The sequence below is a fragment of the Paenibacillus sp. Soil787 genome (assembly GCF_001429545.1).
Taxonomy (GTDB): Bacteria; Bacillota; Bacilli; order Paenibacillales; family NBRC-103111; genus Paenibacillus_E.
Genome location: NZ_LMSP01000002.1, coordinates 345,702 through 403,372 on the forward strand (window position 1 = coordinate 345,702; position 57,671 = coordinate 403,372).

Annotated in this window: 36 protein-coding genes (2 of these 36 cut by a window edge); 28 read left to right on the top strand and 8 right to left on the bottom strand. The window is 44.3% G+C overall.

Annotated elements, in window-relative coordinates:
* The 10 genes from ASG93_RS06055 to ASG93_RS06100 all read left to right on the top strand — a co-directional run.
* On the top strand, nucleotides 1-169 hold the 3' portion of the coding sequence (locus ASG93_RS06055; protein ID WP_056829851.1) for a mandelate racemase/muconate lactonizing enzyme family protein. It extends 929 nt beyond the left edge of the window; 169 of the gene's 1,098 nt are visible here — the last part of the coding sequence; its start codon lies off the left edge, out of view; its stop codon occupies nucleotides 167-169.
* Nucleotides 170-261: 92 nt separating this feature from the next.
* A complete protein-coding gene (locus ASG93_RS06060; protein ID WP_056829853.1) occupies nucleotides 262-585 on the top strand; it encodes an L-rhamnose mutarotase in 324 nt (107 codons plus the stop codon).
* A 58-nt stretch (nucleotides 586-643) separates the two neighbouring features.
* Nucleotides 644-2,278 carry a response regulator gene (locus ASG93_RS06065; RefSeq protein WP_056829855.1) on the top strand — a complete coding sequence of 545 codons (1,635 nt, stop codon included), beginning with the start codon at nucleotides 644-646 and terminating at the stop codon, nucleotides 2,276-2,278.
* A 3-nt stretch (nucleotides 2,279-2,281) separates the two neighbouring features.
* Nucleotides 2,282-4,039, top strand: a complete 1,758-nt coding sequence (locus tag ASG93_RS06070) for a sensor histidine kinase (RefSeq protein ID WP_056829857.1) — start codon at nucleotides 2,282-2,284, stop codon at nucleotides 4,037-4,039.
* 16 nt (nucleotides 4,040-4,055) lie between these two features.
* Nucleotides 4,056-5,042 carry a substrate-binding domain-containing protein gene (locus tag ASG93_RS06075; protein WP_056829859.1) on the top strand — a complete coding sequence of 329 codons (987 nt, stop codon included), beginning with the start codon at nucleotides 4,056-4,058 and terminating at the stop codon, nucleotides 5,040-5,042.
* 21 nt (nucleotides 5,043-5,063) lie between these two features.
* On the top strand, nucleotides 5,064-6,425 hold the full coding sequence (locus ASG93_RS06080) for an ABC transporter substrate-binding protein (protein ID WP_056829861.1): 1,362 nt from the start codon (nucleotides 5,064-5,066) through the stop codon (nucleotides 6,423-6,425).
* Between the two features lie 179 nt (nucleotides 6,426-6,604).
* The gene (locus ASG93_RS06085) at nucleotides 6,605-7,618 is read left to right on the top strand and encodes an ABC transporter permease (protein ID WP_082614725.1); all 1,014 of its coding nucleotides are present in this window, start codon (nucleotides 6,605-6,607) and stop codon (nucleotides 7,616-7,618) included.
* Between the two features lie 9 nt (nucleotides 7,619-7,627).
* A complete protein-coding gene (locus tag ASG93_RS06090) occupies nucleotides 7,628-9,136 on the top strand; it encodes a sugar ABC transporter ATP-binding protein (protein WP_056829863.1) in 1,509 nt (502 codons plus the stop codon).
* A gap of 91 nt (nucleotides 9,137-9,227) precedes the next feature.
* Nucleotides 9,228-10,310, top strand: a complete 1,083-nt coding sequence (locus ASG93_RS06095; RefSeq protein ID WP_056829865.1) for a sugar ABC transporter substrate-binding protein — start codon at nucleotides 9,228-9,230, stop codon at nucleotides 10,308-10,310.
* Nucleotides 10,311-10,436: 126 nt separating this feature from the next.
* Nucleotides 10,437-14,420 (top strand): OmpL47-type beta-barrel domain-containing protein, encoded by a 3,984-nt coding sequence (locus tag ASG93_RS06100; protein ID WP_056829867.1) that lies wholly within the window; start codon nucleotides 10,437-10,439, stop codon nucleotides 14,418-14,420.
* 103 nt (nucleotides 14,421-14,523) lie between these two features.
* Here the strand turns inward: ASG93_RS06100 and ASG93_RS06105 are convergent, their stop codons facing one another.
* Nucleotides 14,524-16,863 (bottom strand): AraC family transcriptional regulator, encoded by a 2,340-nt coding sequence (locus tag ASG93_RS06105; protein WP_056829869.1) that lies wholly within the window; start codon nucleotides 16,861-16,863, stop codon nucleotides 14,524-14,526.
* 218 nt (nucleotides 16,864-17,081) lie between these two features.
* Here ASG93_RS06105 and ASG93_RS06110 point away from each other — a divergent pair, with 218 nt between their 5' ends.
* The 8 genes from ASG93_RS06110 (at nucleotide 17,082) to ASG93_RS06145 (ending at nucleotide 32,921) form a co-directional block, all read left to right on the top strand.
* Nucleotides 17,082-18,650, top strand: a complete 1,569-nt coding sequence (locus tag ASG93_RS06110) for an ABC transporter substrate-binding protein (RefSeq protein WP_056829871.1) — start codon at nucleotides 17,082-17,084, stop codon at nucleotides 18,648-18,650.
* Nucleotides 18,651-18,880: 230 nt separating this feature from the next.
* The gene (locus ASG93_RS06115; RefSeq protein WP_082614727.1) at nucleotides 18,881-19,846 is read left to right on the top strand and encodes an ABC transporter permease; all 966 of its coding nucleotides are present in this window, start codon (nucleotides 18,881-18,883) and stop codon (nucleotides 19,844-19,846) included.
* Nucleotides 19,847-19,858: 12 nt separating this feature from the next.
* On the top strand, nucleotides 19,859-20,734 hold the full coding sequence (locus tag ASG93_RS06120; RefSeq protein ID WP_056829873.1) for a carbohydrate ABC transporter permease: 876 nt from the start codon (nucleotides 19,859-19,861) through the stop codon (nucleotides 20,732-20,734).
* Between the two features lie 61 nt (nucleotides 20,735-20,795).
* On the top strand, nucleotides 20,796-22,364 hold the full coding sequence (locus ASG93_RS06125; RefSeq protein WP_056829876.1) for an ABC transporter substrate-binding protein: 1,569 nt from the start codon (nucleotides 20,796-20,798) through the stop codon (nucleotides 22,362-22,364).
* A gap of 265 nt (nucleotides 22,365-22,629) precedes the next feature.
* A complete protein-coding gene (locus ASG93_RS06130) occupies nucleotides 22,630-23,490 on the top strand; it encodes a helix-turn-helix domain-containing protein (RefSeq protein WP_056829878.1) in 861 nt (286 codons plus the stop codon).
* 112 nt (nucleotides 23,491-23,602) lie between these two features.
* Complete coding sequence (locus tag ASG93_RS06135; RefSeq protein ID WP_056829880.1) at nucleotides 23,603-25,705, top strand: hypothetical protein; 2,103 nt, start codon at nucleotides 23,603-23,605, stop codon at nucleotides 25,703-25,705.
* 84 nt (nucleotides 25,706-25,789) lie between these two features.
* On the top strand, nucleotides 25,790-31,846 hold the full coding sequence (locus ASG93_RS06140) for a discoidin domain-containing protein (protein ID WP_056829881.1): 6,057 nt from the start codon (nucleotides 25,790-25,792) through the stop codon (nucleotides 31,844-31,846).
* 184 nt (nucleotides 31,847-32,030) lie between these two features.
* Nucleotides 32,031-32,921 carry an AraC family transcriptional regulator gene (locus tag ASG93_RS06145; protein WP_056829883.1) on the top strand — a complete coding sequence of 297 codons (891 nt, stop codon included), beginning with the start codon at nucleotides 32,031-32,033 and terminating at the stop codon, nucleotides 32,919-32,921.
* Between the two features lie 31 nt (nucleotides 32,922-32,952).
* Here ASG93_RS06145 and ASG93_RS37070 read toward each other — a convergent pair whose 3' ends face one another.
* Complete coding sequence (locus ASG93_RS37070) at nucleotides 32,953-33,099, bottom strand: hypothetical protein (protein WP_414858840.1); 147 nt, start codon at nucleotides 33,097-33,099, stop codon at nucleotides 32,953-32,955.
* 95 nt (nucleotides 33,100-33,194) lie between these two features.
* The gene (locus ASG93_RS06155) at nucleotides 33,195-34,289 is read right to left on the bottom strand and encodes a fatty acid desaturase family protein (RefSeq protein WP_056829887.1); all 1,095 of its coding nucleotides are present in this window, start codon (nucleotides 34,287-34,289) and stop codon (nucleotides 33,195-33,197) included.
* A gap of 536 nt (nucleotides 34,290-34,825) precedes the next feature.
* Between ASG93_RS06155 and ASG93_RS06160 the strand changes: the two genes are divergently transcribed.
* A complete protein-coding gene (locus ASG93_RS06160) occupies nucleotides 34,826-39,130 on the top strand; it encodes an InlB B-repeat-containing protein (protein ID WP_056829889.1) in 4,305 nt (1,434 codons plus the stop codon).
* 85 nt (nucleotides 39,131-39,215) lie between these two features.
* Nucleotides 39,216-41,672 (top strand): glycoside hydrolase, encoded by a 2,457-nt coding sequence (locus ASG93_RS06165; protein ID WP_056829891.1) that lies wholly within the window; start codon nucleotides 39,216-39,218, stop codon nucleotides 41,670-41,672.
* 170 nt (nucleotides 41,673-41,842) lie between these two features.
* On the opposite strand, the gene ASG93_RS06170 is transcribed toward ASG93_RS06165, so the two are convergent.
* On the bottom strand, nucleotides 41,843-42,742 hold the full coding sequence (locus ASG93_RS06170; RefSeq protein WP_235550753.1) for a carbohydrate ABC transporter permease: 900 nt from the start codon (nucleotides 42,740-42,742) through the stop codon (nucleotides 41,843-41,845).
* A 27-nt stretch (nucleotides 42,743-42,769) separates the two neighbouring features.
* On the bottom strand, nucleotides 42,770-43,759 hold the full coding sequence (locus ASG93_RS06175) for an ABC transporter permease (protein ID WP_056829893.1): 990 nt from the start codon (nucleotides 43,757-43,759) through the stop codon (nucleotides 42,770-42,772).
* Between the two features lie 244 nt (nucleotides 43,760-44,003).
* Here ASG93_RS06175 and ASG93_RS06180 point away from each other — a divergent pair, with 244 nt between their 5' ends.
* The 8 genes from ASG93_RS06180 to ASG93_RS06215 all read left to right on the top strand — a co-directional run bounded on the left by ASG93_RS06180 (nucleotide 44,004) and on the right by ASG93_RS06215 (nucleotide 55,279).
* Nucleotides 44,004-46,265: an AraC family transcriptional regulator gene (locus ASG93_RS06180; RefSeq protein ID WP_056829895.1), complete on the top strand. Its 2,262-nt coding sequence runs from the start codon at nucleotides 44,004-44,006 to the stop codon at nucleotides 46,263-46,265.
* Between the two features lie 264 nt (nucleotides 46,266-46,529).
* Entirely contained in the window at nucleotides 46,530-48,113 is a 1,584-nt protein-coding gene (locus ASG93_RS06185; protein WP_056829897.1) for an ABC transporter substrate-binding protein, read from the top strand.
* Between the two features lie 372 nt (nucleotides 48,114-48,485).
* A complete protein-coding gene (locus ASG93_RS06190) occupies nucleotides 48,486-49,766 on the top strand; it encodes a Gfo/Idh/MocA family protein (RefSeq protein ID WP_056829899.1) in 1,281 nt (426 codons plus the stop codon).
* A gap of 91 nt (nucleotides 49,767-49,857) precedes the next feature.
* Entirely contained in the window at nucleotides 49,858-50,613 is a 756-nt protein-coding gene (locus tag ASG93_RS06195; RefSeq protein WP_056829901.1) for an SDR family NAD(P)-dependent oxidoreductase, read from the top strand.
* Nucleotides 50,562-51,620, top strand: a complete 1,059-nt coding sequence (locus ASG93_RS06200; protein WP_156410811.1) for an ROK family protein — start codon at nucleotides 50,562-50,564, stop codon at nucleotides 51,618-51,620. Before ASG93_RS06195 ends, ASG93_RS06200 begins: the two co-directional genes overlap by 52 nt.
* Nucleotides 51,621-51,642: 22 nt before the next feature.
* Complete coding sequence (locus tag ASG93_RS06205) at nucleotides 51,643-52,374, top strand: sugar isomerase domain-containing protein (RefSeq protein ID WP_056829905.1); 732 nt, start codon at nucleotides 51,643-51,645, stop codon at nucleotides 52,372-52,374.
* 40 nt (nucleotides 52,375-52,414) lie between these two features.
* A complete protein-coding gene (locus tag ASG93_RS06210; protein ID WP_082614737.1) occupies nucleotides 52,415-53,320 on the top strand; it encodes an aldo/keto reductase in 906 nt (301 codons plus the stop codon).
* Between the two features lie 30 nt (nucleotides 53,321-53,350).
* Nucleotides 53,351-55,279, top strand: a complete 1,929-nt coding sequence (locus ASG93_RS06215) for a hypothetical protein (RefSeq protein WP_056829908.1) — start codon at nucleotides 53,351-53,353, stop codon at nucleotides 55,277-55,279.
* A 123-nt stretch (nucleotides 55,280-55,402) separates the two neighbouring features.
* Here ASG93_RS06215 and ASG93_RS06220 read toward each other — a convergent pair whose 3' ends face one another.
* The 3 genes in view from ASG93_RS06220 to ASG93_RS06230 are tightly spaced (each overlapping or abutting the next) and all read right to left on the bottom strand, a layout consistent with a single transcriptional unit that may run on beyond the window.
* On the bottom strand, nucleotides 55,403-56,551 hold the full coding sequence (locus ASG93_RS06220) for a cation:proton antiporter (protein ID WP_056829911.1): 1,149 nt from the start codon (nucleotides 56,549-56,551) through the stop codon (nucleotides 55,403-55,405).
* On the bottom strand, nucleotides 56,548-57,642 hold the full coding sequence (locus tag ASG93_RS06225) for a Ger(x)C family spore germination protein (RefSeq protein ID WP_056829914.1): 1,095 nt from the start codon (nucleotides 57,640-57,642) through the stop codon (nucleotides 56,548-56,550). Before ASG93_RS06225 ends, ASG93_RS06220 begins: the two co-directional genes overlap by 4 nt.
* Nucleotides 57,639-57,671: the 3' portion of a hypothetical protein gene (locus ASG93_RS06230; protein WP_056829916.1), read on the bottom strand. The gene runs 1,068 nt beyond the window's last position; only the last 33 of its 1,101 coding nucleotides appear in the window; the start codon falls outside the window, past its right edge; its stop codon occupies nucleotides 57,639-57,641. Before ASG93_RS06230 ends, ASG93_RS06225 begins: the two co-directional genes overlap by 4 nt.

The window sequence follows — 57,671 nt, forward strand, 5'->3', positions numbered from 1 at the left end:
CCTTGTTGGAGCAACGCAAAATGCCATTATGTTAGAATATATTCCTTGGATTCGCGATATATTTGTTGAACCCGCAACGGTGAAGAATGGCTTCTATGTCCTCCCGCAAATGCCAGGTGCTTCGACAGAAGTGATACCGCAGTATTTTGAAAAGTATCGGGTAAAATAATCGTTTTCAAACGGGGCAGACGTAGGTAATAATCGTTCTGTCCTTTATTTTTTTACCAAACTATTTTATATTCTAATAAATGAGGGATGAGCATGAAAAGACACGGATGGGTCATTAAAGTGAAGAAGGATAAAATAGCCGAATATAAAGCTTTGCACGCGGCAGTATGGCCTGAGGTACTAAATAAGTTGAGAGAATGTCATGTTCAAAATTACTCCATCTTCTTCAGAGATGGATTACTATTTAGTTACTTGGAGTACACGGGACAAGACTTTGAGGAAGACATGGCTAATATGGCTGCTGACCCTAAGACGCAAGCGTGGTGGAAACTAACAGATCCGTGCCAGGAACCGCTTGATTCCGCTGCGGAAGGAGAATGGTGGGCGTCGATGGAGGAAGTGTTTCATATAGATTAGGCCACAAATCGGAATAAAGCTATGATATGATAAAGGCAAAACAGTCACCGGAGGAATCATGTACAAAATTGCCATTATTGATGACGAAGAGGAAGTAAGAGAAGGAATTGAAGATCTTATTCAATGGAAGGATCATGGATTCGAATTCTTAGGCGGCTTTGAAAATGGGAATGAAGCTTTGGAAGCATTCGAAAATCAGATACCTGATCTGGTGCTGACCGATATTTGTATGCCTTTTATGGACGGGATTGAGCTAACTCGTCATATTGCGAACAAGTATCCATTTACCAAAGTGATTATGTTGACTGGATATGACGATTTTGAATACTCGCAGCAGGCAATCAAATTGAGGGTTTACGATTACTTATTGAAACCGTTTTCATCCAAACAACTGCGCAGTGTTCTGGATAAAGTGAAGCTGGAGATGGATGAAGAGTATAGACAGAAAGAGGACTTGAATAAGCTAAAACTGCAATTAAATCAAAGTTTGCCGCTTCTAAAGGAACGGTTTCTAGAAAACATGGTTACTTCGTATACGAAAATAGAAGAATTAACGGAGAAGCTGGATTTCTTTAACATCCGGCTTATTGGTGCATGCTGTGTAGCGGTCGTAATCGATGTAGATGACTTTGGAGAGCGAAGCATGTCGCAAACAGTGACCGAAAAGGAACTGATGTATTTCGCCGTTTATAATATTGTAGAAGAAACTATGGGCGGGGATAAAGGCGGAATTGTCTTTCGCAACCGCTTCGACAAGGTCGTGGTGATACTTTCTAGTGAAGACAAGACGCATGTGTATGAATTGGCTCAAAGCCTTTCTGAGGAAACCCGGCAATGTATAGAGAAGTTCTTAAAATTTACCGTAACCATTGGTATAGGAGACCCTAGCAGCTCCCCGCAAGGAATTGTTAATTCGTTTCAAAAAGCCATTGCAGCACTAGATTACCGTTTTTTACTGGGAAAAAATAATGTGATCACTCTTGCCGATCTGGAAGTAAACAATCGAACACGAATTGAAATATACCCCGAGTGGGAAAAAAAGCTGATATTGGCTATAAAGACGGGAACGGGCAAAGAGGTTAACGCAGCGATTGAAGAATGTATCCGAAATTTAAAGCAATCGTTTATTCCTATGCAAAGGTGTTATTTTTATATTCACAAGATTTGCTTGTCGCTCGTGGAAGCAGTGATCGGTTTTGATGAAACGATCATTTTTGAAGATCCGCTCAACCCGTTGGCTGAAATGTATTCATTCAAGACTTTAGATGAGATTGAACTATGGTTAAAGAAGATTTGCAAACAAGCGGTCGGAGTTATCTGCAGTCAACGAAACAATATTTCGATGTCGAAAATGGTCATGGCCGAAAGCTACATCAAAGAAAATTTCTCCAATGAAATGATTTCTTTAAACGACGTTTGCCGGCATGTTCATATAAGTCCGAGCTATTTCGGCACGGTGTTCAAAGCACATACGGGTGAAACCTTTATTGAATATGTCACTCGCATCCGTGTTGAGAAGGCCATGGAATTGTTAAAACGTACAGATTTAAAAACATATGAAATCGCTCACGAAACAGGTTATAAAGACCCTCATTATTTCAGCTTAATATTCAAGAAAAAGGCCGGCGTTTCTCCGACGGAATATCGTGAGAAAACCAGAAGCGATCCTCAGCATGAGGTCGAGGAGGATTAAACATTGCGTTGGTTCGCGTTTAAACGAATTCAATCGAGTATTGCCGCTGCGATCTCTTGTCTAATATTATTAACAACTTTAATTTTGAGTTTTATTTCTTATCATTTGTCTGCTGATGCAGTAAAAAAGAAATCTCAGGACTCTACTACGGAAATCATTAACCAAGTAAACAAAAGTATTAACTCCTATATTGCCAGTATGGAATATATTTCTGTGATGGCGCTTAACAATGCTGATGTTAGGGAATACATCCAATCTTCAAGTAATAATAAACTAATCAGCGATAACGAATTGAGAATGCGGATTGGAGATTATTTTCATTCGATCCTAAGCTCGCGTAAAGATTTTACATCGATCATGCTTCTTGGTGAAAATGGCACTTACTATGTATCGGATCGGGCAGATGCAGATTTGAAGCCTAGTTTGAATATTAGCAAACAATCTTGGTTTATAAAAGCAAAGGAAGCCCAGGGACTGGTTTCCATCTCTCCCCCGCACATTCAAAATATATTCCGTAACGAATACCGTTGGGTAATCTCCTTTAGCCGTGAAATTCGGAGTGCCAATAACCAAAAGAGCCTTGGTGTTTTTTCGATAGATTTGGACTTTGATGTTATAAACGATATTTGCAGTGACATTCATATTGGTAAAAGCGGCTATATTTTTATTGTTGATGAAGCGGGCAAGATTATTTACCATCCCCAGCAGCAGATCCTCTATAGCAATTTAAAATCGGAAATGATCGAACGAGTTCTTCATTCCGATAACGGAAACTTTATAACGAATGAAGGCAATGACAGCCGGATGTATACAATCCAAAAATCAGGCTATGGATGGATGATCGTCGGTGTCGCTTATTTGAATGAACTTGTGAGTAATAAGGATGAGATGAAACTGTCGTTTGTTTTCTGGGGAGTTTTTTGTCTCTTGATAGGCTTAGTTTTTGCATTGATCATATCGCGTAGATTGTCAAGTCCGGTGAAGAGGCTCGAATCGTATATGCGGGATATTGAAAAAGGGAACTTCGATATCAGATCAGATATTAGGTCGGCGAATGAGATTGGAAAATTGAGCCAACGTTTTAATATCATGATTAGTAAAATACGAGAACTTATGAATCAAATTGTCGTAGAGCAGGAGTTTAAACGTAAATCTGAGTTGAAAGCACTTCAAGCTCAAATTAATCCACATTTTCTTTACAATACACTAGGTTCAATTGTATGGATGGCTGAAAGAAAGAAAATGGAAGAAGTTGTTGAGATGACTTTGGCTTTGGGTAATTTGTTCCGGGCCAGTATAGGTAAAGGTAGCGAATTAATACCGATACAAGTGGAGATTGAGCATATCACGAATTATTTGACGATCCAGAAAATACGTTACAAGTCGAAACTGGATTTTCAAATTCATATTGACGGCCGTATTCTGCATTGCAAGACGCTAAGACTAATTTTACAACCGCTTGTTGAAAATTGCATTTACCATGGCATCAAAAACAATGCCGGTACGGGGACGATTCAAGTCATCGGAGAAAAATTGACCGATCGTATCTTACTGAAAGTGATAGATAACGGCGTAGGGATGGAAGAAGAGCAGCTGGAACAAATTTTGATTCAAAACAATAGCCTCGATGACAATGGAGTAGGGGTTACAAATGTAAACGAAAGACTACGGCTATATTTTGGCGAGCCTTTTGGGCTAAATTTTAAGAGTGTTCCGGGAGTAGGCACTGAAGTTACCGTTTGCATCCCCATTATCGATTAGGGAAGGCGATACAATAATGAAAAGAATGGTTATCATGTTAATGGTCGTTCTGCTGGTCGGTGCACTATTCGCTATGGTGTACAAGTTCATTTCGCAACAAGCGCATGAGATGAAGTCCAAGATCGTTATTGTGACAAAATCAAGCGATCGTAACCTGGAATTTTGGCAGGCATTAGCTGCAGGAGCAAAAGTTGCCGCCAAGGAATTCGGGGTAGAAATCGAAATCGTAGGTCCGCGTGCGGAAAGCGATGTGAATGGTCAAATGAATATATTGGATAACATTGTTGATTATGGACCTCAGCCCCAAGTCATTATTTTGGCGCCGATCGATGCTGATAAGATGACTCCAATCGCGGAAAAAATAAAGAAAGCAGGCATAGAGCTTATCACAATTGATTCCTCCGTAAAAGGAAAACTGTACCCAAGTGTCATTGCCACTGACAATATGGCAGCTGGAGAAAAAGCAGCGGCCGAAGCGGTTCGATTACTTCCATCTTCGTCACGAGTTGCTATTATTAATATTAATAAAGGCTCCACGACTTTTTTTGAAAGGGAACGGGGGATAAGGCAGAAGCTTGCGGAGTATCCAGATTTCCAGATAAAGTACACTCTTTTTTGTGACGGAGAAGAGGAGAAGGCTTACGAAATTACAAAAAATCTGCTTAGCGAAGGCGATTCAATTGAAGGAATAATTGCCTTGAATGAAACAGCTACTCAAGGCGCTGCAAGGGCAGTCAAAGAAATCGGCTTGAACCGAGACGTGAAGCTTATCGGATTTGATAGCTCGGCTCAAGAAATTAATTCACTCGAAGAAGGGTATATCCAGGCTCTCGTTGTGCAGAAACCTTTCAATATGGGCTATTTAGCCGTAAAGTCATCCGTTCAATTATTAAACAAGTCGAAAATCGATTCACAAATCGACACGGGTTCCGAAATCATCACACAAGCCAATATGTTTACGGATGAGAATGAAAAACTTCTTTTTACATTCGGAGAAAGGTAGCGTGAGATCCAAGTGTATAAAATGCGGGTAATCCTCGTGTTTGTTCTCCTAACCGTTCATTTGCTCACCTTGAGAAGTGATAGGCAATTTGGAAGCCAACTCGACCCAAACACGGTGGAAATGGCCAATCATGCTGCTCCGGGTAAAAAGCCTTTTTCAGGCGTTAGACTAAAGGCGGTCTTAATCGGTGGTAGTACTTATGAAACATTGTATGAGACCATTCCTAAATTTGAGCAGGAGACAGGCGCTAAGGTTGAGATCGTATTTAAAGGCAATAATTTCGATGTGGACAAGAAAATAAATAGAGATTTAGCAGCAAATAAGGTTAACTATGATGTCATATCTACCCATTCAAATACTTATTTACAGTATGCTGATTCATTAGAACCATTGAATAATTTGTTTACAACAGATGAGCTCCAAGACTTCACTCCTTCCATTCTTAATGCTGGGAAAATAGACGAGATATTATACTTGATTCCTCGATTGGCAGACATCAGTGTGTATTATTATCGGACGGATCAGTTTAATAACGAATCCAATAAAAGTAAATTCAAAGCGATCTATAAATACGATTTAGCACCTCCCCAAACGTTGGATCAGTTGAGGGACATTTCGATTTTTTTCTCGAAACGGGGGTATGGTTTATACGGTACACAATTTGCGGGTAAAGAAGAAGCGATCACAGGCCGGTTCATGGAACTTACTCAGGCATTTGGCGGCGATTTCTTTGACGATAATAAGAATGTTGTTTTAAATCAAATAGGCGGATTAAAAGCAGCCCAATATTTAAGGGATCTGTATGTAGCGGGCGCGATGCCAAAAGGGGTGATGAACTTCCTATGGGATGAAGTGGGAAATAACTTTGCGAACGGAAAAATTGCCATTTATTCAGAGTGGCCTGGGTGGTATTCGATACTCGATGATCCGAGAAGTTCAAAAGTTGCAGATAAGTTTGACGTTATTCGCGCACCAGCAGGACCAAGCGGAATTCATCCGGGATGGGGCGGCGCTCACGGTTTCGCGATAACGAAAGTAAGCAAAAATAAACAGGCTGCAGCAGCGCTTATTAAGTTTTTGACTAGTACTGAAAATATGACGAACGAATCAAGACTGGGTGCAACTCCTGTGCGTATATCGGTATGGGAACAAGTGTTAAGCGCCGCAAAATCAGGCGATGGGCGAAAGCAAAATTTCTACAATACCTTAAATATAGCTTTAAAAGAGGATTTCCGTACACCTCCGCGTATTAAACAGTGGATTCCGCTTTCAAATATTTTATATCCGTATCTACAAAAGATAATCATAGGTAATATGTCCCCGCAGGAAGGCTTAGATGCTGCGGCGAAGGAAATCACGAAAATGATGAATGAAACGAAATGAGAATAGGATTTAACCGCTGCTTTTCTCTCTTTGAGGAAGGCAGTTTTTTGTTTCTTTAAGAAGTGGAATTTTAGACCATCACCGTGGAAAATTCTATTAACAATTGAGACCAGTCACGTTAATCTATGTATAGATCATACATGAAACATGCTGCTTAAATCGAACTGGAGGTAAAATGAATGATTAACAATTCAGATGTCATTATGGAATCCAAGTCAAGTAATCCAAGAAATGGATTTCTATTATCAATCCTTAAACGAAGCGATACAAGTGTGATCCTGGCTTCATTCATCCTATTTATCGTATTTGCAATTGGATCTTCCAGTTTCTTATCTTCTTATAATTTGTTTAACGTGTTTAGAACCACATCCTTGTTTTTATTCGTTGCGTTAGGTCAGGCCATTGTGTTAGTCATAGGCGGCATGAATTTATCCTTGGGGGCGATTGGAGGGCTATCCGTTGTTACTGCAGGATATGCGATGCATACATTGGGATTACCCAGTTGGGTTGCCGTTCTATTAGCAATAATCGTTGGAGCCGCAGCTGGTTTTATTAATGGGTTTGTCATTATTCGATTGAAGTTGAATTCCTTTGTAGTGACGCTCGCGACTTCATTTATTTATACGGGTCTTGTTTTTGGAATATCAAAAGGATTTCCTTATACAAAAATTCCTAAGGGGTTTACTTTTATTGGCAGAGAAGGCTTCCTTGGATTACCTTATTTATTCTGGCTTATGATTCTTACATTAGTTATTTTGTGGTATGTGTTTAAATACACTGTGATTGGAAGGCAAATTCTTGCGACTGGCGGGAATTTGGTAGCCGCACGCTATTCGGGAATTAACACGGATAAAATAATAATGATCGGCAATATATTGTCAGGTATTTTTGCTGCTATTGCAGGTGTGCTGTGGATCTCAAGAATGGGATCAGCAACACCGGCGACGGGAAGTGATTGGATGATCATTTCATTTGCTGTCGCTGTTATTGGAGGGACTGCTCTAAATGGTGGAGCTATAAGCGCAATTGGACTATTTGCAAGTTCTTTAATGATTGCACTGATTAATAACGGATTAATTATGCTAGGTGCCAATGTTTATTTTGAACAAAGTTTCCTAGGAGCTATTATCATGCTTGCAGTCATAGCAGAGAGTGTACGAATGAAATATAGTTCACAGCGAAAAAGAAAGTGAGGTGAGACGATGCTGGAATTAAGAGGCGTTAGTAAGATTTTCCCAGGGGTTAAGGCTCTCGACAATGTGTCAATTACATTCAATCCTGGTGAAGTGCATGCACTGTTAGGGGAAAATGGGGCAGGGAAAAGTACGTTAATTAAAATTATCTGCGGCCTGTATCAGCCTGACGAAGGCGAGGTTTTATTGAATGGCAAGAAAGTGAATTTTGAAAGTTTTCGCGATGCACTAGAAAGCGAAATAAGCATAGTTAACCAAGAAATTCAAGTTATTCCCCAATACAGTATTGCTGAAAATATTTTTATAGATAAAATCGACAAATTTGCAAGAGGCGGGATCGTAAATTGGAAGCAGGTTAATACCGAAGCAGCCCGATATTTGCAGATGGTTGGGTTGGATATGGATCCTACAACAATTATTGCTGGTTTGAGTGCAGCCCAAAAACAACTCATTCAAATCGCTAAGGCGATATCTTCAAATGCTAAGGTTTTACTGTTGGATGAACCAACATCCTCTTTAACGAAACATGAAGCCGTAAATCTATTTACACTGGTGACTAATCTAAGAGAACAAGGCATTGTCATTATATTCGTATCCCATAAACTTGAGGAAGTTTTAACACTGTGCGATAAAGTATCAGTTTTACGAGATGGGAAGTATGTTGGTACTAAGGATTGTGGGAAATTAACCAAACAAGATATTGTGAAAATGATGATTGGCCGAGAAACCAAAGATAACTATTTGGGACAGCTGGATATTAACCAAGATAATAAAGTTTTAGAGGTGAAGAAATTAACGCAAGCAGGGCGATTCAACAATATTGATCTCGATTTACACGAAGGTGAGATTTTAGGCTTCTATGGCCTTGTTGGATCTGGAAGAACAGAATTAGCTAAGATTTTGATCGGCGAAGATACGATGGACGCTGGTGAAGTGTTTATCAACGGGGAGAAAGCAACAATAAGAAGTATGGCGGACAGCCTATTTAGATACCGCATGGGGTATGTATCTGAGAACCGCAAAGAAGAAGGCCTTATTCTGCAGGAAACAGTAAGAACAAATATTGGCATAACGATTTGGAAAAGCATTGTTCAACCTCTTATCAAAAAAATGAATTTGAAATCAGAAGAATCCAAAGCACAGGAAATGATCAAAGCTCTTCATATTAAGGTCACCAACTCGGATGATATTGTTGGAGGATTGAGTGGCGGTAATCAGCAAAAAGTAAGTATTGCCAAGTGGCTCGCTGCAGGCTGCGATATTTTAATTATCGATGAACCATCCGTTGGTGTAGATGTTGGGGCAAAAGAGTATATTCATCAGTTGATCTGGAATTTAGCCAAAGTTCAGAAGAAAGCGATTATCGTCATTTCATCTGACTTGCCTGAATTGTGTACGCTTGCAAGAAGAATACTCGTGTTTAGAGAGTTTCAAATTGTGGGCGAGCTGAACGATATTAATGATAGGCCGTACTCGTATGACGAGTTGAGCGGCAGAATTGGTCAATACTTGGCTTAACACATGTATGATGTTTATAGGGGAGCCCGCAAGTACGCTTCCAATTAACATAATTTTCAAAGGGGTTACAATACCGAAGGAGGAAAAACAAATGAAAATACGAAACAAAAAGGGTCTTGTTTCACTTATGGTATTATCACTAACAGGAACATTGGTAGCTGGTTGCGGTGCTTCTAAGACGGTAGATCAACCAGCCAATTCAACTGCGAAACCGGCTGCTACAGGGGCAGCTGCCAAAAAAACAGATTACAAACTAGGTTGGTATGCATCCGCTCCGCACCCTTATTTTGAAGAAGTGAAGAAAGGCGTTGAAGCTTTCGAGAAAGAGTATGGCATCACCGTCGAGAAACAAATCGGTCCAGATTGGAAGCAACCTAGCGAAACCGACAATGTGCAGGCCTTAGCAGCCAAAGGTATTAAATATTTCTCCATTTATCCGTCTGACGGTAGCGCAGCAAACGGATTGTATGAAGAATTAACAAAACGCGGTGTGAAGTTTGTTAACTTCGGCGCATCTACACTACAACCAACGACTGCCTCTTTCTTTGTTGGAACAGACGCCAAAGCGGCAGCAATGGTTGCGACAGAGAAACTGATTGCTTTAATGGGGGATAAAGGAAACATTGTTAACGTACTTGAAGTATTGGAAGATTCCAATACCATTTTACGTAAACAAGGTGTTGAAGAAGTTGTGAAGAAACATCCAAATGTAAAAATTATCCAAGAGATTTCTGGAATGAAGAGTACAGAAGAAGCTGTACAGAAGGTTGACAGCGCAATTGCCGCCAATATCGACAAGGTAGACGGTATTATTGCTACTGGATTTACGCCTACCGTTGCCATTGCACAGGTTATGAGTGATTATAAAAGTAAAGGCAACAAGCGTACAATTCATTCTATTGGAATTGATACGGATCCAATTGTTGTAAAAGCAATCAAAGATGGCACGATGGATGCAACCATTGCTCAGAATTCCTACGGTGCAGGTTACTTGTCTATGCTGTTGCTAAAAGAAATGGCTGACGGGTGGGTACCTAAAAAAGATGCCTACGCTGTCGACGGCGGAATTGTTGTCGTTACGAAAGAAAATGCGGACACGTTCCAAAATGATATTATGAAAGTAACCAATGATCTTAAAGCTAGCTTAGAGACAAAGTACTTGGAGAAAAAATAAAGATAGATATTTAGAAGACACCTCTTTTGTATGCTAGTGAGATGCTTGTCACAAATCACTATACCAAACTGAAGAGGTGTTTTTTCTACATAAGGTGAAGATATTATTGATTGGAGGAAATATAACGTGTTGAAGAAAGCAATTGCTATTTCCATGGTAACAATTATGACGTTAAGCACACTTCCCGGCATGATGGCTAATGCATCACCCCCGCCAGCATCGGTAGATGTAAGTCAGCCGGACTTGAAAGCTGTGTATAATAAACAGGATATTGCCTCTGCAGTGCCAATAATGAAATCGACAGTGTCGAGAGATAATAACAATGTTGTCACCCTTAACTGGGATGCTGTGCCCGGTGCAGTTGGCTACAATATTTACGATGCTACATTCAAGTCACAGCAAACATCTGCACCATTCAAGAATACTTACAACGCTCCAGTTAAGCTGACAGAAACACCTGTCACATCTAACACCTATGTAAACGGAGCCCTTGACGGGGGCACAAACGGATTAGTGCATAGGCTTACTATCAAGGCAGTTGCAGGGGATGGTACAGAGTTTAGTACCGCAACAGAGCAGATAGGCATATTGGCATATCCTAACACACCATATGGAACACGGTTAACCTCACTACAGGGAAAAACTCTTAAACTGCCCGTGTCTGATTTCACTAACAACATGGAGTTTGTTGGACTTAATATTAGAGATGATAAATGGCAGTATTGGTGCTATTCCGCACTTGAGGATCCCAATAACCCAGGCAAGATTCACCTGTTCTTGACACGCATACCTGCCGCAGGTGACTTCGGCGCCACTTGGAGAACAAAGAGTGAAATCGTGCATATGGTTGGCGACAGCTATGAGGGGCCATTCACTGAGATTGGTGTTGTAAGAACTAATGGTAAAATGGCAGACCCAGCTTTTACATCTGCCCACAACTCACGCATTAAGTATATAGACGGAAAGTATGTCCTGCTCTATATCGAGTTAAGAAATCCTATTGCTCCTGAAACAGCACCTCCTCAGAGTATCGTCATGGAAACTGTTGATCCTAGAGACCTGCCAGACGGCCACCTGCCTACAATTCCAAACGACGAGAGTTACTGGACTCCTGTAACCGGCGTTAATGGCGTGGCGGACGGAGTTGTAATAAAAAGTGATTTAGCCAAGAAAAAGGTAAACAACCCTGATATTCTTAAAACCCAAAGCGGCACCTACAATATCATGTACAAATCGGATACCCCTGGTGGAGGAGATTTAATTTACAAGGCAACCTCAAACAACCTGACAGGACCGTATACGCCAACCATTGACAGCATCACAGGTAATCCCGCAGCTATAGCAAATCAGTACTATTTGAATCCTTCATACAATACAGAGGACCATCAGCTATTTGAGTGGAAGCACAAATACTTCATGCTGAACTATGACCTGTATTCAAAATACACATCAAATGAAGGAGGTACATACCCTGGTGTGCTGTGGGTTTCAAGAGATGGCGAAAAATTTGATGCCTCGGATGCCTATATTGCAGAAGGGGTGCTTTCTGACTATGTCAAAAAGCCTAGTGGCGCACTTAGCTGCTATGGAGGCGACAGCGGCGGAACAACACGCATGGAGCGACCCTATTTAATCTTTGATAAAAATGGAACCCCGATTTATTTTACAGGAACAAACGCATGGAACTATGATGGAGATGAAAACGGAGGTACTTCTAATGTTCCGGGCTTAGCAAATGATAATCTTTTCAGAATTAAGCCCCTGCCAATGCACAATATTAAAGTGAGCTCTTCTGCAAATACAAACGGAAGAGTAACTGTCACCAAAGTTGAGGGCAATGCAACCAGAACAAGCACAGAAAAGGGCGAGCAATATGATGATGTCTACTTCACAGTGAGTCCGGATGAAAACTACATGTTAAAAAGCGGCACACTGATCGCCACCGCAATCGACTCTATCGGCACATCAATCAATGTTAAGATTGAGTCACTAGGAGGTGGCCAATATCGCCTTATTATGCCTCCTGGAGATGTGACCATCACAGCTATATTCAGATCAGCACTACCTGCAAACATCTCTGGCGTTAATGTCACCCAGAGCGGCACTGTATTACAGGGCGGCACAGCGCAATTTGCTGCCGAGGTTATTGGCACAGGCGGCTTTGACGGGGGGGTTACTTGGGCTGTGTCTGGAAATGCCTCAACTTACACAACGATAAATTCAAGTGGACTGCTCACCCTATCACCATATGAAACAGCATCCCAACTTACTGTCAAAGCAACATCAGTGGATGACACAACGAAGAACGGCTCTATGACCATTGATATTGTGAAAAACGTGGCGGTTATGGACAGCAACATGACAAATGCTGTTGTTACAGCAAGCTCGTATTTCGATAATAATGCCGCAAACTACGCATACCCAAGAAATGTGAACGATGGTGCTACTGCATATGCGGCTCTGACAAGCATAGCTCCGCCTGCTGGCTCGAGCTATGCTACTACTAAGCCCGCTGGCTCAGATTCCCCATCTAACACCTACTATGCAGGAACGGGAGCGGCCAATCTAATGTGGCAGCCTGCTAGTAGCCCAAGAGACACAAGCCCGTGGCTGCAATTTACATTCAACACAGCGCAGACATTTAACACAATTATTTCTTTTGAGGGTGCTGCTCACAATGGTGATGGCTATCTGAAAGCATATGACCTGCAAACCTCAACGGATGGAGCAAACTGGACAACAGTTCAGCAAATAGAATACCCAACCCCGTCTACACTTAAAAAGATAGTAACGCTTAATGTACCAATTACATCAAAGTATGTAAGGCTAGCGAACATAACATCAGCCTCAGCGACAACTAACTTCTGGGTCCTCACAGAGATTCAGATGTTTAACATGCCGCTCGCACCTGAGCTTACCGTTCCTGCAGATATTACGGTAGAGGCAACGGGGGAGCGAACTTCAGTGAATTTGGGCAAAGCGATTTCGCCCGTCGAAGCTGTCATTACGAACGATGCGCCGATCGACTTCCCGCTAGGCAAAACTGTCGTTACGTGGACGGCGACGAATGCCCAAGGCATTAGCATCACCAAGACACAATCGATCAACGTAGTCGATACGAAGCCTCCCGTCATTACTGGTAGTCCTACGTCACAGCCAAACATTAATGGATGGTACAACCAAGATGTAACAGTCCATTTTGCCGTATATGACAGCGGTTCTGGAATAGCTCTCGTGACTCCCGATACTTTGGTATCATCGGAAGGCAGTAACCAGTCCGTGACAGGGATCGCAGAGGATCGAGCAGGTAATCAGGCAAATACTGTCGTCGGAAACATTCATATCGATAAAACAAAACCAAATACGAGCAGCATCCTTTCACCTTCTGCGCCTGACGGAGCTAATGGCTGGTATGTGCATCCAGTGACTCTCGGGTTAGCTGCCACGGACAATTTGGCAGGAGTAGCACAGATAGCATATAGTTTGGACGACGGCTTGACCTGGCTGCCGTACACCGAGCCAGTAACGATTACGCAAGACGGTCGGTACACGATAAGTTACCGTTCGACGGACTATGCGGGAAATGAAGAACAGTCCAAGACTGTCAGCTTTAATCTGGATTCGACCGCACCAGTGATCACGGTTATGTCGCCGATTGAAGGTAGCAATTATCTGAACTCCGGCGAACTGACGCCGCAGTTTATGACCGTGGACTCCGCATCCGGGATGGATGACAGCAAGACCATGATCAGCTTGAATAACAAGCCGCTTCAGCAAGGGGAGAAGCTTTCCCTTTACACGCTGCCGCTCGGCCTCAATCAGTTGAACATATCTTCGGGCGATACTGCAGGGAACACTCAAGTCGTAACGTTGACGTTCTTCACTTACGCAAATATAGATTCTTTGAGTACGTTGGTCACGCGCTTTGCGGACATGAATTGGATCGATAACGCAGGTATCGCAACCAGTCTGAAAAATAAACTTAGTCAAGGCAATTTAGAGGCATTTATAAATGAGTTAGAGGCCCAGAGCGGAAAGCATATAACGACGGAAGCGTCAACCTTTTTGCTGCGGGACGCAAAAGCGATTCTGCTGAGTTCAAATCCTTAATAAAAGCAAGGCGGAAAGATTTCTTTTATTGAGCAGGAGGGATTCTCCTGCTCTTTTTAATTTGCGGATGGCAAGATCATAATCGAATGGAACCACTTAAGGTTTATCTAATCTCTTTCTCACTGTTTACTTTCACATTTTGTAATCTGTATTCGGTAAGCGAGACGCCAAAGTACTTTTTAAAGCTGGTATAAAAGTAGTTCGATTTTTCGATTCCACATTTTTCTAAAATATCATTGATCGGCATTTGTGTTTGTCCCAGTAAGTCCTTGATATTCTCCATGCGAACTGTAGTAATGAACTCGGCTACTGATTTACCGGTTGCATTCTTAAACAGCTTGCCAAGGTATACGGAAGAAATGGACAACGCTTCAGCGCAGCTTGTTAACGTAAGGTTTTTATCAGAATAGTTTGCATGGATCATGTCGATGACGGTATCGACGATCATATTCTTTTTCTTATCTTTTGTACCATCCTTTAAAAGAATAATATCATCGAATAACGTGAAAAATGTCCTTTCGATTTCTTCTAAGGTCTCAAACCCAGCCACTTTGTTGAAAAAATCGATCGAAATCGCATTGAATGTAGATTGTGAGCCTTCCACGATCCGATTCAGCGAATTGTAAATGGAGAAAAACAAGAAGATAACAGATGTTAGGATCGTGTCATAAGATGAATGCTCCATTGATTTAATAATGTCCTTGAAGGCTTCCTTTGCAGCTTCACCGCTCCCTAACTTAAGAGAGTCAATGAGCTGTTTTTCTTTAGAGGCGGGAAATAGGAAAGAGCTGTCATCCACTTCCTTTAACATTTCAGGAGTAATAAGGCTGTAATGCCCTGATTTAATTCTATACATGGACAGGTTAAGCGTTTTTTCATAAGCGTACTTGATTTGATCCGGCGATTCGATAACGTATCCAAGCGTTCCGGTTAACGAGATGTTCAAATACTTTTTGACGCAAAATTGGATTTTAGCTACGATATCTTGAAAGATGTCCATGGACGGATCCGATTGCTCAGAAAGCTGCTCGATGTCAACTAATATTGTAAATTGATCGAATGTAGTTTCTATGACTTCGTTTCTGTAGTGCTCGTTTGTGATTTCCTTGGCTATATTCGCAATTCCAATTTTGTATAAGGAACGGTCTTTTTCATTATGTTGGTCAACGAAATCTTTGTAGAAGTCAATTTTTAACATGAATAAGAACAGATTGTTTTTAAAATTCAGATCAATGTGAAGTTCATTTTCTTTGGCCGACATTTTTTCAAGAGGCAGATAAGTTTGGCCAGTGATTAAATTTTTCAAAAAATCATTTTTTAGAAGGGGAGCTGTATTTCGTTTCATATTTTCCAAAAGAATGGTTTTATCGATGATTCCTGCGAAAGCAGTTGAGAGGAAGCTAACCTCATCGATTTGTATCTCAGGTTTACCATCTTGGCCCAGCTTTTGTTTGATCCCCTTCGTTAGCGTGCCAATAGGATGATAAAGCTTCTTTGAAGCAAGGAAGGCAAATAATAGTCCCATTATAAGGACGATAAGACAAAAGGCAAGGGTAATGAAGCCGTTCTTTTTAACACTCGAAAAAAACGTGTCATAGGGGGTTAAGCTTATAAATTTCCATTTCAATTCATCGGAAGATACATAGGAAACCACGTATTTTTTATTGTGTAGCTCTTTAAAAAAGGTTCCTGATGGCGCTTTCGCAAGAAGAACATCGCGAATGTAATTCTGATCTGAAATATTTTGCTTGAACATATCAGGAGAGTAGTGGCTTACGATTTCGCCCTTATCATCCATGACGAAAATTTCATTTCCATCTTTCCCCATTTTATTATCCAAGGATGAAATAGTGAGTCTTAGCCAGTCCGCATCCACGTTCAATACGATGGCACTATCGAAGTCGCCTTTACTATTATTTGTATCGAACAATAGATAGGTGTATACATTGATATCGCTTACTTTTGAACCATTTGTTACTGGGATTTTTCTTGGGATTGGATATAAACTAGGCGATTTGGCTGCTTGAGGACTATTTAACATCGCAACGATTTCTTTATCAAAAAAATCATGGCTGTCATAGAACGTGTTCGTAGTGAGAAAGGTATCGATTTTTTTATTGTATATATAGGTAGAGTAAATATAGCTGTTGGGGATCGTTAAATTATTCAATGTTTTCATAGCACCGCTGATATTGAGAATATCCTGTTCCTTGCTATATGCGAACGACATAATGGAATTGTTAAGCATCAAGGATTGACAGAATTTTTTCGCAATATTATCCATATATACAGAGCTGTAGCTGATATTAGATAAAATATTTCCCTTCATCTCTTTGACAGTCTCAATAGAAGAGGTGATGTAGTTGTAGTACAGCAAGGAGGAAAGGATTATAATTAAAGTGGTGATACTTGCAACGAAAGTAATTAACAATCTTTTGTACATGCTGCCACCTCTATCGAAGGAAGTACGATGCAAATCAATTTTATTATATCCCCCATAGAAACTCAATTTAAAAGTATGATTTTCCCATCTTAGTTCATTTTTTAGAGATTTGATCAGTTTTCGTAGACCTATTTTTATTAAAATCGGTGTTTTACTGTTTTTTTTCTGTTACTCAGATTGTTAGTATTCGACTGAGTACTACCCATGGAGGTCAATCAATGAACAAATCAAAGGAAATGAAACGTTCGCTTGTTTTGCTGAGTATTGGTATCTCTGTTGCACTCGCTGGATGCAGCTCTCAAAAGACTGAACCAACGGCTTCTACTCTTGCGCCTAGCACGGCGGCAGCTCAAACAGCTCAACCTATAGCAACACCATTAGCGCCAGCTGAACTTACGTATTACTTCCCGAACGGGCCTCAGAAGGATTTGCAGTCTGTAGAAGATGCTGTTAATAAGCTCATCAAGCCAAAAATTAACGCTACGGTTCGTCTGAAACTGATTGATTGGGGCGCTTACGAAGAAAAAATGAAAGTCACCATGGCCTCTGGCGAACCCTATGATCTCGTATGGACAGGGGCGGGCTTTAACAATTACTTTAAAAATGTGGCGAATGGCGCTTATGCGCCGTTGGATGATTTGATTGCCGAATATCCTGACATGAAGAGAGGTATTCCAGATATGTTCTGGAATGCAGTTAAGGTGAAAGGAAAAATTTATGGGGTGCCTGTCTTCCAACAGTCAAACGCTGGGTACGGTTACACGATTCAGAAAACAATTGCAGATAAGTACAAATTGGATTGGAAGTCCATCACCAAATTATCCGATCTGACGCCTTTCCTTGAAACGGTCAAGAAGAACGAGCCCCAATTGATACCTTGGGAATTTAGCGATGCATTCACGACTGCACCTCCTATGTTTGGCCTTGAGAGTTTAGGCGATGCGAAGACGCCAGGAGATCTTTACTTAAAAGATGGCAACAACGTTGTCAATCAGTATGAAACTCCAGAATTCAAAGACTATATCAGGATGATGAGAGACTGGTACACCAAAGGATATTTGCGGAAAGACGCAGCGATCTTAAAAGAAACCACAGCAGATCGTAAGGCCGGAAAGAACGCTCTTCAATTGGGTCAGATCGATATTGACTCCGTGGCCTTAGCATCAGCAGGCATGGATGCTACAGGCAGAATGTCTATCTTCAATCCGGAAACACAGTCTTATGACTTCCAGTTCGTGAAGCCGCTGCTTACAACCGATAAAGCTGCAGCGACAATGACGGCTATCTCTACGAATTCCCCAAACAAAGAAAGAGCTATGATGTTCCTCAATCTTCTGAACACCGACAAAGAAATTTACAACACACTTGTCTGGGGCGTTGAAGGCAAGCATTACAAGAAAGTCGCGGAAAATCGGATTGAGACCATCAAAGACGGAGGTTACCAAATCTTTGCTCCGTGGGAGTTCGGTAATATGTCACTCTCCTATTTGACAGAGGGTGATCCAAAAGGAAACGATCAGAAGTTTACGCAAATGTGGGTAGATCTCAATAAAAACGCAACACCTTCAAATGCACTGGGATTCGTATTTGACTTTACTCCGGTTAAAGCAGAGAAGGCTAATGTTGACGCTGCCATCGATGAACTTTATTATGCGATCACGAGCGGTTCCGTAGACCCTGAGAAGTACTTGCCACAATTCCTGGATAAGTTAAAAAAGGCGGGCTCCGATAAAATTATTGCTGAGAAGCAAAAGCAATTGGATGCTTGGAAAGCGACAACTAAATAGGCTGGTTAAAACAAACTAGCTAAGTTATCTAAGAGCATTCACTTTGTATTTCGGTGAATGCTCTTTTTGCATCAACTTTCCATTTTGGTTCATTTTTCAGAGTTTCGATTAGTTTTTGTAGTCCTATTTCATTTAAAAATCGGTGTTAAACTGTTTTTTTTCAGTATTCAAATCATTCATTTTCGATTTATGATGGGGACACCAAATTCATCGCCGCCACGCAAAGGAGAATGCTTGTGGAATCGAAAACAACCATAAAAAAGCGAGCGCCCGTCATACCCGTCATAAGCGAACTAATGAAAAACAAAATCTTTTATCTCATGATGCTTCCCGGACTGGTTTACATCATTGTCATGTTTTATCTACCGATGTTTGGAGTTGTCATTGCGTTTGAACAATATAACCCCATTAAAGGGATCTTTAACAGTAAATGGGTAGGCTTCGCGAATTTTAAGTTTCTATTTCAATCCGATGCACTTTTTCAAATCACCTTCAATACAATCGCCTACAATCTTATCTTCATCATACTCGGTATCGGTTTATCGCTCGTGATTGCTATTCTCATCAATGAAATAGGCAATCGTTATCTTGCAAGTGCTTACAAAAGCATTTTACTGCTTCCTTTTCTCTTGTCTTGGGTGGTAGCTGAATATTTGCTTTTCACTTTCTTAAGTATGGACAAAGGCATTATCAATACTTTGCTGGCACAATTCAATGTCGAACCTGTCCAGTGGTATTCCGAACCATTCTACTGGTGGTTTATTTTACCGGCGAGCTATGTCTGGAAGAACGTTGGTTACTTCTCCGTTATTTTTGCAGCAGGAATTGCTGGGATTTCCTCCGAGTATTATGAGGCAGCGAAAATGGATGGCGCAAACAAATTTCAGCAAGCCATCAAAATTACGATTCCGATGCTGGCCCCGATCACGATTACTTTACTGCTGCTGCAGGCGGGGAAAATTTTTTACGCCGCATTTGGCGATTGGGGAATGTTTTATAACCTGCCGAAGGAGTCAGGTGTTTTGTTCGGTGCCACGAACGTCATCGATACTTACGTTTACAGATCTCTGAAAAACATGGGCGATTTCGGAATGTCTTCCGCCGTTGGACTGTACCAAGCATGTGTTGGATTTATCCTAGTCGTTGTATCGAACTTTTTGATAAGACTTTATGATCGTGATAGTGCATTGTTCTAGGAGGATGACAAGATGATCAAACGACTTACGTTTCCTAACTTTATGTTAAACGCTATTTTTATGGTGTATTGCGCAATATGCCTGATACCTTTGCTCATTGTACTTTCCGTGTCTCTGTCCGATGAGCAGTCTATCTTTCAGTCTGGCTATCATGTAATTCCCTTGAAATTTAGTTTAAATGCCTATGCATACATTTTGAACGGGAATTCACCTATTTTGAGAGCCTACCTCGTTACCATCATCGTAACCCTCGTCGGCACTCTGCTGCACCTGATCATCTCATCATTGTTTGCGTATAGTCTTTCAAGAAAAGAAGTGAAGTACAGAAGCATTGTATCCTTCTTGGTCGTATTCTGCCTATTGTTCAGTGGAGGATTAGTGCCTTCGTACATTCTACTCTCGAAATACCTTCATCTGAAGGATACGATATTTGTACTTTTCGTTCCATACTTGGTTTCATCGGTCAATGTGCTGATCATGAGAAATTTCTTTACATACACAATTCCGGAATCCATCATAGAATCCGCAAGAATTGACGGATCAGGCGAGTTTCATACCTTTATGAAGCTGGTTATTCCCTTATCGACGCCAGTTCTCGCGACCATCGGTCTATTCACAGCTGTATTTCTCTGGAACGATTGGTTTACTGCCGCCTTATACATTGAGAACGGCAAGCTGTATACACTGCAATTTCTGCTTCAGTCAATCATGAACAACATCGCCTTTCTTCAAGGAAATGCTTTGACCCAGAAAGCCGCAGCTGTACAACCAGACGAAACGGCTAGAATGGCAACCTGCGTTTTATCCGTGGGGCCAATTATTCTCGCTTACCCTTATTTGCAGAAATATTTCGTCAAAGGCCTTACATTAGGCGCAGTAAAATCGTAAAGATCGGCTTTACCGGGAATCAACCCGTTAAGCATATAAAAACAAATTTGGAGGTCAATCAATGAAAAAAGCGATGAAAATGGCAAGTTCACTGGTTACGCTGAGTATTGGTTTCTCTGTCGCGCTAGCTGGGTGCAGTACTCCAAAGGCTGAGCCAACGCCTTCTGCAACTCCCGCCCCTAGTACGGCGGCAGCTCAAACAGCCCAACCAACTGTAACACCATTAGCGCCAGTCGAACTTACGTATTACTTCCCGAACGGGCCTCAGAAGGATTTGCAGACTGTTGAAGATGCCGTGAATAAACTCATCAAACCCAAAATCAATGCCACCGTTCACCTTAAGCTAATTGATTGGGGCGCATACGAAGAAAAAATGAAAGTCGTCATGGCTTCTGGCGAACCTTACGATCTCGTATGGACAGCGGCGGGCTTTAACAATTACTTTCAAAATGTGGCGAATGGCGCTTATGCACCGTTGGATGATTTGATTGCCAAATATCCTGACATGAAGAAAGGTATTCCGGATATGTTCTGGAATGCAGTTAAAGTGAAAGGGAAAATTTATGGGGTGCCTGTCTTCCAACAGTCAACCGCTGGGTACGGTTACACGATTCAGAAAACAATAGCAGATAAGTACAAATTGGATTGGAAGTCCATCACCAAGTTATCTGACCTGACTCCTTTCCTAGAAACAGTCAAGAAAAATGAGCCGAATCTAATTCCATGGGAATTTGCTGATGCATTCACCGTTGCCCCTCCTATGTTTGGTCTTGAGAGTTTAGGTGATTCTAAGACACCTGGAGATCTTTACTTAAAAGATGGCAGCAAGGTTGTTAATCAGTATGAAACACCGGAATTCAAAGACTATCTCACGATGATGAGGGACTGGTACACCAAAGGATATTTGCGGAAAGACGCAGCGACCCTTAAGGATACCGCAGCAGACCGTAAAGCTGGAAAGAACGCCTTACAGTTGGGCCAGATCGATATTGACTCCGTGGCCTTCGCAGCAGCAGGCATGGAAGCTACAGGCAGAATGTCTGGCTTCAATCCGGATACACAGTCTTACGATTTCCAATTCGTGAAGCCGCTTCTTACAACCGATAAAGCTGCAGCGACAATGACGGCTATATCCGCCAATTCGCCAAACAAAGAAAGAGCAATGATGTTCCTCAATCTGTTGAACACTGACAAAGAAATTTACAACACTCTTGTCTGGGGCGTTGAGGGCAAGCATTACAAGAAAGTTTCTGAAACCCGCATTGAAACGATCAAAGAGGGCGGCTACCAAATGTTTGCTCCTTGGGAATTCGGCAACATGGCGCTCTCCTATTTGTCGGAAGGCGATCCAAAAGGAAACGATCAGAAGTTTACGCAAATGTGGGTAGATCTCAATAAAAACGCAGCACCTTCCAATGCACTGGGCTTCGTTTTTGACTTTACGCCAGTGAAGGCTGAGAAGGCGAACACCGATGCGGTCATTGCGGAGCTTTATAACGCGCTTGCTTCCGGTTCTGTAGATCCTAGCAAGTATTTGCCAACTTTCCTTGAAAAACTCAAGAATGCTGGCGGCGACAAAATTATTGCTGAAAAGCAAAAGCAACTTGATGCTTGGAAAGCTGCTAAATAAGTAACTGAAGCCAAAGTAATAAGGTACGTTCGTACTTGGGGAACTTTCCATGTAATCCTACTTGTTAATTCTACTTGTAGTGAATACTTGAAAAGTTCCCCTTTTTTAAAATATAGAAATTATATGTTTCACATAATAAGTTGGCTATATTTCTAGATAAACGCTCCCGTCCTGTAAGGACGGCGTAGCCGTTTATTTTGACTCATTATAAGATTTGGACAATCTCTGGTTTTTACTCGTTGCCCAAAATAAAGGAGGCGTAATCGTGCGAACATTGGAAACGATGGCTCCGAAGGAATCATTGCCGTATTTGAAACATTTATTTTACCCGCCTTACATTACGCTCGCGCACATTTTTCATGCCAAAGAAGGATGGGAGCTGCCGAGACGCCAATTTTTGCAATATCAATTTCAGTATGCCGTGCAAGGATCAACCGTATTTGAAATCGAGGGCCGAACGTTCTCGACGAAGAAGGGGGATTTAGTCGTTGTTTATCCCTATCAGTCTCACAGTGTAACGACGATTCCGGGGGATCCTTATGTGTGTATTTCGCTCGTTTTTCATTTCGGAGAAACCGATTTTCCGCTTAAAGAGCTTCTGAAAGGAACGAATGACGTCGGAACGTTTCTGGATGAGCCCATCGTGCAGCATTTGACCCAAATTCCGGCCCTTATTCGCCAGTCAAGCCATTCGAGCCAGTTGAAAGCACAAGGATTGCTCTCTCTCGTTATTGCACAGCTTATCCGACATGCCGAGAAACCTAAATCTCCATCGCCAAAAAAACTCAAGAGCAAGACCAACATGCAGCGGGTCGAGCACTTTATTCAGCAACATTATGCGGAAGAAATTACGCTGGAAAAATTGGAGCAGATTTCCGGATTTAGCCGGAATCATCTCATTAATCAGTATAGAGAGCTGTTTCAGGTTACACCTTTTGAACATATTCGGTTACTCCGAGTCCGCAAAGCAAAGCAGCTGGCGTTGGAGTCAAAAATGTCCATTAGCGAAATTGCTGAAGTCGTCGGATATCAAGATGTCCACGCTTTTAGCAAAATGTTCAAGAAGGTGACCGGCATCAGTTTGAGCCAATTTTGTTCTTCCTTAGTGATCAATAAACCAAAGTAAAATATATTTCATTTGAGTGGGATTTTGGATACTAAAAAGAGTTACCGTCTAAATACTTCTGACGCTCTTCATTCTATACTGGTGGTAGTCAATAAAGGAAGGAAGTCAGGGAATGAAGCTGCGTGTTGATATGAAAGCATTAGCGTTGCCAAATGTATTGCTTAAGTTCGGAACAGGGGAGCAAGTGATTGAAGCCACCACGCTGCTGAACGGTTTTACCGATACAACATCGGAAAGTTGGGTAACATCAGGAGACGGAATCATCCGCCGAAGAACGTTTGCAGATATTATAAACAAACGCGAAGTTCAAATGACCGAACGTTTTCAGCCCTCTAGCTCAGGGGTGCGATGGGAGACGGAGTTGTGGACGGACTATGAAGAGCCTTTTACGGCGCCTGTTATTTCGGAAATTCGCTGCGATTCAGTGGAGTGGCCGAATTATTGGGCCACATGGGCCGATCATCGTCCAGACGGTCCAGACACCGTAGGCGATCCGTGGGCCGTTGCCAACGCCGATTTGGACGCTGTAAAAGATTTGCGCTTTTCGTGGCAGGATCCGCTTATTCCAAGGAAAGCGGAAAGTCGTCGCTTTTGGTACGGCGCCCCCTATTTTGAAGAAGATAACCCACGTCTCGGATTCAGCCCATTTATGAACGATCTCATTTGCATGCCGCTCGTTTGTGCTTTTCATGCATCTTCTGATGTCGGTTTGACGTTCGCGCTCTCGCCGGAAGAGCCGCTGTTGGATGTGTTTTTGGATACGGACAAAGAAGGTGCCTACCGATTTACGCGAATGTTCTATCGGTTTGAAAAGGGGCGTCCGCTTCGTTTCTCAGCCGATTTGTTTACACACGAGAACGATTGGCGTGGCAGCTTGCGCAGGATGACAGAGCGATACCCCCAATACTTTCATTCACCGCTGTCCATCACGCAAGATATTGCCGGTACGGGGGCTTATTCCACGCACGAAGTCGAGTTTGATGAAATGAAGATGCAGAAAATGGCTTTTAAAGTGAATTGGAAAGCCAGTTTCGACTTCCCTTATATGGGTATGTTTTTGCCTGATGTGTCGAACGATGAGGAATGGATGTCCTATGGAAAATACCCGCAAACGATTGCACGCATGCGCGAGTATTCGGCGAAAATGCATAGTCGCGGGTTTCATGTACTCAGCTACTTCAACGTCACCGAATTTGGCGCGGATGTGCAGTTTCCATTGCCCGATGTGGAGTCACAGGAAGGCTCGGAAACCGATCAACTCTGGAAAGACTGTTCACTCTATTTAAGTAGAGAATTGAAGGAAGCGCTGTTATTGAACCGGCAAGGCCAACCGTATTGGTCATGGGCGAACGCGGTGGTCATGGATCCGGGCGAGCCGGTCTACCAACAATTTTTGCTGGATCAGGCACGTAGACATCTGGAGCTAATTCCAGAATCTAGCGGCATTTGCATCGATCGGTTGGATTGGACACGCTTTTACAACGATTCCGGAGACGACGGTATCAGTTGGTTCGATGGGAAACCTTGTCGTTCGCTGCAAGTATCCTGGCAACAGGTTTCGGAGCAGCTAGGTGAATTGTTTCATGCGCATAACAAAGTGGTTTACTGCAACAATCATACGAAACGGCTGGAACAGTTGCTGCATGTCGATGGCATATTTGACGAGTTCACCTATGCGGCGGCAGCTTTAAACTTGAGCGCGATGCTGGGATTATTTAAGCCGGTACTAGGCTGGATCGCTCATGCCGGACAAGTGATGCCGGATTACGATGTTTTTTTTCAACGGTTTTTATATATGGGCGTATTTCCGATGGCTCCTTTTCCTGGAAACGACCATTCATTACTTCCAAGTCCGGAAGTGGATGAAGCCTTTCTGGCGTATGGTCCGCTGCTAGATCGACTAAGAGGGAAGAGATGGACGCTGTCTCCTCGCCCGGTTTCGGTAGTTGATAATGTCGCGATTGCCAATGTGTTCGAAGTACCGGGCGGTTACGTTGTTCCTGTCGTGTTCGCGAAGGCGGAAACGGTTCGTCTAGTTCTTCGACTTCCTGAGTTCGCCATGAAGGATCGGTATGCCGTGTACGAAATTTTGCATCCGGGAAGCGACGATACAATGCCTGTTCATTCCGAACGCCGTGAGGGAAGTTTGGAGCTGGAGGTTGCTGTGCGGAATGGTTGTGCAATGGTGATTGTACATATTCGAAGTGATAGCTGAATAGGCGCTTGCCTCTTACCGTGTTGTAAGGGGCAAATAATTTGAATTGAACGTAATTCTAAACGTTAACATGGGAGGGTTACAATGAAATACTTCAATCGTAAATTCATGAATTTATTCATGTCAATTGTTCTTTGTTTCACAGTCGTTTGTGCTGGCATAGGTTTCTCTCCAAAAACGACTTTGGCAGCGGGACCCTATACGATAAATGCGGGGCAATTGATCATGACGTTAGATGATACGGGTAAGGTAACCAATTTAAAGGATGAAAGCACCAACACGGATTATGCCAGCAGCACACATCTGAGATCATTAATCCAACTTGTCGTGAACGGTGCGCAACAATTGCCCACGGCTTTAAGCTACGATTCCTCGACAAGCACGCTTGACTTTTATTTTAATCCGATTGATACGCATGTATTTGTGAAAGTAGAAACTAAAGGCAATTATGCTACGTTTGAAGTCACGTCTATTACCACAAATGTCGATATCGAAATTTTGTTCTGGGGGCCGATTGCGACCTCGATCACACAAAATTATGGGGAATATGTAGGCGCCGTTTATAACTCAAATTTCGCAATCGGAATCAAACAATTAAACAATAAAACGATCGGCGGATGGGTAAAAGAGTATGAAAATCTATCTTATAATGACGGAACGGGAGAATTTGGGCCAGCTTTCGCGTTTTATAGCGCGTATCTCAATGCTTGGGGCGGCATTTTGCAGTCCTATACTTACAATCATAGCGTACCAAGAACGCGAGGCGCGGGTGAGCCGTGGTCGCCGCCTCTTTGGATACCAAACCAACCGATGCCTGCATTGCCAGGAACAGATGGTCAACTTGTAGGATCAAAGATCGCATTGTACGGTACCGCATTTAGTACTGGAACTGCCAAATCGAGCATCTTGAATTCGATCGCAAGTATTGAGACCGGCGAAGGACTTCCGCATCCGATGCTTGATGGGCAATGGGCGAAAACATCCCAAGCGGCTTCACAATCTTTCTTAGTCTTAAGCGACCTTAACACGAACAATGTGGCACTAGCTAGCCAGTTTGCCAATCAGGCAGGTTTGAATTACATTTACTCGTTGACTGGCATAAATGGTCCATGGACCAAATGGGGACATTTCCAATTCAATTCTTCTTTCGGCGGCTCGGATGCTGCCGTAAAGACGATGGTGGACACAGCTGCAACCTATGGTGTCAAGATCGGCGTTCATACGCTCTCCAATTTGATTAATAATTCTGGTGACAGTTATACTACGCCAATTCCAAATCCAGATCTCGTCAAAAGTGGAAGTGCAACGCTTACGCAGAGCTTGGGTACAACCGGATCGGATGTTTATGTGAGCAGCAATACGCCGTTTCTAAATGGACAAGGGAAGTCGCTGCAAATCGGAAATGAAATTATGACCTTTTCTACCATCACCCAAAACAGCCCCACGGAATGGAAGCTGAGCGGCGTTTCCCGTGCAAATTGGGGTACAGCGGCTGCATCGCATACGAGTGGAGACACGGTTCATAGACTAGTGAACGGTGCATATGGCAGTCTCGTGGGCGGAATAAGCATCATTAAAGAGATGTCTACCCGATTGGCGACCATCTTTAATACGACAGGTATTAAGGCGATGTCATGGGATGGCCTGGAAACTGCTTCGCAAGCAGGTTATGGATATTATCCGACCGCATTGTTAGTCAACGGCATGCATAGTCAGCTCAACTCTAACGAAATGATTACGGAAGCGAGCAATGGGAATCCGAATACGTGGAGTAATCAAACCCGATTAAGCTGGGGAGAACAAGGGACCATGGACTTCATCTATGGGCGAAATGCTGTATATCAACGAAATTTACTGCCGCAGATGATGGGTTGGCTAGGCGTAAGCTCCCTGATCGATACGGAATATAAATTATCCAAGGCGGCCAGTTGGAATGCCGGAACAGGCTTTCAAACTTCCGTTGGCGCTTTGAACGGTATGAATAGTACAACGCGGGCGGCAATTTTGGACGCGATTAAACAGTGGGAGACAGCCCGGAATATCGGCGCTTTTACACAAGATCAGAAAGATAAGATGCGTGACAAAAGTACTTATTGGCACTTGAGTGTTGTTACCCCAGGAACAAAATGGAGCTTGCAGCAAACAACGAGTGCAGGTGTTAACATAGGTGCTCCTGAAGACGTTTACCAAGGAAATACGACTGTGTTTAAACCTATAGCTGTATGGAAGCTGGATGAGGCATCGGGCACAAGTGCGGCAGATTCATCGGGCAATGCGAATTTAGGAATCGTCAACGGAACGGCCGCATGGGCAGCAGGCAAAATCAATAACGGATTATCCTTGAACGGCACCGATGCTTATATAGCTGCATCAAATCTAGTATCAACCCAACAAGATAATATAACGATGTCTGCTTGGGTGAAATGGAATGGCGCAACAGCGAACAGCCAGTTTATCGTGTACAACGGTAACACTGCGACTAATGGGTACGGTATTTATCTGGATCATACGAATGGCGATACATTGTCGATTATGGCAGGAGGCAAAACTAATTTGTCTTCGCAGGTAGTGCTTCCCGTCGGCCAATGGACGCAAGTGACTGCGCTTCGAAGAAACGGAACTTGGATGTTGTACGTGAATGGCAGCAGCGTCTTCATCACAAACCGATTAACGACGCCTAATGTTCCTTCAGGTGTGACGACGATCGGTGCGGCACATAACGGTATGCAGTTTTTTAAAGGCATGGTGGATGAAGTCAGGTTCTACAACAGGGCCTTAAGCGATAACGAAGTTAGGGAACTTTATCCGATCCCTCAGTCTCAAATGACAGCTGCCGCAACAAGTCAAGAGACGGTTAATGGCAATCAAAGTGCAGCTAATGTGCTTGATGGAAGTTCATCTACGATTTGGCAAACGAAGGGGGATTTGTCCAATCCGCTTCCCCAGTCCATCACATTGAATTTGGGTGGAAGTTACATTATCGATCAGTTGAGATATGTACCGAGACAGGATGGTAGTCCGAACGGGAACATTACAGCATATAAAGTATACACGAGCACAGACGGTTTGAGGTTTACCCTAGTAGGTACTGGGACATGGGCGAATGATGCTACTGAGAAAATTGCGACATTTAAACTAACGACAGCGTCATATGTTCGCCTGGAAGCGACTGCCGGAACAGGCGAGTGGGCTGCTGCTTCGGAAATTAATGTGGTTAGCAAAATTCCAATGATCCCTCAGTCACAGATGACGGCGACCGCAATAAGTCAACAGACTGACAGTAAGGCGGCTAATGCGACTGACGGCGACATGTCTACGATTTGGAATACGGAATTGGATTTGTCCAATCCGCTTTCCCAGTCCATCACGCTGAATTTGGGCGGCAGCTACAATGTCAATCAGTTGAGCTATATGCCGAGACAGGATGGAAGTTCAAACGGGAATATCACAGCGTATAAAGTATACACGAGTACGGACGGAATATCGTTCACCCAAGTATCGACGGGGACATGGTCGGATGACGCTACTGAGAAAATTGCGAAATTTACACCAACGACAGCTAAACATATTCGCCTGGAAGCAATAGCCGGAACAGGCGGATGGTCTGCTGCGTCAGAAATAAATGTAGTATACAAACTTCCAACACTGATCCCTCAGTCTCAAATGTCGGCTACCGCAACCAGTCAAGAGACGGTTAAAGCCAATAACCAAGCATCTTTTGCGCTTGACGGCGACGCTTCTACTATGTGGCATATTCAATGGGATAAGGTCAATCAGTTCCCCTTTTCCATCACACTGAATCTAGGAGGCAGCTACAATGTAAATCAGCTGAATTATTTGCCAAGACAGGATCATACTAACGGAATCATTACAGCGTACAACGTGTACGCGAGTACGAACGGAACAACGTTTACGAAAGTAGCGACTGGGACATGGTCGCTTGATACAACTGAGAAAATTGTGGAATTTGCACCAACGACAGCTGCGTATATTCGCTTGGAAGCGACAGCTGGAGGAGGCGGATATGCTGCTGCGGCAGAAATTAATGTTGGATATCCGACGGTTGATAATAGTAATATACTTCAAAGTATAACAGCACCGGCATCCATCAACGGGGTTGCAAACGGAACCGCAAAGACGGCAATAGCTCTTGGCTTGCCTACAACCGTCAAATTGATAACCGATACGGCAGGAAGCCTTAATGCCAGTGTGGTATGGGATGTGAATGCTTCATCCTATAATCCGTCCTTACAAGCAGGCCAGACGTTCACCGTGAACGGAACAATAACGTTGCCTGATGGAGTTGCAAATCCAAATAACGTGGCACTGACAACAAACATCAGCGTGACGGTAATGTACAAACTTCCAACTCTTCCAACATTGATCCCTCAGTCTCAAATGTCGGCTACCGCAACCAGTCAAGAGACGGTTAAAGCCAATAACATTGCAGCTAATGCGCTTGACGGCAACGTTTCTACTATTTGGCATATGCAGTGGGATAAGATCAATCAGTTTCCTCAGTCCATCACACTGAATTTAGGAGGCAGCTACAATGTAAGTCTGCTGAAATATATACCAAGACAGGATCATACTAACGGGGACATCACAGCGTACAACGTGTACACAAGTACGAACGGAACAACGTTCACGAAAGTAGCGACTGGGACATGGTCGGTTAATACAACTGAGAAAACTGTGGAATTTGCACCAACGACAGCTACGTATATTCGCTTAGAAGCGACAGCTGGATCAGGCGGATGGGCTGCTGCGGCAGAAATTAATGTTGGATATAAGACGGTTGATAATACACCGCCCGTTACGACAGATAACGCTACGGCCGAAGCGGTCAACCAAGATGTAATCGTCACTTTGAATGCCGTCGATTCCTACTCGGGAGTAGCGGCTACGAATTTCACTTTGGACGGCGGTGCCATGCAAAGCGGCAATACAGTCGCGATAAATACGGAGGGAGTCCATACGCTTGTTTATTGGAGTGTCGATTACGCAGGCAATGTGGAACAGGCTCATACGGTTACCGTCAGCATCGATAAGACAGCACCGATCGACGCCTTGTTATCTGCAGACATTACAGCACCAACCAATAGGGACGTTATCGTAACGATCAGCTATCCATCCGATGCGACGGTGAAGGAGTACAAAGTAGATAACGGCGTATGGACGGCATACGGCGCTCCAGTAGTTGTCTCGGAAAACAGCACGGTTTATGCAAGAGGAACGGATGCTGCGGGCAATGTGTCGAATGTGAAGAGCTACACGGTCAGCAATATCGATCACATAGCGCCTTTCGGTGCAACCTTGGCTGTAGATACAACAGCGCCGACCAACCAAGGCGTCACTGTAACGATCAACTACCCGGTAGACGCTTCGTTGATGGAATATAAAGTGGGAGCAAGCGGCGATTGGATAGCATACACCGCCTCAGTGGTTGTATCCGACAATGAAACAGTGTTTGCAAGAGGAATTGATGCAGTAGGAAATGTATCGAATATAACCAGCATTACGGTAAGCAACATTTATAAGATAGCTCCTGTAACCACCGCAACGTTAAGTCCGGCTGCACCTAACGGCAAGAACAGCTGGTACACGACGGATGTTACGATAAGCCTATCTGTGAGCGCCAGTGTTTACGGAGGCTCCGTAACAACAGAATATCAAGTGAATGACAGTAAATGGGTCGTTTACACCGGTTCCATTCCAACCTTCGGTGACGGAACTTATAAGTTCGGATACCGCAGCAAGGATGAGGCGGGTAATGTAGAACAACTCAAAACCGTCGAATTTAAAGTTGACAAGACAGTTCCAACGCTTTCCGTCCAGTTAGATAAGACGTCGATTTGGCCAGTGAATCATAAAATGGTGACGATCAATGCCACGCTGGATTCTACTGATGTTACATCGGACGTTGAATCCGTGGTATTAACGTCCATCACGAGCAATCAACCAGATAGTGGTAAAGGCGACATTGAGGCCGATTTCGGTTCAGGCGCCACTTCATTCAGTTTGCGGGCAGAAAAATCACGCATCTATACCATCACGTACACAGCTACCGATAAAGCTGGCAATAAAACGGTTGAATCTGTTACCGTCGCAGTACCTCATGATCAATCCGATAATCAATAAGAAAAAATTAAATTGCTGGATGAAGACATCAGCGCCTTCCTCCTGGATATGTTATCCGACGGTCACGTTTCATTAATTCCGAATGCACTGCGAGATAACCGCCTTCTTCAAGAACAGCGGTTATCTCCGTTTGTGTGGGGAACGTCAAACAGCCCCCACCTACCTAAGTTCCATGGGAGGCAACATGCAGAACAAGCTGTACACACTTGATCCATCTGAAACGCTGGAAAATCTGAAGGAAAGCTATTTCCCACCATATATTACGCTAGCGCATTTGTTTCATGCTCCTGAGGGATGGTCCTTGAATCCTCGTGTTTTGAAGCAATTTCAGCTGCAATACGTCATAGAAGGTTCGGCGGACTGCCAGATTGAGGGTATTGATTACACGACGAAGAAGGGAGATCTTCTATTCTATATCCCGGAAGAACTCCATCATATAAAGACGTTACCTGGAAAAAATTATGTTTGTGTATCGATTGTTTTCCACTTTGGAGATACGGAATTTCCAATTCTTGATTTGATCGGATTCAGGCGGGAGGGTGTAGAAAATCCGCATTATATGGGGAACTTCTCAGAGCGCTCGATCGAAAATCAATTGTTAGAACTGATACATCACAATCGTCAGCCTTGCATCTATCATCAACAGCGATGTCAACATTTGCTGATGGGCATTTTACTGGCGTTAGCTGATGCGAACAATCGAAAAGCAGCGGCATCTGTTATAGAAGAATCTGCAGGAACCGCAAAGCTGATCTTAATCCGCAATTTCATTGACAGCCGCCTTCGAGAAGGGTTTCGTCATGAAGAATTAGAACAGCTAAGCGGTTGGAGCAGAAACTATATCATTTTGCAATTCAGGAATTCCTTTGGCATGTCGCCGCTGCAATATTTGGTCTGGATTCGACTAGAAAAAGCGAAAGAATTAGCATTGCAATCGGGCATGTCATTTGGAAGTATCGCAACGGCAGTGGGTTACTCCGATATTCATTCGTTCGGAAAAATATTTAAACGAAAGGTAGGCCTAAGCCTTAGCCAATTCGTTGCTACCTTATATAAGGATACGCCGGATCGTTAATAACCATTCAGCTATGTGACATAGGAATCTCCTACTCGTTTATTTTTATAAAAACAGTGCCTGAATCGATTTGAATGGGATACGTTTTCAGGTCTTCGCAAATAGGGGCTTTTTTACCCTGTCCTGTTGTATAATCAAATCGGCCGTTATTTTTTGGGCACTCGATGATATGCCCCATGACGAATCCGCCTGATAAGTGAACTTTCTCGTGCCACGCCGCACACTTCATTCCAACCTTCGAGTTGACTCATGTCGTTTTCCTCCTAAATAAAATTATGAATTTATTACAGCTGGGACATCTGCCTCATTTAAGCCATATTTGTATGGGGTAGCGGTACTAGGCAAATGGCGTTCTATCGTATACATCGGATCTTTCTGCTGTCTGTGAATCGCGAGGAACACTTCTTTGTTCGCCGCCCACAAACTTGGACATGCCGGAGGGCAATCGGCTTTCATCTCTTCATGCAAGGCAGGAAGCATATGGTAAGGAACCATGGGGAACATATGATGTTCAACATGATAGTTCATATTCCAGTATAGGAATCTAAAAAACGGGTTCATATACACTGTCCGAGTATTCAAACGGTGATCAAGCACATCCTCGTTCAGGCCGATATGCTGCGTGATTCCAAAAGATAGCGCAAGGAGAGCGCCATAGAAAGTGGGCAATACGACGAACAGGGCTGGCATGAAGCTTCCCGTGTACATGCACGAAGCAATTACGGCAGTGAAAATAAGCAAATAGATGCGAGCTTCCCAGAACGTTTTTCTATATTCGGATTGCGGGATATATTCCTTTTCTTCTTTCTCAATAAGGCCGACGGCATGCATGAACATCTTCTTGATATCAGCTGGTCCCGAAACCAGCCGCGCATATTCCATCAAGAGGACACGCCATACGGGTGGTCTTTCCGTTGCAATTTCAGGATCGCGTCCAACGATATACGTATCGGTATGATGACGTGTGTGACTCCAGCGCCAAGGCGTTGCTGGTCTTAAACTCATGAACGATGCGAACTGATAGATGACTTCGTTCATCCAAGGCGTTTTGAAAGCTGTCCCATGACCGCATTCATGCCAGCGGGAATCGGCAGGAGTCGCATAGAAGATCCCGTACAGCAGAAATGCCGGTATGGCCAACCAAGTTCCCCATAACCAGTAAGCAAGAGTGCCTGAACCTATAAGCAGGGCAAACCAGAATAAGGTATCGCGAATGGCGGGACCGTCGGTACGTTTCATTAACTCTTTCATTCTCTTTCGTGGAATAGGGCTCGAATACCACTCGGCTTTCGTCAATCCTTTATCTTGTGCGGCCTTGTTTTCAGGTCCTGTGAGTCGATAATCCCTTTTTTTGAATTCGGTATTCATAGGTTCCCCTCCGTCGACAGTAATCCCTTTCAAGGGTATATGAATGAATTATAACCCGTGCAAAGTAAGAAGTATTTAGCCTAAAACAGTAAAGATGTAACCCAAATCACTGTCGTTATCAACCTGAATCAATTCCAATAACTCCTAAAACATGCATGGTATGAGTTTGGTTAAAAGATTGTAGTTTCAGAATCCATCAAGCTTGCGAAACAGTTCGGCCGTGTTCAATTTCTCAATTCGCAGGAGAAGGATTGACGGAATTTGCTGGGACTCCTGGATATGTTCAGATTTTGGAGTTCAAGTTGTTCAAAAATCGGAGTTTTTTCATTTTTCTTGTCTATGCAGTTATTTGAAATTCGGATTAAGATAGGGCTAGCCCGCCTCGTTTCTACATACGTAAATAAATCCTACTTACCGGTGCGCTTGTTTTTTTATGGAAATAATCTGAACGGAGGGATGATTACATTTTTATTGCATTGCTTAAGTTAAAGAATACTTGCTTCAAAAGTTAAAAATTAAAGGAGTGTATATGGACTATGCAAACCAAATTAAGACTTTTATCAATTATTCTAACCTTATGTTATTTCATAACCGTATCGCTTCCGTCATATGTTGCGGCGGCGACGCCAACAGGTACCCCTCCGGGCAATCTTGCATATCAAGCCACCGTAACGGGGTCAAATTATGATTCAACTGGTCAGAGCACCGGTGGTTGGTGGGGAGGCGCCCCATATTCTCTCCAGAACATTACAAGCGGCACAATAAATACCAATTTATGGGTTGCGCCGCACGCTAACGGTACTCAACCTCCCGGCAATACTTCCGACGTATATCTTCTCATCGATTTAGGAACAGCCAAAACGATGAATGTCATAAAAATTTGGCAATATTATGCTAATCACCCGGCAGTAGGATTAAGAACATATCATAACCAGATTGTTCAGCTTTCGGCAGACGGGATCAACTGGGTCAACGTATTCAATCAGGATGTCAACGATGTCGCTCATCAGGATCCAAAGAACTCGAACCAGACATTCGCAAACGGTACTCTTGTAAACGGAGCAATCGCGGGTGTTTCGGCAGGAAATGACACCGAATATCAGGAGGATACAAATGCCGGCGGTCATCAGATTAACTTTGCGCCGACAACTGCTCGCTACATTAGATGGTGGTCTGGCGGCGAAACAGGCACAATTTCCAACAATAACCTTCCGCAGATGTGCCAGCTGCAGGCTTACTATATGAACACCGTCACCTATGATTATAATGACGGAGTTAACCCTTCATCTACTGTAAAAGTAACCAATGGGACAATATTAACAAAGCCGGGCGACCCTGTTTCCCAAACATTGGGTCAGGTTTTCGACGGATGGACTGTGGATGTTGCCGGCGGAACAGCATGGGATTTCTCTCAGCCCGTAGCAGGTGACATGAAGCTTGTGGCTAATTGGAAAATCGTTCCGGTATACACCGTTAAATTTTCTTACAGCGAGAATGCGGAACCAATTACTGTAAATGTCACGAAAGGCAGTACGGTGACCCCGCCTGGAGGTCTGACAAGAGATGGTATGATTTTGGCAGGATGGGAGCTTAACGGCTTGCCCTATGTTTTTTCCACTCCGATTACAAATGATATAACTATGACAGCGATATGGGTGCCTGTACCTACTCCGGATGCTAATGTAATTCCGGCAGGGTTATTGAATATCGTGCTAAACAGCGCCGGTCAGGTTACAAAACTTATCAACACGCTCGATGGCACCGACTATGTTACAACCGGTCCGGACAGCAAGTCGTCGTATCTGATGTCCTTGATTGTGAACTATGCTCCGCAGTATCCAACAGCGGTGCAATATGCCAAAGAAAACGGGACTTTAACCTTGGATTTTGCCTCAATAAAGGGCAAGGCTACCGTACATATTGATGAAAAAGGCGGCTATACCAAATTTACACTGGAAGATTTGACATTACCATCGGGATGGTCGGCTCAGGCCGTTTTATGGGGTCCTATTAAGACAGGCATAACATCAGGCGGTCAGGTTGCAGGTGTTGCATACAACAACAATTTCGGAATCGGTATTCATGACTTGAACAGTAAGACCGTCGGTGGTTGGCCGGTAGAATATAACAATTTAAGCTACCCATCAGATCTTCCGAACGTTAACGGATTCGCGCATCCCCTCAATACCAGAGGTTTCAATAATGTCGCGACTTCTTTCAGCACATGGGGCAGTGCGTTGCAGTCATACACATGGGATTATACGAAGCCAACCGAGCGTAAGGTTCAGGCATGGAACGCCGCTTCACCAACGCGCACCATTCCCGCGATTACCGGTGATTATGCAGGCGATGCGAGCATGATAGGCTCCTCTATTGCCTTGTTCGGAACAAGAACTCCTAACATATTAAACGTTTTATCCAACATAGAGGTAAATGAAGGCTTGCCGCACCCGACGATTAACGGCAAGTGGCAAAAGACCTCTCTGGAAACAGCGCAGGATTTCCTAGTGTTTACCGACAATATGTCCAATAACATTGTGAATGACTCCCAAATGGCCCTCGACGCAGGTATTAATTACATCTACGGGCAATACGGCGCATCAGGTCCATGGATCACAGACGGCGGATTCCAGTTTAACGGCAACTTCGGCGGTTCCGATGCAGCGGCAAAACAGATGGTAGACACCGCTGCAAGCTACGGCATTAAGGTGGGCGTGCATACCTTGTCGAACGAGATTTCCCCGGGCGACGTGACATATATCAAGCCCCTTGCTAATGCCGGGCTCGCAAGCGCGGGCATTGCACATCTGACAAGACCAATGTCGAATACCGACACTACCGTATATATCGATAACGGAAAGGAATTCTCACCGGCTGCTGTCAACGCAGCAGGTTCAAACAGCGTTCTTATCGACAATGAAATGATTGCTTTTAGCACCTGCACGCAAGTGAGTGCCAACGAATGGCAATTGACAGGCGTTGTGCGCGGTTATCGTACTACTTCGGTAAGCGCTCATGATATTGGAGAAGATGCTAAACTGCTTTATTTCTATTACGACAGATATATTGCGGATATGGAATTGAATAAGCAGATGACCGGCCGTATGGCAGACATATTTAATAACGTAGGTGTCCATGCAATGTCTTATGATGCCTTAGAGGCAACCAAAATGACAACTTACGGTCCTCTTCAATTCAGCGAATTTCCTATCGCAGTTTATAATCGTATAAATGCAGCCGGAAACAAAGACGGATTTATTACAGAGCATAGTGATATGGGCTCAAATTTATGGGATGTGGCGTCCAGAATCAGCTGGGGAGAATCCAATACAAATGTCAACCAAATTGCCAATTATTTGGATTTCTACGGTCAAAACTTTTTCCCGGAAATGCTTGGCTGGACATACACCAGCGGAGGTCATGGTGCTGGCAACGAGCCTAACCTACTTATGAACCTTGCTATGAAGGCCGGTTGGAATGCCGGAACCGGTTGGTATGTTAATGCAAATACATTTAAATCGTTGACTTACATGGCAAATGATATCAAGCTTTGGAACAATGCGATAAAACATGGCGCGTTTGTTGTAGGCGGCAATTTCACGTCCGCGGTGCAGGCTAATATGAGAAAAGCATGGTCTAACGGCATGATCTGGAAGCTGACCGAGGTTGTACCGAACCAGCAATGGTCCTTGCAACAGGTTTCCAAAAACACTAGCTTCACTCCTATTGGAAGCCCGATAACCTTGAATGCAACAAATAATATTCATGTCGTGCAACCTGCAAAAGGTGATATTGCCACCAGCACAAGTCTTAACTACTCAAGGGCGCACAGCAGCGACACTGTGACTATTTACACCCAGGCATATTCAGGCTTTCAGCTTGACAAAGCAACTTTGAAAGTTACAGGCGCGGATAACACCGTATACCCGATAACGGCAAATGGTGACGGTACTTACACATTCCAAATGCCGTCGCAGGACGTGACAATAACGGCACAGTTTAACAGATCTGATACCGTTTCACCAGTTACCAATGCAACAGTAACGGGGATTGCAGGAGCTGACGATTGGTATACGTCGGACGTAACGGTTTCACTCCAGGCATCGGATGACATATCCGGCGTTGCTTCGACCGAGTATGCGCTTACTGTCGTGAAAAGCGTATATGGCACGCAATCGACAAGCGGCTTCGTTCCATACTCAACGCCGATTGTGCTTGGCAACGGAATTTATGAAGTACAATATCGCTCGACGGATCAAGCGGGGAATGTGGAAGACGTCAAATCCATTATCGTTAAGTCTGATAATATGGCACCTACGTTCAAGTTATTAGCGAACGGAAATCCGCTGGCGAACGGCGATGCATTCGAGGATAGCCAAACGGTTACGTTTGATTTGCAAAGCGGGGATATCTTATCCGGCGTTGCTTCTCAAACCGTAACGGTGGATGAAAAGCCTTATGTGCCAGGAACAGCACTGAATTGGGCGGGGCAGCTCGGGGCCCATGTTATTCAAGTAACCGTAAGGGATCAAGCGGGTAACGCTGTACAATGGACTGGGAACGTAACAGTTTCGACAAGCGGCAATTCGATGCAGCTTCTTCTGGAAGCATTCTCTGCATCGGGCGATGTGTCCGGGCCGCTGCAGCCCCAGCTTTCCAACAGCTTGACACTAGCGCTTGACCACTTCTTTGCCAAAGGTCTTAAGGATCAGGCGGTTAAACATATGCAGGATTTCCTTAAGCATATGGATAATGCAGCTCTGGAGAGTAACATTTCCAACGTTGCGAAGCAAGTATTGACTGCCGATGCAAATGCGGTAATTGAAGCGTGGTCAAAGTAAAAATTTAATTAAGCGAGAGGCCAATGAAGAGCAAAAATGCTTTTTATGGCCTCTCTTTTGATCAAGTAGGGGAGAGATGATTATTATGGAAAAAAATAAAAAGTGGAAGATTTACGTCATACATCATTCTCACACGGACATCGGCTATACGGAAAGGCAAGAAAAGATCGAGCAATATCATGTGGACTTCATTAAACAAGCTGTAGCGATTTGCAATGCTGCACATAACGGAGAAAAGGAAGAATGGACCGGTTACAAATGGACCTGTGAAACGTTCTGGGCAGTGGAACGGTTTCTCGAACAGGCGAATGAGGAAGAGCGGGAGCAATTCGCTGAAGTCCTACGTCGAGGCGATATCGAGCTCTCGGGTACATATCTGAACATGACCGAGCTCGCGGGGTATGAGCTGCTTAACAATATGCTGGCGAAAGCAGGCAAATATGCCCGCGAAATCAATTTAAACACTCCGGTGAAGTCTGCCATGACGGCGGACATTACCGGCTATAGCTGGGGCTACTCGCAAGCGATGGCGGATGTGGGAATCGAAAATCTTCTTTCTTGCGTTCATACGCATCACAGCATGTTTCCGGCAGGCCGCAAGCAGTTTCCTTTCTACTGGGAGACGCCTAACGGGAATCGCATCCTAGTTTGGAATGGCGAGCATTATATGTTTGGAAACGATTTAGGGTTGAATCCAGATGCCGTTCTTTCCTACACGCTCAGGGGGGAGGATGAGTACTCGGTATGGGGGATAGCGAAAGATCATTGGCAACTCGCCGAGGATCGAATCTTCCGCTATATCAACCAGCTAGAGCTTGAACAATATCCTTACGATTTCCTGCTTGTCAATGTCATGGGGTTATTAAATGACAATGCGTCGCCTAATCCGAGAGTCATCACTTTTATCAAAGAGTGGAACCAAAAACACGGCGATCATATAGAAGTCGAAATGACTACGTTGAACCGGTATTTTGACTTGGTTCGTGAACAATCCATCGAAATTCCCGTTTATCGGGGCGATTGGCCGGATTGGTGGAGCGACGGGGTAAGCTCAACGCCTATGCAAACGCAAATTTTCCGCGACGCCCAACGGATGCTTCAGGTCGTTCGCAAGCTGGAGCCTAATGTAGAGTCGATGCAAGGCGAACGGATCCGCGAAGCGGAGTATCAACTAATGATGTATGCCGAGCATACGTGGGGCTATCATTCTTCTATAAAAGAACCGTGGCACTTCATGGTTCAGAAGCTTGGAGCCCGAAAAGAAGCCTATGCGGCAAACGCCAGCCGGTTGGTTTATACAGCCCTGGATGAAGTGCTGAAGCAGCAAGGCGAGGTCATGCTTCGCTATGATCGCAAACTCTCGTATCGCGTTGTCAATCCATATAGCTATGCAATCGAAGATATAGCTCATTTCTATTTGGACAGCTATTCGGAGCTGGATCGGCTCAAAGAAGGATTGGAAGTGGTGGAAGAAAGTACTGGAAGCGTTATTCCGCATCAGCTGGAGAGAGTAAGCAGAGGCAATCAAATCGAAATCGTGGTAAGGCTGGAAGCGAGTGAAACAAAGTCCTATTTTATACGGCCTGCACAGGATGTTAAAGTCAAGACTGCCAGCAGCACCCGGCTTTCAGGCCAAGATCGCGTATACGATCTGACGGATCTTTTTATTTTGAATGAGTCCTCGCCTGAGCAAAAGCTAACGATCTCGGAACATTCCCTCGAGAGCCCGTATCTTCGTATTGTCTGGGCGGAAGGCGATGGAATCATTTCTTGGTACGACAAACGCAAGGGTAAAGAATGGTTAGCTGCCAACCGGCTTGCGGGCGCATTCACGCCAATTTACGAAAAGACACCCGCGAACGACAGCAGTCAGGTCTATGTAAGAGGCATCATGGGTAGAAACCGGAAAGGGGTTAATGTTCAGAGGTCCATCGGGAAGCTATGCGGCGTTAAAAAAATAACGGATGGTCCCGTTTATGGAATCGTTGAATTAACGTATGCCGCCCAAGGAATGAGCCACTATTCTGTCTATTTGAAGGCTTATAAGGAGCTTGCCCGGATGGATATTTCCGTTCGGATTCATAAGGACAGTGTCTGGGATCCGGAAAATGTCTTTATTTCGCTTCCATTCACGCAGGAAAGTAGCGAGCTATGGCTGGATAAGCCAGGGGTGCCGATTCGTCCATACAAAGACCAGCTGCCTGGAACCTTAATCGATTATTACTGTATTCAGGAAGGACTCGTTTTACTGTCCCCTGAGGGCAGCATGCTCTTGGCAACGCCGGATACACCGCTGCTGCAAACCGGCTCCATCAAGCACCAGCCTCGCAAGCTGAGCGGCCAGGAGCAAGCCGATATGATGGAGCCGCTTTATTCATGGCCGCTTTCCAACTATTGGGAGACGAACTTCAAAGCTACCTTAGGCGGCTTCTATGAATTCCGATATATGCTTCAATTTGACGATCAATGGGAAACGCCAGAACGCCCACTCGAGATTTGTCAAGCTATCAACACAGGTACCATCGCTTACCGGACGGTATAAATCACAGCTGGAAGCGAAAAGACAGGCCAACTCCTGAGGTATGGAGGTTGGCCTGTTTTGTGTACGCCACGTATGGCGATTAACAAGGTGACTACACGTCGTCCCGAATCTTCAGGACGACCGGTTTCATACGCGAGTTGGAGAGCTCTGATAAAAAAGGGGTAGAATGGTTAAGATTTTACGGCTCCAAGAGTGAGCCCTTTAACGAAATATTTCTGCAGTATGGGGTATGCCAGAATGATAGGACCGATCGATAGGATACAGGTCGCCATTCTGGCGCTTTCACTCGGGAGCGTTTCCATCATCTTTTGAAAGGATTTGATAGCATTCTCATTGCTAGTTAAATAAGCTATATTCGACATAAGAGCTTGAAGCAAATATTGAAGGTTATAAAGTTTGGGGTTTTCGATAAATAGCGAACAGGTGAACCAGTCGTTCCAGTAGCCGACCGAAGTAAACAAACCGATGGTCGCAAGCACCGGAGTCGAAACAGGGAGGACGATTTGGAAAAAAGTCCTAAATTCCCCGGAACCGTCAATTCTAGCCGATTCGATAATAGAGCTCGGTACTTGTAAGAAGAAGTTGCGCATGATCAATACATTCACCGGGGATACAAGCGCTGTTACGATCAGCACAAACAGCGTATCCTTCAAGTGCAGATATCTCGTAATCAAAATGTAATAAGGGGCTAAACCGCCATTAAATAAGATGGTGAAAAAGACGAGAAATGAGATTTGGTTTCGGTATCTCATTTCACTTCTCGAGAGAGCATAAGACATTAAAGATGTCACCAGCAAATGCAAAAATGCGCCGACGAGCGTAACAAAAATCGTAACTTTATACGCATTTAAGATTGAGTTTGTACCTGTGAAAACATATTGATACCCGAACGTGCTGAAAACTTTCGGTATAAGATGATATCCGTCCCTCATAAGCGACTTTTCGTCCGTAAACGAGATGGACAGGACTAATATGACGGGAATTAAACACATGAGACTATAGACAATGAACATGAGATTAACGGGTAATCTCATAGACGCGCTGACGATTCTGTTCGGTTTGGCTGCCACTTTTTTATCCTCCACGGAGTTAGAATGTTAGAATAGGGAACTTTCGGGATCATATTTTTTAACTAAATAATTTGAAATCAAAACCATAACCAGCCCTACGACTGCTTGATATAATCCCACTGCGGACGACATCCCGATATCGCTTACGGTACGCAATGCTCTAAATACATAAGTATCGATAACATCAGTAGTTGAAAACAATACTCCAGATTGCCGAGGCAGCGTGTAAAACGCTCCCCAATCACCAAGTCCGCCATTGAAGATTTTTCCTAGCGAGAGAAGGGTGAGAATGATGATGACAGGGATCAAAAGAGGGATGGTAATAAATCTTGCCTTTTGGAATTTGCCTGCTCCATCGATTTCAGCTGCTTCATAATAATCGGATGATATTCCCGTAATTGCGGCTACATAAATCACTGAAGTGTATCCTACTGATTTTAAAATAAAGGCTAAAGGCATAATAATCCGCCAATACGACGGCTCGCCGTACCATTGAATCGGTGCCATTCCGAAAAAGTGCCGGATTCCGTTCAATAGTCCCTGATCTACGTTGAGCAGCGCGTATACGATGTAATCGCCTACTACCCAGGAGAGGAAAAACGGCAACAACATGACGCTCTTGTAGAACGCTGTGCGCATCCGGCTTCCTGTTTCCTGCAGCAAGATGGCAAACAAGATGGCGATGGAGGTCACAAGCACAATAATGAGGAGGTTGTAGAAAATTGTGTTAAACGTCACCCTCCATAGAGCATCGGATTTGAAGAAAAACTCGAAATTTTTAAAACCGATCCATTCACTGCTCCATACTCCCTTTATCGGATTGTAATCTTTAAAAGCAATCACGGCTCCAAACATTGGCAAATAATTAAAGATGATTAAATAGATTAAACCAGGTAAAACCATGACATAAAATGACCAATGTTTCGTGATTTCACTTAAGAAGCTAAATCGATGCAGGGAGCTTGTTTTTTTCCTTTCTTTTTTTAAGGCAACAGCATTTTGCAACTGAGTATTCATTCAACCACTCCTTAAAAGCGTTTTGATGTGTGATCTCAATGTATCAGCGCGGATTAAAAATTCAAACTAAAAAATGCATACTTTTTCTTTGACAAACCGCTTTCGGGCAGCATTAAAAAATGCACATTTTCATTAATTTTCAAACAATATGGGTATTTATTCGTTTGCGTTGTAGGAAATGTAAGATAAATGAAGAAAGAGATAAGCAGCTAATCAGTATGTAGACAGAGGGGGATGAAGAACTATGGCTTTTCCTATTAAATTCCGTTTGGACAGTTTATATACGAAATTGCTTTTAACTTTTACGGTGACTGTGACGCTTCTCATCTTCGGCTTATCTACTCTTTTATACCGGAATTATAGTGCGGCTTCACTCGAAAACGTAAACAGAATGAATTTATCGGTTTTGAATCAGATTGGCTACAGCGTAGATTACATGGACAATGTGACGCAAAAATTTATAATAACAGCTACTGCGCAGCCCAATATTGCCAATCTCTTTTTTAATCCGGATGAGAGCATGGTTTTTCTTAGCAGCGCATTCCGATCTCTTAATCTTCTTGTGACAACCAATGATTACGTTTATTCCGCGTACACGATCAGCCTTCCTTTAGATCGGATTGTATCAACGGAAAACGGCGCATATTACTACATTAATAACTTTTATGACCATGAAGCAGTGGACCTCGTTAGAAAATGGGACATTTCGGCCGTGCCTTCGATGCCGATCGCCCGCAGAATCCCAAGTCCGACCAGCATCAGTGGATTAGCCAACGTATATACATACATCATTCCTTACCAAACGGGAATTGGTGAAAAACCGAAAACAGCGCTCGTCGTCAATATTAAAGCCAGCGTTCTACGTGACATTATCGCTTCTTTAAATACGAAAGCTTCCAAATATGGCAGCGATATCTTTGTTATTGATTCAGATGGCAATCTGATAAACCACGTAATGGAGGACATGTTCCTGCGAAACGTGCGTGAAGAGGACTATATCCGAACTGTGCTTGCATCCGATCATTTGTCGGGCAGCTTTCAAACGCGTATTGGCGGTCAGCCTTTCAATGTCACTTATGTTTCATCTAATAAATTAAAATGGAAATTTATCAGTCTGACTTCGTATAAAACATTCATGTCGCCCGTGAATGCGGTCAAATCGTCCACTATGCTTATCAGCTCTGTCGTCCTTCTCTTGGGCTTGTTATTTTCCGTTATCATGTCCAAATCGTTGTATTCTCCTATCGTTAAATTAACTGATACATTTCGTCAGAGAAGCGATGAATTCGCTCGGAAGCAACGCGATCAGCGGCAAATTCTAAAAGATAACTGGCTAAAAGAAATCATTTTGAGTAACAAAAATGTCGGGGTCTCGGAGCTCCATTCCAAAAAGGAAGAGCTGGGCATACGGATGGATTTAGAACGACCAATGCGAATCGTATTATTCCGGTTGGATGGTTACCAAGAATTCCTGGATCGTTATAACGAAAGAGACCGAAGGCTGCTCAAATTTGCAGTTTCGAATATTATCGACGATATTTCATCCGCCCTCTATATAGGTGATGTCATCGATATGGATGCCGATAGGCTCCTTTTGCTAATGGAATCCGCAGAATCGGAAGAAGTTGAAACGGATTTGACGTCACTGGTCCGAAGCATCCAGCATGCAACAAGCGACTATTTACACTTATCGCTTTCTGCCACAATCGGCAAGCCTGCCCAGTCCCTTAATATCCTTCATGAAGTGTACGCCGATACGCTTGCTCTTTCCTTGTATCGATTGATAGCGGGAAAAGGCAGCATACTAACAACTTCTTTCCGTTCTTCTATAACGCTCAATCCACATCATTTCCCAGAAGGGAAGGAAAAACTGCTGCTTGATTCACTTCGGCTCGGTCATCTCGATAAAGCCAAGAAATATTACGAGGAGATTATGGAGAGCGTATTGAGTTACACGTACGAAAACATACTTTCATCCGTCATGCATCTTATTTTTCGAATTAAAGTAACGTTTCCAGGCTTCGCGGAAAATGACCGCATGTTTCATGATTTTTTCTCCAACATAGAAAGAGTTGAAACGATGGAGGAAATTAACAAAACGTTTGATGCTATATTTTCCGAGATCGTAGCGGCTTTAGATACCACGAAACCAAATAGACGACAAATGATCGTGAACCGCATTAAGAAGATGGTTGAAGAGCAATATCATGATCCAAACTTAAATCTAAGTCTCCTTGCCGACGAATTTCAATTGTCACATGTTTATTTAGGACGAGTATTTAAAGAGTCAACAGGTAAATCGGTTATAGATTACATCACGGAAGTCCGAATGGCGCGAGTAAAACAATTGTTGAACGAAGCCAGCTTGTCAACGAAGGAGATTTTGGAGCAATGCGGCTGGGAAGAGTCTAACTATTTTTATATTTTATTTAAAAAGCATTTTGGGATCTCTCTCTCCCATTACAAATTAATGATTGATGAAAAAAACTTGAAAGACCGGGTGTGAACAACGGATTGGCGTGATCGAAAAGCAAGAATTTAATAAAAAAGTGCATTTTTTTATGTTGAGTAAAAGCAAGTTTTTGAAGAAGTGATGTGCTATTCTCGGTAGTCAACAATTGATCGTGCTTGTAAAGTGAAATTGTGCTCAACACCAGGTTGGATTGACATCAATGCGAAGGTGAGATGGCCAATCAGAAAAACGTATGGTGAGGTTTGACCGCAATGCAGCACGCAAATTATAAAAAGAAAATGGGAGGCTAAGATAGACATGCAAAAACAGAAAAAAGTAATAACTTCTTCACTTGCAGTCATGCTTTTGAGTTCTGTTGTACTCGCCGGATGTGGAAAAGACAATTCATCTTCAACATCTTCTTCCGCGAGCCCTGTTGCTTCGGTTGAGCCAACTAAGTCCGTGGCAAACGAAAAGCCGGTAGAACTAACGATGTATATCGCGAATTCGCCTGTTAAAGATTTGGATCGAATTACGGAAGCAACGAATAAAATTATCAAAGAAAAAATCAATGCTACACTGAAGCTCGTACTTATCGAATCGAGCACATACCCACAAAAATTAAATCTGATGATTTCATCAGGCGAGCCATTCGATATCGCCTTCACAGCAAGCTGGGGGGATCTGAACTACTTCCAGAGCGCTTCCAAGGGGGCATTCAAAGATATTACCTCTCTTCTCGATAAGTATGCGCCTACGACCAAATCAAGAGTTCCTGCCAGCATTTGGGATGGCGTCAAGGTTAACGGCAAGATTTATGGAGCTATTAACTACCAAGTATGGGGAATGGCGGGAGCAAGAGGCGTTCAGTTGCGAAAAGATTTAGTCGATAAATATAATTTTGACTGGAAATCGATGAAGAAATGGGACGATCTGACGCCGTTCTTAGCGGCTGTCAAAAAAGGAGAACCTGATCTCATTCCATTCGAAGCCGGTCAATTGTTCTCGGGTCAGCCTGTCTACTATAACATGGATGCGATAGGTGATTCTGCTATTCCTGGTTGGGTTCAATATGGCGATAAGAGTATCAAAGTGTTTAACCAGTATGAAACCCCTGAATTTAAAGCGTATTTGAAAACGATGCGCGATTGGTATGTGAATGGTTATGTCAGGAAAGATGCAGCTACGTTAAAGGATCTTCTTCCCGATCGTAAAGGAATTAAACTCGCGTCATTATATGCGCAAAATTTCCCGGACAACATAGATTTGCCGGAATCAGCTGGTACCGATTTCATGTCTCAAACAGACCCGGCAAGCAAAGCTTATATTTATAGCAAACGCTTCACTCCACCGTTTATTTCGTCTAATACTCCTTCCGCAGCGGTACTTGCGATCGGTGCAAACTCGAAGAATCCGGAAAAGGCAATGCAGCTTATCGAATTGATCAATACGAACGATGAGTTGTTCCATCTTCTGGCTTTCGGCCAACCGAATGTGGATTACAAGCCAATCGGTGACAAACAATTTGAATTGATTCCAGATAAGTACAATTTTAACTATTCCGAATGGGAAGTCGGTCAATCCTATGGCAGAATGCTTTGGGATAAAAGTACTAATATGAATGTCCAGATGAAAAGACTTGATACGATTTACGCTGCCGACAAAACAGCTATGGTATCACCTGTAATGGGCTTCGTTTTTGATTCAACTCCAGTTAAAACTCAGATGGCGAACGTTAACGGGGTCATTAGCGAAATGCTGAAAGGGCTTGAAGTGGGAATGGTAGACCCCGACCAATACTTGGATCAATTCCTGAAAAAATTGAAGGACGCGGGAGCGAACGATATTATCGCCGAAAAGAAAAAGCAAATCGACGCTTGGAAACAAGCCAACGGTAAATAAGCAGGGCTAAGTTTTAGCGAGAAGGAGTTTTCATACAGTGACATAGTGATATGTTAATGTATGAAGCTCCTTTTTTACGAAAATCTTCAGCATGAAGGAGAGTTTATTAGATGCGTAAAATAACAGCAGCCTTAATCATTGCCGGTCAGGTCAGTAAATGTAGTAATGATCTGTAAAGGATACTAATCGTTTCGGAAAGACAGGCCAACTCCTGAAAAAATGAGGGGTGGCCTGTTTTGTTGAATCATTTTTGTATACCTATTTTGCTAGAAATCGAAGAAATATCATTTTTTTATTGTTTTCGAATGTGAAGCCAGCATGTATGATCAGGTCAATAAAGTTGACTTATCGTTAAAAGGAGAGAATATCAAAATGGCAACTATGACAGCGGTATTAATTGGAGCGGGACAAAGGGGCGCCGATGCTTACGCTTCCTATGCACTCAACTACCCGGATGAAGTTAGATTTGTAGCGATTGCGGAGATTGACACTGTAAGGAGAGAACGTTTCCAGCAGGCTCACGCTATTGATGATGCATATGTATTCGAAAGCTGGGAGCGGCTGCTTGAAGGGCCGAAACTCGCTGATGCAGTTTTAATTTGCACGCAGGACCAAATGCATTTTGAGCCTGCAATTCGGGCTTTGGAAAAAGGGTATCATGTTCTACTCGAAAAACCAATGTCACCAAGCCCGACTGAATGTGTCCTTATGGGGGAATACGCCGAAAAATATAAACGAGTGTTTTCCATCTGCCATGTGCTAAGGTATACCGGGTTCTATAAAAAGCTTAAGCAATTGCTCGTAGATGGAGCGATAGGCAGACTCATTTCCATCCAGCATACGGAAAATGTGGAGCACCGTCATCAAGCGCACAGTTTTGTGAGAGGAAATTGGCGAAACTCCGAAACTTCCAGTCCAATGATTTTAGCGAAGAGCTGTCATGACATGGATATTTTGCTGTGGTTAGCGGATGCCAAGTGTACGAAGGTATCGTCTTTCGGATCACTAACGCATTTTCGCTCCGATAGCGCCCCAGAAGGAGCGCCATTGTACTGTTTGGACGGTTGCCCCGTTCAGAACGAATGTCCGTACTATGCTCCTAAAATGTATTTGGAGAGGGAGGACTGGGTAGGTTCTGTGCTGAGAAAAGTCGTCAGCAACGATGACAGTAACGAAGGTGTCCTTCAAGCATTGAAAAAGGGGCCATACGGCAGATGCGTATATCACTGCGATAACAATGTGGTAGATCATCAGGTCGTCAATCTGGAGTTCGCGAACGAGGTTACCGTCGCCTTTACGATGTGTGCCTTTACCAAAGAAGGCGGCAGATCGATGAAGCTGATGGGATCACGTGGTCAGATCAGAGCCGATATGGAGAAGAACGTCATCGAAGTAAGCAGCTTTATTACAGGTGATACGCAAACAATTGATATTGACGCTCCATTGGATGGACATGGCGGCGGTGATCATGGCATCATGCGGGATTTCATTCGGCTAGTGAGCCGAGATGGGGATGAAGTTGGACTTACAGGCGCGCGGACTTCCGTGCAAAGCCATCTGATGGCGTTCGCCGCCGAAAAGTCGCGTTTAGAGAGTCGGGTTATTGCAATATCCGATTATATCGAGGAGCTGAGAGAAAGCTGCCATAAATAACGCAAGGTGTGGATATGGATCATTGAAGCAGAGGCAGGCAGGCTCCTGATTGGATAGGGCTTGCTTGTTTCAATATATAAGGGGTGATTATGTGGAAGATCTGAAAGGCAAAGTAGCTCTCGTAACTGGATCAACGAGTGGCATCGGCAAATCAGCGGCGATTGAGCTGGCTTCTCATGGCGTAAAGGTGACCGTCCATGGCATGAACGAAGAACGCGGAAGTCAAGTGGTGAATGAGATCCGCTCGCTCGGAGGCGATGCCATTTTTGTGCAGATGGATTTGTCTTCTCCGGAAGCCCCAAGGCATATTATTGAACAAACGACGCAGCACTGGGGGGCATTGGACATTCTTGTCAACAATGCGGCGCTCATCTGCAACAAACCGCTAGAAAGTATCGAACACGCAGACTGGGATTCGCTGTTTGCGGTGAACGTGAAGACTCCGTTTTTCCTTGTTAAGGAAGCGCTCCCGTGGCTCAAAGAAAGCAGTGGCGTCGTTATCAATGTCAGCTCGATCAACCGGCTTGTGAACAGCCGCAATAATCTGGTTTACGACGCGATGAAAGCCGCTTTAAACCATATGACGCGCGGACTTTCGCTCGATTTACGCGAGTCAGGTATTCGGGTGAACGCGATCATGCCAGGTGGCACAGCAACGCCGTTGTTGAACAAATGGTTCGATATGACGAACCACACGCCGGAAGAAGCGGAACATCTATTGAAGACAGCGCCGAACATTACAACCCCGGAACAAATCGCGCATGTGATCGTCTTTTTGGCCAGCAGCCAATCGGCTTGGATCAACGGAGCGGAAATTCCGTTGGACGGCGGTTATTTCATCGGTTGATGGGATGGGAAACAGGGTGGTGGAATGATTTGAAAGAAGGCGGACGTATGAGTGACATGTTTTCCAAAAAGAGCCTGGCAGTCGGCGTCGATATTGGCGGAACCCATATCAAGTTGGGATTGATCAATGAGCAGGGAGAAGTCATCGACCATTATTCTGTGAATTTGCTCCGAGACGAAACGAAGATAGCGGATATCGCGTTAATCAGTCAAGAAGTTGCTAATTTTATTGAAAAGCGAAATGTCAGGAATCAACTTGCGGGCGTAGGTGTCGCATGTCCGGGCATTCTGGATACAACACTTGGGGTTGTAAAATTTGCAGTTAATTTGGGCTGGAATGAGCTTCCGCTGGTCGAGATGATGCAGGAGCGGCTGAAACTGCCTGTTAGGTTGGAATGCGATGCGACAGCTGGCGCAATAGGCGAGTGGCGCTATGGCGCGGGAATGGATCAATCCGGTTTTCTATATGTTTGTTTAGGTACCGGAGTCGGCGCAAGCTTAGTGGTCGATCACCATATCTATCATGGGGATCTCGGTCCGGCTATCAATATTGGCCATACAAGTGTTATTCCGGACGGAAAACCATGCAAATGCGGAAACAGAGGCTGCTTGGAGAAATACGTTTCGGCCTCAGCCATAACCGATCGAGTTCGGATGGAGCTCGATACGGCAAATACAATCCTCTCCAAGTGGGTACAGTCGCGAGCTTTGGACTCCTTGCTTGTTTATGAAGCTGCCCAGCAAGGTGATCTTTATTCTAAAGAAGTATTTCAGGAAGCGGGGGAACTTCTCGGCGTTAGCTTGGTCAATTGTTTGCAGCTCTTCGGTGTAGGGAATATCATTATCGGTGGCGGGTTCAGTCAATCTGGCGATCTGCTGCTGGAAGCTACAAGAAAAACGGTGCGGGCGAGGTTTCCAAGCGATGATGTGATGAAAGTGAATATTAAACAAGCTTCTTTCCCGACAACAGCTGGAATGTTAGGAGCAGCGGCGAACATTTTTCAATAATTATGATAGAAGGTGGATGCATATGCTTCTTGATTTATATATCAGAAACATTCAAGAACAAATCGCCAACATTCAAACAACGCAGAAAAATGCCCTTATGGAAGTTTCCTGCAAAATTGCGGACGCGATAGAGAACGGTGGCATCATGCACGTTTTTGGGAGCGGTCACTCCCATATGATTGCCGAAGAAGTGTTTCATCGCGCGGGCGGACTTGCTTGCGTGAATGCGATGCTTGAGCCGTCGTTGATGGAAATCAATGTAGGCCGGGCTTCGCTTTTGGAGAGGTTACCCGGTTATGCGGAGGTTTTACTAACCGGTTACGATTTGCGCCCGGGAGAAGTGATTGTAGTCGTGTCCAATTCCGGTATTAACGCCGTCCCGATCGAGGTTGCGCTGGAAAGCAAAAAGCGGGGATTGTTTGTCGTTGCGGTAACGAATATGGATCATTCCTTAAAGACGGCGTCGCGTCATCCCAGCGGGAAAAAGTTGTACGAAGCAGCGGATATCGTATTGGATACTTGCGGGGTACACGGTGACGCCACCTTGTCTTACGACGAAAGTCTGCACAAAATAGGGCCGACTTCAACGATTGGCGGCATTGTGATTATTCAAGCTTTAACGGTAGCGGTTGTAGATGAATTGACGCAGAGAGGAACTGTTCCTCCGGTTTTGGTTAGTGCCAATCGGGATGGAGGAGATGGACATAACAGAGAATTAATTGATCGGTATAAGCAACGGGTCAGGTATTTATAAGGAGCACAAAGAAGGCAAACAAGGAGAGGAGCCAAGTCCCATGCAGTATACCATTTTTGGCAAAACAGGACTGAAAGTATCCAAGCTCGGCTTGGGCGGTGCGCCGCTGGCCGGTGACTTTGGGAAAACGGATGAACAGGAAGTTCATAACCTCATCCACGAGGCGATCGATAGCGGCATCAATTTCATCGATACAGCGCCTTTATACGGGCGCGGCGAATCCGAGCGACGCATTGGCAAAGCACTTGCCGATGGCCGCCGAAACCAAGTGATCATCGCTTCGAAAGCGGTTCGCTCGGATCTTCGATATGACTACGAAAGGACCATTCGTTCCGTGGAAGAAAGCCTGCAAAGGCTGCAGACGGACAGGATCGATATTTTGCAACTGCACGATGTCGAGTCTCAGCCTTACGATTTGATTATCAATGAAACAATTCCCGCGCTGCATAAGCTGAAGCAAGATGGCAAAATTCGGTTCACTGGCGTGACGACCCGCAAACTTTCGCTGCTCATGGACTATATGAAAACAGAAAGCTTCGACACAATTCAATTTTACACTCGCTATATGCTGATCGACCATACCGCCAAAGAGGAAGTATTGCCGCTTGCGAAGAAAATGGGTATTGGCGTCATCAACGGAAGCGTACTGGGACTGGGTTTGTTGGCGGATGCGGCGGCGCATTTTTTGAATCCTGACATTTTGGAGAAAGCTGCGCTACGGATGGAACAACTGAAATTTTTGCGCAAAACGGAGCCAAGAGGGTTGATCGAACCCGCCATGCGCTTTAGTCTAAGCAATCCGGATATTCAAGTCACGCTGACGGGTACGTCGAAAATCAGCTCGCTGCGTACGAATTTAGCGTTTTGCGATGGGAAAGGGCTTGAGCCGGAGGAGCTGCAGCAAGTTTACGAACTGTTCCATGATCAGCAATTGTTGGATGAATAAGAACTGTGAAAACGAAGGGAGAACCATGCCGTGACCAATTCTCAATTAAAGAGTTCCATTGCGAGCATCACAGCTTCAGAACGTGTAGTCCCGCCGCATTGGGCGCTGCAGGAGCAGTTACTATTTGATACGTTGAACAAAGCGGCAAAAGAATTCGTCACGCGATATACCCGTCCGGACGGAACGCTCATTTGGTTCGATCATTGGCCGGGAATGGACGGATCGGATGATCCCTACGAGGGTTTTATGAATTTGGCACTTCTGTACATGCTTGGGGGGAGCAACGAGCTGCATGAAATAGCGCGCCGAATTTTCGACGGCATCACTTGGCAATGGACGCAGTACGGCCAAATCCACCGGGAATTTGACGCTTATTACGACTGGATGCACCACGGCGAAGGCTATTTATATTTGTACTTTCTCGGGCTGGCTGGACCGGCTACGTTGAAAGATCGCCAGCGCGCACTTACATTCGCGAGCATGTACACGGGAGATGATCCGGAAGCGCCCAACTACGATAAAGAACGGAAGCTGATCCGTTCGCCGCTCAACGGCAGCCGCGGTCCGCGGTTTATTGTGAACGAAGAGGACTGGAGTACGCACCGGGGCATTTTGGACGATTATCTTGCGCCCTACGAGGACATTCCCGGGGTCGATTTCGCCAGCGGCAAATGTTCCTGGTCGAACGACGAGGTGTATAAGCATCTCATTTCCATGATGAACGAGAGGATGAACCGTGGAGACGTGCCACTGAACTTGAACGCGACCGGGTTAGTCACACATGCGTTCATGCACTCCGGCGACGAGAACTTGCGCAATTGGGTTGTTGAATATGTGCAAGCGTGGCAGGAGCGGAGCAATCGCAATGGGGGAATTATTCCAGACAACGTCGGACTGACCGATCAAATCGGGGAGTACAATGATGGCAAATGGTGGGGCGGCTACTACGGCTGGCGCTGGCCACATGGCTTCATGACGATTATTGAGCCGTTGACGAATGCATGTATGAACGTAGCGATGCTGACAGGCGATTTGACCAGGCTGCAGCTTGCGAGAGAGCAGCTTGATCGGAATTGGGAATTGCGCAAGGAACAGGACGGCAAGTGGCTCGTCCCGTACAAGCATTTTGACAGCGGCTGGACGGATTACCGCGAAGCGCTCCCGAAATATCCGATTTACTTATGGTCGATGTCGATGGCGGATGAAGATTTGGATCGCATCGAGCGCATCCCAAAAGACCACGATTGGAACGAGGTGATCGTACCCCGGTTTTCAGGTCGCGACCCGAAAACAGGAAGGGAAACGAAGCATTACATCGGCAACACACAGCCGTGGTTTCAGTACATTCGCGGTCTGAATCCCGACTATCCGGAGCAAATCTTGCGCGCTAACTACGAAATGATTGGCAATCAACTTGCGAAAATGCGGGCGCCAGACGGAAATCCGCACAATTGGACGGAGCATTATAATGAAGGAATGTATTCCGCCATTCATATTTGGCAAGAAATGTGTCCGGTTTACTTCGAAGGTCTCGTGCAGTTGACGTTGGGTGGTCCGATGCATATTTCGCACGGTGGGCTGCAGCACGGCCGAGTCCGTTATTTCGACGATGCAGAGAAGCGTCCGGGGCTGCCGCAAGGCGTTTCGGCTTTAGTCGAAAAGCTAACGGCGGACTCCGTAACGGTTCAGCTCGTGAATACGAGCTTGTTCGATACGCGCGAGCTCATTATTCAGGCTGGCGTGTTCGGCGAGCATCAGTTTACGATCGGCGAAATCATCGGCAGTAACGGCGAAGTCACTGGGACCACGGCGGTGAACGGAAAGTGGCTGCATGTGGAATTGCCGGAGGGGACGGGCATTACGCTACGTCTAGGCTTGAAGCGCTTCGCAAATACGCCGAGCTATGCTATGCCTTGGGATGAAAACGACAAGCAGCTTATTCAGGGGCGGGCTAATTAATGAATATTGATGCGGATTAGCAATTGGAAGCGATGGAAAGTAACATTGAGAGGGTAGTTCTGATGGATATCAGAGGGCTATCCTCAGCGCTTCATTATATGCTGCAGTTGGACGATTCGCTAGTCAACCCTCTCGCGGCTTGCTCCCGCCAAATGCTAGCTTCAGCAAAGGCGGCGTAATTAACGTTGTCAGGATCACCACGATAAGCAAAGGCGTAAAGTAGGATGGATTGAGCAGTCCGGAATTAAGTCCGATTGCCGCAATGATGAGCGCAACTTCGCCGCGGGAAATCATACCGGAGCCGATACCGAATGCGGATGTCCAACTGAAGCCCGTCAGTTTGGCTCCTAGCCCGCCGCCGACCATTTTGGTAATGACCGAGACGACGGTCAGTCCTACTATGAGCCAAAGCTGACTGCCAACGCCTTCGAACGTCACGGATAATCCGATACTGACGAAAAAGACGGGGACAAAGATCGCATAGGCAATTGGTTCCAGCCGCTCTTCCACAGTATGCTTATATTTCGTGTGCGATATGGCGATGCCTGCTGCGAATGCCCCGATCATCCCAGCAACGCCCAGATACTCGGCTAGATAAGCAAATAAAAAGCAAATGATCAGAGCGGCGCTAATCACGGCCTCGGTCGCACGAAGCGGCGCCAGCATTGTCATGCTCCACGGGACGGCTTTCCAACCCAATAAGATAATTCCCCCGAAGAACAGCGCTTTCTTGAACAAAACCGCAGGCAGTGAGACATCCGCCCCTCCCACCATACTTAGTAAGACTGCGAGCAGCACTACAACGAGCACATCGTCGATAACCGCAGCGCCAAGCATGGTCGTACCTTCCCGGCTATTCAGCCGGTTTAAATCCTTCAACACCTGAACCGATATACTGACGGACGTTGCGCTTAACAATAAACCGAGGAACATAGCCTGCGAAGTGCTAAATCCAATGCTGATTCCAGTCAAATAGCCGCCTGCGAATGGAAAAATCACTCCGCCGAGCGCGACTGCGAAGGAGGAGGCGAGGTTACGCCGCAATTCCTGAAGGTCGGTTTCCAACCCTGCGATAAACATGAGCATTAGTACCCCGATTTCGCTTAGCTCATCAATTAATTCCCCGCTCTCTACCCAACCGAGCACTGCCGGTCCTAAAATAATGCCGATGAGGAGCTTGCCTAATACGGCAGGCTGTCCGAGCCGCACGCTAAGGTCAGATGCCAGTTTGGTAAACAGCAAAATGATCAGCAATTCGAGATATAAAGTCATTTGAGAGCTCCCGTCCCCTGTATATCTATTTTGACCTGAACATCAAATTTAGCTTTTGGATAAATGGCTTGCCATTCTTCCCAGTCTCTATCTCCGCCATGGCGGGTAGCTCTGTAAAGCAAGCCGAAGCCGAGCGGATCCACCTCATTTTTTTGCAACTTTTTCAGCAAATTTGTATATTTCATGGCCTCATCCCGTTCAGCAGCTTTTTCTAACCTGCTCCAATTATCTTCGTATATACCAACTGAGGATTCTTCAACAATTCCATTCATATGGACAGATACGCGAATAACAGGCATATTTTCATCGCTCGTATCGATCTTAAAGTTTCTTTTTACTTTTCGAATCGCTAAAACAAGCGGTTTCTCGTCTATTTTTGTGCTGATATCGAAAGATGGATATTGATTTAGCAGTTCATGAAAGACACGTGATTCAGCCGGATCCATTAGGATCGTTTTCACATTCTGTTTATCCAGCACGGCAACCTTATTAATGTTGTGTGTATCTTTTTCTGACTCAATGACTGGTAAATAGGGATCCATGCCTTTTTCAGTCGTTCGCCGGTAGAAATCATACAAATATTCAGAAAGTGTAAGCGGCGATCGTGCCCCCTCTTCGGAGAAGCTTAAATACAAATCGCTTCCGGGAGATTTTTCGGATTTAAGATTCATGCTCAGAACAGCCTCCGCATTGGGTTTGCCCATGGAAATAATCCCTGAAATTGGAATATCTGTTCTCCGTACTAACCAATCAAGGGGCTCTTGAATACTCTCAAACGCTAAAGATTGACCTAAAATATAAATGGACGAATGGCTAAAATCAAGTTGTTTTGGCACTTTTGCGATGATCAGTCTGATTGCGCTTGGTATCGATTCGGCATTTACGCTAACAATCTGAGTATGACTCCCGCCGGGTTCAGTTTTTGGGGCAGGCAAAGCCAGTTTTAAGGTCACCCGGTAAGGTTTGCTTTCTTCATTCGATTTATCGATTCCGATGGCCATTACAAAGATTCGTTTATCGATATCTTTGAAGGAGCAGCCCGAAAGTAAAGACAAAGCAGAGCAGAGGAGGAATAGCCGAGTGATGCTCATATGCTGCGCCGCCTTTTCATCCTAGCAAA

Coding starts and splice junctions, on each gene's coding strand:
- ASG93_RS06135 (WP_056829880.1), top strand. CDS start 23,603: ATGAAGCTGCGTGTTGATATGAAAGCATTAGCGTTGCCAAATGTATTG.
- ASG93_RS06175 (WP_056829893.1), bottom strand. CDS start 43,759: ATGAATACTCAGTTGCAAAATGCTGTTGCCTTAAAAAAAGAAAGGAAA.
- ASG93_RS06155 (WP_056829887.1), bottom strand. CDS start 34,289: ATGAATACCGAATTCAAAAAAAGGGATTATCGACTCACAGGACCTGAA.
- ASG93_RS06180 (WP_056829895.1), top strand. CDS start 44,004: ATGGCTTTTCCTATTAAATTCCGTTTGGACAGTTTATATACGAAATTG.
- ASG93_RS06225 (WP_056829914.1), bottom strand. CDS start 57,642: ATGAGCATCACTCGGCTATTCCTCCTCTGCTCTGCTTTGTCTTTACTT.
- ASG93_RS06085 (WP_082614725.1), top strand. CDS start 6,605: ATGATTAACAATTCAGATGTCATTATGGAATCCAAGTCAAGTAATCCA.
- ASG93_RS06205 (WP_056829905.1), top strand. CDS start 51,643: ATGCTTCTTGATTTATATATCAGAAACATTCAAGAACAAATCGCCAAC.
- ASG93_RS06075 (WP_056829859.1), top strand. CDS start 4,056: ATGAAAAGAATGGTTATCATGTTAATGGTCGTTCTGCTGGTCGGTGCA.
- ASG93_RS06190 (WP_056829899.1), top strand. CDS start 48,486: ATGGCAACTATGACAGCGGTATTAATTGGAGCGGGACAAAGGGGCGCC.
- ASG93_RS06210 (WP_082614737.1), top strand. CDS start 52,415: ATGCAGTATACCATTTTTGGCAAAACAGGACTGAAAGTATCCAAGCTC.
- ASG93_RS06080 (WP_056829861.1), top strand. CDS start 5,064: ATGCGGGTAATCCTCGTGTTTGTTCTCCTAACCGTTCATTTGCTCACC.
- ASG93_RS37070 (WP_414858840.1), bottom strand. CDS start 33,099: ATGGGGCATATCATCGAGTGCCCAAAAAATAACGGCCGATTTGATTAT.
- ASG93_RS06090 (WP_056829863.1), top strand. CDS start 7,628: ATGCTGGAATTAAGAGGCGTTAGTAAGATTTTCCCAGGGGTTAAGGCT.
- ASG93_RS06115 (WP_082614727.1), top strand. CDS start 18,881: ATGCTTGTGGAATCGAAAACAACCATAAAAAAGCGAGCGCCCGTCATA.
- ASG93_RS06125 (WP_056829876.1), top strand. CDS start 20,796: ATGAAAAAAGCGATGAAAATGGCAAGTTCACTGGTTACGCTGAGTATT.
- ASG93_RS06160 (WP_056829889.1), top strand. CDS start 34,826: ATGCAAACCAAATTAAGACTTTTATCAATTATTCTAACCTTATGTTAT.
- ASG93_RS06145 (WP_056829883.1), top strand. CDS start 32,031: ATGCAGAACAAGCTGTACACACTTGATCCATCTGAAACGCTGGAAAAT.
- ASG93_RS06185 (WP_056829897.1), top strand. CDS start 46,530: ATGCAAAAACAGAAAAAAGTAATAACTTCTTCACTTGCAGTCATGCTT.
- ASG93_RS06065 (WP_056829855.1), top strand. CDS start 644: ATGTACAAAATTGCCATTATTGATGACGAAGAGGAAGTAAGAGAAGGA.
- ASG93_RS06220 (WP_056829911.1), bottom strand. CDS start 56,551: ATGACTTTATATCTCGAATTGCTGATCATTTTGCTGTTTACCAAACTG.
- ASG93_RS06095 (WP_056829865.1), top strand. CDS start 9,228: ATGAAAATACGAAACAAAAAGGGTCTTGTTTCACTTATGGTATTATCA.
- ASG93_RS06165 (WP_056829891.1), top strand. CDS start 39,216: ATGGAAAAAAATAAAAAGTGGAAGATTTACGTCATACATCATTCTCAC.
- ASG93_RS06110 (WP_056829871.1), top strand. CDS start 17,082: ATGAACAAATCAAAGGAAATGAAACGTTCGCTTGTTTTGCTGAGTATT.
- ASG93_RS06140 (WP_056829881.1), top strand. CDS start 25,790: ATGAAATACTTCAATCGTAAATTCATGAATTTATTCATGTCAATTGTT.
- ASG93_RS06105 (WP_056829869.1), bottom strand. CDS start 16,863: ATGTACAAAAGATTGTTAATTACTTTCGTTGCAAGTATCACCACTTTA.
- ASG93_RS06120 (WP_056829873.1), top strand. CDS start 19,859: ATGATCAAACGACTTACGTTTCCTAACTTTATGTTAAACGCTATTTTT.
- ASG93_RS06060 (WP_056829853.1), top strand. CDS start 262: ATGAAAAGACACGGATGGGTCATTAAAGTGAAGAAGGATAAAATAGCC.